Consider the following 57,671-nt stretch of genomic DNA (forward strand, 5'->3'; position numbering starts at 1 on the left):
CAGCTCGCGCAACCGCTCCCGCAGCGGATGCGCCGCCGTCAGCGCCGTCAGCTCCGAGACCGCCTCGGCGTGGCAGCCCTGCTCCAGGTCCATGTCCAGGCGGGACTCCAGCAACTGGAGCCGCCACTCCTCGAGGCGCACCCGCTGCGTCTCCGCGTACGGCCCCGGCACCCCGGCCAGCGCCTCACCGTCCCAGAGGGCCAGCGCCCGGCCCAGGACGTCCCGCGCATGGCACAGGTCTCCGGCCGACCGGGCCTTCTCCGCCTCCGCCGCCAGGTCCTGTACGACGGAGAGATCCAGCGCGCCGTCGCGCAGCCCACGGATCGCGTACCCGCCGGACTCGCTCACCAGCACGCCGGGGTCCAGCACCTTCCGGAGCCGGGAGGCGTACGTCCGCAGCGCCGCCAGCGCCTGCGAGGGCGACTCCTCACCCCACAGGGCGTCGATCAGCTCGGCGGCGGTGGCCGTGCGGCCCTCACGGAGCAGCAGGGCGGCCAGGAGGGCGCGTTGCTGAGGGGAACCGGTGCTCAGCGACTCCTCGCCCCGCCAGGCACGCACCGGCCCGAGCACACCGAAGCGCAGAGCCACGGCGGCCTCTTCGGCAGCGGCCCCACCGGATCCCGGAGCCACGGCCGCTTGCTGCGAGCCAGGCCCGCTCGACTCGTGTGTCAGGGGCGCGTCTTGGGTCGCGGCCGCGTCGTATTCCGGGGTCATGGCCGCTCTGTGAGGGTCGCGCTCGCTCGACTCGCCTGCCAGGGGCGCGTCTTGGGCTCCGGCCGCGTCTGATTCCGGGGTCATGGCCGCCCTCTCAGGGTCGCGTCCGCCCGACTCACGTGCCAGGGGCGCCTCTTGGGCCCCGGCCGCTGCAACGGACCCCGCTGCAGCGGTCGCCACTTCACCCCCGGGGGCACCGGCCCCCGCTTCGGCCCCAGGCGCCCCGGCCCGCACGGCTGCGGCCCCGGCGTCGGCCTCCGCCCCGTCGGGTCCGGGCGCCACGGCCGCCACAGCCCCCTCGTCAGGCCCGGGCCCGCCGGATCCCGCAGTCACGGTCGCCGCCGCGGCCCCCCGTACGCCCGTTCCCAGCACCACCGCCTCCTCCTCGGAGAAGCCGGGGCGCCGCCTCTGCTCCGGTACACGCGGTACCTCCGGCACTCGCGGTACACCGTCCATCGCCGTCGTCCCCCTAGATGTCCTGAGCCACCCCGCCAGTTTGCCTTGTTCATGGCAGATGCGTCAGCCGTGGAGGGCCCGATCACAGCTGGGCGCGCGGGATATCACAAGCCCCTCACCGTCTCTCCCCACCTGCCCGGGAACCCACAAGCCCCATTCTGCTAGCTGACGGACCGTCAGATCGGCGCTACCGTGCCCCCATGGAGACCAACTCGCCCTTTCCTCTGATCATTTCCGTCGACGACCACACCGTCGAACCCCCCACCGTCTGGCAGGACAGGCTCCCGAAGAAGTACCTCGACACCGGCCCCCGCACAGTGCGCGCCCCACTCAAGGAAATGACCTTCCTCGGCGGCCGCTTCAAGCCCGTCATGGGCAAGCCGGGCGACGACGGGCCCATCGGCGACTGGTGGGTCTACGAGGACCTGCACCGCCCCCTGACCCGCCTCGACACCGCCGTCGGCTACAGCAGGGACGAGATCAAGCTGGAGGTCATCACCTACGAGCAGATGCGGCCGGGGTCGTACGACGTCCCGGCCCGCCTCGCCGACATGGACGTCAACCACGTCCAGTCCGCCGTCTGCTTCCCGACCTTCCCCCGCTTCTGCGGCCAGACCTTCACCGAGGCGAAGGACCATGAGCTCGGTCTCCTCTGCGTCCAGGCCTACAACGACTGGATGGTGGAGGAGTGGTGCGGACCCAAGGCGCACGGTCGCCTCATACCGCTCACCCTCATCCCCCTCTGGGACGCCGAACTGGCCGCCGCGGAAGTCCGCCGCAACGCCGCCCGCGGCGTCCGCGCCGTCGCGTTCTCCGAGATCCCCCCGCACCTCGGGCTGCCGTCCGTCCACACCGACGACTGGGACCCCTTCCTCGCCGCCTGCGACGAGACCGGCACGGTCGTCGCCATGCACATCGGCTCCAGCAGCCGTATGCCGTCGACCTCCGCCGACGCCCCGCCCGCCGTCGGCTCCACCATCACCTTCGCCAACTGCTGCTTCTCGATGGTGGACTGGCTGATGAGCGGCAAGTTCGAGCGCTTCCCGAACCTCAAGGTCATGTACGCCGAGGGGCAGATCGGCTGGATCCCCTACATCCTGGAGCGCGCCGACGTCGTCTGGGAGGAGAACCGCGGCTGGGGCGGCGTCGCCGACAAGGTCCACCGGCCGCCGTCCGAGCTGTTCGCCGAGCACGTCCACGGCTGTTTCTTCGACGACGCCTTCGGGCTGCGGAACCTGGACGCCATCGGAGTCGGGAACGTCCTCTACGAGACCGACTACCCCCACTCCGACTCGACCTGGCCGAAGTCGCGGGAGGTCGGCGAGGCCCAGATGGGGCACCTGGACGCCGACGTCGTGGAGCGGATCGTACGGCGGAACGCGATCGAGCTGCTCCAGCTGACCCCGGACGGACTCTGGGACGGTCCGAGGTGATCGCGGGATGAACCGAGGGATGATCCGGTACGGCATCCAGCTCCCCGTCCAGTCCCAGAGCACCCTCTACGCCGAAGCGTGGGAGGCCGCCGCCGGACCGGACGACCTCCTCGACATCGCCCGTACCGCCGACCGCGCCGGCTTCGACTACCTCGCCTGCTGCGACCACGTCGCCATCCCGCGCCGGCTCGCACCCGCGATGGGCACGGTCTGGTACGACCCCGTGGCCACGCTCGCCTTCCTGGCCGCCGCGACCGAGCGCGTACGGCTGCTCAGTCACGTCGCCGTCGTCGGGCTGCGGCACCCGCTCCTGACCGCCAAGCAGTACGCCACCCTCGACCTTCTGAGCGGGGGGCGGCTGGTCCTGGGCGTGGGTGCCGGGCACGTCGTGGAGGAGTTCGAGGCGCTCGGCGTGGACTTCCGGCAGCGGGGAGCCGTGCTCGACGAGTCCATCGACGCGCTGAAGAAGGCGCTCGGGCCGGACGAGTTCCCCGAGCACCACGGCAAGCTCTACGACTTCCAGGACCTGGGACAGCGGCCCAGGCCGGCCCAGACCCGCGTCCCCCTTTGGGTCGGCGGCTCCTCGCCCGCCGCCGTACGCAGGGCCGCGCTCAAGGGAGACGGCTGGCTGCCGCAGGGCGACCCGCGCGAACGGCTGCCCGCGCAGATCGAGCGCATCAGGAGCCTCCGGGAAGAGGCCGCCGTGCGGGGTCCCTTCACCGTCGGCGCCATCGCCGAACCGCTGTACATCGGCACCCCGACCTGGAACGTCGGGCGCCGCACCCTCACCGGCCCGCCCGACACGCTCGCCGAGTCCCTGCGCGCCTACCGCGCGATGGGCGTTGACCAGATCCAGGTCCGGTTCCGCAGCCGGAGCCGTACCGAGCTCACCGACCAGATGACCGCGTTCGGGGTCGAGATCGCCCCGCACCTTTGAGGAGGCCGCATGGGCAAGCTGGACGGACGCGTCGTGATCGTCACCGGGGCGGCGCGCGGGCAGGGGGAGCAGGAGGCCCGGCTGTTCCGGGAGGAGGGTGCCGAGGTCGTCGTGGCGGATGTGCTCGACGAGCAGGGGCGGGCCCTCGCGAAGGAGATCGGGGCGCTGTACATGCACCTCGACGTGGGGCGGGAGGAGGAGTGGGGGGCAGCCGTCGAAACCGTCGTGGAGGCGTACGGCCATGTCGACGGACTCGTCAACAACGCCGGGATCCTCCGCTTCAACAGCCTCCTCGACACGCCCCTCGACGAGTTCATGACGGTCCTGCGGGTCAACCAGGTCGGCTGCTTCCTGGGGATCAGGACCGTGGCGTCCCGGATGTCCGACGGGGGCACGATCGTCAACACCGCCTCCTACACCGGGATGACCGGCATGGCGTACGTGGGGGCGTACGCCGCCACCAAGCACGCGATCGTCGGGCTCACGCGGGTGGCCGCACTGGAGCTGGCGGACCGGGGGATACGGGTCAACGCCATGTGCCCGGGAGCCATCGACACCGCGATGAGCAATCCGGGTGCCGCCCCCGAGGGAGCGACGGACGCGCTGTACCGCAAGCTCGTGCCGCTCGGGCGGATCGGGCGGCCGGAGGAGGTGGCGCGGCTCGCGCTGTTCCTCACGTCCGAGGACTCCTCCTACATCACCGGGCAGCCGTTCGTGATCGACGGGGGCTGGCTGGCGGGCGTGTCCGTCGTCTGAACGAGCAGATCTGACTGACCGTCAGCTATTGACGGTCCATGCCCCCGGTGCCAGAGTCGGCCAACAGGTGAATCTGACGGTACGTCAGCAAAATGACTCGGGACGGTGAACCTCCTTGGAATTCGGGCTCTTTGTACAGGGATACGTGGGCAAGCGCGCCGAGACCGACCCGCTGGCCGAGCACAAGGCGCTGATGGAGGAGACCGAGTACGTCATCCAGGCGGACAAGTCGGGCTTCAAGTACGCCTGGGCGTCCGAGCACCACTTCCTGGAGGAGTACTCCCACCTCTCCGCCAACGACGTCTTCCTCGGCTACCTCGCACACGCCACCGAGCGCATCCACCTCGGCTCCGGCATCTTCAACCCGCTCGCCCAGGTCAACCACCCGGTCAAGGTCGCCGAGAAGGTCGCCATGCTCGACCACCTCACCGGGAACCGCTTCGAGTTCGGCAGCGGACGAGGGGCCGGCTCGCACGAGATCCTCGGCTTCCTCCCCGGCATCACCGACATGAACCACACGAAGGAGATCTGGGAAGAGACCATCGCCGAGTTCCCGAAGATGTGGCTCCAGGACGAGTACGTCGGCTTCCAGGGCAAGCACTGGCAGCTCCCGCCGAGGAAGGTGCTCCCCAAGCCGTACGGGAAGTCCCACCCCGCGATGTGGTACGCCGCCGGGTCGCCGCCCTCGTACGCCATGGCCGCCCGCAAGGGCCTCGGGGTGCTCGGCTTCAGCGTGCAGAAGGTCTCCGACATGGAGTGGGTGCTCGAGCAGTACAAGACGGCGGTCGTGGACGCCGAGCCGATCGGCGCCTTCGTCAACGACAACGTGATGGTGACGACTACCGCGATCTGCGCGCCCACGCACGCCGAGGCGATCGAGATCGCGGTCAACGGCGGGCTGCACTATCTGCCGTCGCTGGTGTTCCGGTACCACGACACGTTTCCGCGTCCCGAGGGGTTCCCGGTGTGGCCGGAGATCCTGCCCGAGTACACCGCGGAGTTCGTCGAGGTCCTCATCGAGGAGGAGCTGCTGATCTGCGGGGATCCGGACGAGGTGTTCCGGCAGTGCAAGCGGTGGGAGCAGGCGGGGGCCGATCAGTTGAGCTTCGGGTTGCCGGTTGGGGTGCCGAAGGAGGAGACGTTGCAGACGATCCGGCTGATCGGGGAGCACGTGATTCCGAAGATCGACACGGATCCTGTTCATCGGACGTCGCGGTTCCGGGCTGCCGGGTGATCGCCGTTGCGGGCTGCGGGCGGTTTGTGGCTGGTCGCGCAGTTCCCCGCGCCCCTATAGGGGCGCCCATCGCACCGTAGGTCAAGGAGGTGAGCGTCATGCTCGATCACGTCATCAAAGGCGCGACCGTCGTCGACGGCACCGGAGCGCCTGGCTGCACCGCCGACATCGGCATCCGGGACGGCCGTATCGCCGCCGTCGGGAAGATCTCCGAGGAGGCCCGAGGCTCCGAGGACGCCACCGGCCTCGTCCTCGCCCCCGGCTTCGTCGACCCGCACACCCACTACGACGCCCAGCTGTTCTGGGACCCGTACGCGACCCCGTCCCTCAACCACGGCGTCACCACGGTCGCGGCCGGCAACTGCGGATTCACCCTCGCGCCCCTGAACCCGGCACGCCCCGAGGACGCCGACTACACCCGCCGCATGATGTCCAAGGTCGAGGGCATGTCCCTGGTCGCGCTGGAGGAGGGGGCGCCCTGGAGCTGGCACGGCTTCGGCGAGTACCTGGACGCCCTGGAGGGGCGGATCGCCGTCAACGCCGGTTTCATGGTGGGGCACTGCGCGCTGCGGCGGTACGTCATGGGCCCGGACGCGATCGGCGGACAGCCGAGCGAGGAGCAGCTCGCGGCGATGCTCCGGCTGTTCCACGAGGCCATGGACGCCGGCGCCTGGGGCCTGTCCACCACCCAGTCGTCCACCCACTCCGACGGCGACGGCAAGCCGGTGGCCTCCCGGCACGCGCTGCCCGCCGAACTGCTCGCCCTCTCGCGGGCCGTCGGTGAACACGAGGGCACGCAGATCGAGGCGATCGTCGCCGGCTGTCTCGACCAGTTCAGCGACGCGGAGATCGACCTGCTCGCCGAGATGAGCGCGGCGGCCGGACGCCCCCTGAACTGGAACGTCCTCACGATCGACGCGGCCGTCCCCGAGCGGGTGCCCAGGCAGCTCCTCGCGAGCGAGCGGGCGCGGAAGGCGGGCGGCAGGGTCGTCGCACTCACCATGCCGATCCTCACGCCGATGAACATGTCCCTGGGCACCTTCTGCGCCCTCAACCTCATCCCGGGATGGGGCCCGATCCTCGGCCTGCCCGTCCCGGAGCGGATCGAGCGACTGCGCGACCCGTCCGTCCGGGCCGGGATGCTGGAGCGCGCCGGGTCCAAGGAGGCGGGCGTCTTCCGGCGGCTGGCGCACTTCGGGCGGTACGTCATCGGCGACACGTACAGCGAGGCGAACCGGGGTCTGAGCGGGCGGGTGGTGCAGGACATCGCGGCGGAACGCGGGCAGGACCCGTTCCAGTGCCTGGTCGAGATCTGCGCCGCCGACGAGCTGCGTACGGTCCTGTGGCCCATGCCGACCGACAACGACCCGGCCTCCTGGTCCCTGCGCGCGGAGACCTGGCAGCACGAGGACGTCCTGCTCGGCGGGTCGGACGCCGGGGCGCATCTGGACCGGATGTGCGGGGCCCCGTACACGACCCGCTTCATCGGGGACTGTCTGCGCGGGCGGAAGCTGGTGGGCCTGGAGCAGGCGGTGAAGATGCTGACGGACGATCCGGCGCGGCTCTTCGGCCTGAGGGAGCGGGGCCGGATACGGGAGGGCTGGCATGCGGACCTCGTCCTCTTCGACCCGGAACGGATCGCCGCGGGCACGGCCACCCTGGTGCACGACCTGCCGGGAGACAGTCCCCGGCTCGACTCCAAGGCCATCGGGATACGGGCCGTGTGGGTCAACGGGGTCGAGGCGATCCGGGACGACGTGGTGAGCGGGGCCGTACCGGGCAAGGTGCTGCGCTCGGGCCGGGACACCCGGACGGTGGCGACCAGGTGACCGAGGGACAGCGGTTGTTCGTCGGCGGCGCCTGGGCCGAGCCGGACGGCGGTCACTACGAGGTCGTCGACCCGGCGACCGAACAGACCGTCGGAAGGGCGCCGGAGGCCTCGCGGGATCAGGTGCTCGCGGCCTGTGCCGCGGCCCGCGAGGCCTTCGGGCCGTGGTCGCGTACGGCACCGGAGGAACGGGCGGCGATCCTCGCGCGGGCCGCGGGGATCATCGGCGGGCACCTGGAGCCGTACGCCGAGCTGGCCCGGGCGGAGACCGGGGCGACCACGGCGACGGCCCGGCGCATGCAGGTCGGCGTGGCCGCAGCCCGCTTCCGGCGGTACGCGCGCGTGGAGCCCGCCGAGTGGGCGATCCCGCCGCAGATCAACGAGGCCGGGCCGATGGGGCGGGCGGCGGTGATGGGCGCGCTGGCCGTGCGCCAGCCCGTCGGGGTCGTCACCTGCATCACCTCGTACAACAACCCCTGGGCGAATCCGGCGGGGAAGGTCGCCCCGGCGCTCGCGATGGGCAACACGGTGGTGGTGAAGCCCGCCCCGCAGGATCCCCTCTCCGTCTACCGGATGGCGGAAGCGCTGGAGGCGGCCGGGGTGCCGCGCGGGGTGGTGAACGTGGTCTCCGGCCGGTCGGTCGAGGTGGGGGAGGCGGCCGTGGAGTCGCCGGACGTGGACATGGTGAGCTTCACCGGCTCCACGGCGGTCGGACAGCGGATCGCCGAGGTGTGCGGGCGGGGGATGAAGCGGCAGTTGATGGAGCTGGGCGGGAAAGGGGCGGCGGTCGTCTTCGACGACGCGGACCTCGGGTCGGCGGTGGCCGGGATCGGGACGACGTTCTCCTTCTACAGCGGCCAGATCTGCACGGCGCCGACGCGGGTGCTCGCGCAGAGGGGCGTGTACGACCGTCTCGTCGAGCAACTGGCTGCGTACGCGGTCCGGTTGAAGGTGGGCGACCCGCGGGAGCGGGACACGGTGGTCGGGCCGGTGATCTCGGGCGAACACCGGGAGCGGGTGGAGTCGTACGTCGAACTCGGCCGCAAGGAGGGCGCGGTGGTGGTGACCGGCGGCGAACGGCCTTCGCTGGAACGGGGTTTCTACGTGGCCCCCACTCTCCTCGCGGACTGCACCAACGACATGCGCGTGGCCCGCGAGGAGATATTCGGCCCCGTCGTGTCGGTCATCCCCTTCGAAGAAGAGGAGGAGGGGGTGGAACTCGCCAACGACACCGACTACGGGCTCATCGACTACGTCTGGTCGGCGGACGTCGCCCGAGCCTTCCGGGTGGCGCGGCGGCTACGGGCCGGCGGGGTCGGCGTGAACACGGTCGGGCGGAACATGGAGGCGCCGTTCGGGGGGTTCAAGAGGAGCGGCGTCGGACGGGACGTGGGGTCGTACGCGCTGCACGCGTACAGCGAGGTGCAGGCGATCGTGTGGCCGGGGTGAGCTCCGGCGGGGTGCTCAGGGGATCCTGACCTCGTAGACGCCGTCGGAGACGTCCGCGGCCGTCGGCGTCACCGTCACGCCGCCGAGGGACTGCGACCAGCGCCCCGTCTGCTCGATGTAGGTGCTGCACTTGCCGGTCTCCCAGGCGGAGACGCCGTACGTGACGCCCGCGGTCATCTCGTAGTCGGTGGTGAACCGGATCCGTCCGTCACCGCCGCTGGGGTTGGACGCGGTCAGGCAGGTGACCGACTTCCCGTCGTCGATGCGGAGGCTGCCGAACCAGACGACGGACATGCCCTCGCCCCGGGCGGTCATGGGGACGTCGGCGGCGAGAACGGCGTTGGCGGCGGCCGGTGCCGCGGTCGCGACGGGGGCCGCCGCGAGGGCGGTGGCTCCGGTGACGGCGACGAGGGCGCACAGGACGGTTGAGCGGGATCGCATGGTTCGCATGGTTCCTCCAACTCTCAACAACTGGACGTGACCAGTGTTACCCCCGGTACGCGTGGTGAAGGTCCCGATTTCCGGCCATCTTCGGGACTCACGGCCGGTCCGGAGTGCGGGACCGTGGAACTGGTCCAGCTGCACGGTGTCCAACTCCGGTGCGGGCGCCCGCACAGGTGGTTGACGGACTGGCCTGATCCCGGGAACGCCCCGACGTCGAAGGGCGGTACGCGCAGGGTGATGAGGTCTCGTTCGCTCATGTCGTCTGACCTCACCCGTCCAGATCCACCCGCACCGTCAGCAGATCCGTCCCGAGCGCTCGGACCCCGACGCTGTTGACCCGTGGCAGCCGGCGCAGCCGTGCCACCGGGTCGTCGTCGGGGAGCAGGTGGGCCGTACCGGTGTGCCAGCGTCCCCGGATCCGCACCCGGACCCGCGCATCGGCCTTGATGTTGCGGACGTACTGGGACCGTTCGCCGAATTCCGACACCAGCCAGAAGGAGTCGCCGACGCGGCGGCCGCCCACCGGGGTGTGGCGGGGCAGGCCGGAGACGCGGCCCGTGGTCTCCAGGACCGTCTGGAGGGGCAGGCGGCGCAGGACCGGATTGCCGACGCGGCGTTGGAAGGCCGTGGCGGTGCGGAACCTGAGGTCGGCGAGGCGGGACATCGTCGGTGGGGCTCCTTGTGACGGAAGGGGCGGCGGAATCGTTCGCACGCCTGCTTCAATGGTCGCCGACTCGGCGGGAATCGAGGACGGTGGCTGCGGATGCGGGTCGTGACCTGGAACCTGTGGTGGCGCTTCGGCCCCTGGGAAGCACGGCAGAAGGCGATCCTCGAGGTGCTGCGGGACCTGCGCCCCGACGCCGTCGGTCTGCAGGAGGTGTGGGCCGCGGGCGGGGAGAACCAGGCCGAGTGGCTCGCCGACGAGCTGGGCCTGCACTGCGCGTGGGCGCCGTCCCCGGCCCCCGAACGCTGGCGGCAACGCGTCGGGGACCCCACGGTCGACATCGGCAACGCGGTCCTGAGCCGCTGGCCGGTCGTGGAGCAGGCGGTGCTGGCACTCCCCGCACCGGCCGACCTCGCCGACGGCCGCACAGCCCTCTACGCCCGGCTGGCCACCCCCGCCTACGACGTTCCCTTCTTCACCGCCCACCTCACCTCGGCCCCGCACGCCTCGGCGGTGCGCTGCGGCCAGGTCACCGCCCTCGCGAAGTTCGTGGCCCGCCACCGCGGCGACACCCCGTTCCCGCCCGTCGTCACCGGGGACTTCAACGCCTGGCCGGACTCGGACGCGGTCCGCCTGTTCGGCGGGTACAAGACCGAGCCGGCCGTACCCGGCCAAGTCCTCCTCGATGCCTGGGAGTACGCCGACCCGGCCGCCCCCTCCGCCACCTGGACCCCTGAAAACCCCTACGCGGCCCGCGTGTTGGAGCCCCCAGCGCGCATCGACTACATCCACGTGGGACCACCCGGCCCGGTCGGCGAGGGTCACGTCCGGCACGTACGGAGGGCGGGCGACGGGCCGGTGGACGGCGTGTGGGCCTCGGATCACGCGGCGGTGATGGCGGACCTGGCGGCGGACGAGATCGGCACGTGACCGGTCCGGCCCAGCCGGTCGGCGTAGTGCGAAGACCGGCACTGACGGCCCTGCCCGGCCGGCGGGCGGCACCCGTGTCGCGGGGATGGCGTGGGAGCCGTGTGCACGGGGTGTGAGCTTCAAGCGGGTGCGCCCGGCGCCGTGTTAACGTCCCGCGGGCATGATCATGTTCAGTGCCCCGCACGGGAGGCCGCGTCGAAGGCGCCGGTACCGCGGGGGCGGAAAACGGGGGAACGGGGCCGGCGATGACAGGAGTCCTGCGGCGGATCGACGAGTCCGCGTCCGAGCGTGCCGAGCGGCTGGCCGGACTGAGCGAGCGCATGCTGAAGGCCGGGAGCAAGAACGACCTGCTCGATCTGATCGACCTGGCGTTCGCGGAGCCCCCGCCGGAGGGTGACCCGGGGACGCTGGAATCGCTGGGCATGCGGTACCGCGACCAGCTCGACGAGGCCATGGGCCTGCACGAGCGGGTGGACAGGGTGGCCCGCAAGGGGCTGCCGGAGGTCTGGGTCGGCGACACGAGCGTCCTCGCCTCGGACGCGGTCAGTGCCGTGTCGCGGGCGGTGTCGGAGATGGCGGAGGCGTTCGAGGGTGGTTCCAGGGCACTGATCGTCCTGGCCGACGCGATCACGGAGGCCCAGAGCCAGGACAGCGAGGGCCGGGGGAAGCTGAAGCAGGCGCTGTCGGAGATGGGCAGCGACCGCGAGGGCTTCTTCGACGAGATGCGCGAGAACGACGAGGAGGAGTGGGACCGGGCGAACGCCGCCCACTTCGCCTCCTACGGCGTCGGTCTGATGCGCAAGGCCGTTCTCGCCGCCGGCGAGGCCTGCCGCGTCGCGGCCCGGGACCTGAACAAGTGGGCCACGGAGGCCCGCGCCGGGAAGATGGACACCGACGAACTGTCCGCGGTCGACCGTCTCATGCTCGCCGACACCAGCAACGTGAAGGGCGCGGCCGAGTACAACGAGATCCTCTCCGCGTCCGAGCTGGAGCGTTCGGGCCGGGCCATGGAGAACCTCCCGCCGGCCGACCGGGCCCGGATGGAACTGCTCATGGCGAACACCTCCTCCCCGCAGGAGAAGGCGTATCTCATGAAGGCCCTCGCCTCGGGCCGCAGCGTCGACGAGATCGACGAGTTCGCCTTCAAGATCCAGGGCAAGGACCCGGCCTGGCTGCAGCGGCACCTGTCGCCGATCACCACCGAGGGCGACAGCCTGAAGGACGAGGGGACGAACCCCGACGGGTCCAGCGTCAACATCGACGACCAGATGTTCGACGGCCAGAAATGGGTCCAGGGCGGCGACGGCTCGGAGGGCACCTGTGTGGCCTCGTCCACCGTCACCGCGCGCGCCATGGTCGACCCCCTCTACGCGCTCGAACTCACCGGTGGGCCCAGTGGACAGGAGGACGACCCCGGCGCCTTCCGGCAGCGTCTGGTGGAGGAACAGCACCGGCTGCACACGGAAGGCGACGGCGGCGCCAACTGGGGCGGCATGGGCCCCGAGGGGCAGGAACGTATCGCCGACGACGCCATCGGCGGCGCCACCGGCGACGACTACCAGCGCCACGACATGAACAGCGCCGACGAGCGCAGGCAGGCCCTGACCGACGTGGAGAAGGCGGTCGCGGAAGGGAAGCCGGTCCCGGTCGACGTCAGGAGCAAGGACGGAGCCCACGCGATGACCATCATCGGCCAGGAGGGCGACATGCTCCAGATCTACAACCCCTGGGGCACCACCACCTGGGTCAGCGAGGACGACTTCATCAACGGCAACATGGGCAAGGCGTCCAACGGTGAACTCGACGACGCGTACAGCGTCTACGTCCCGCAGTAGGGCGCTGGCCGGCGACGTCTTGAGGATGGTGTGGGAGCCGCGTGCGGGGCGTGTGATGCGAGAACATCCGCGCCGCCGCCGCGTGTTAGCCTCCCCGCCGACGTGATCAACGGGGGATACGGGGGATGACGATGCCTTCTGCACAGGACTCCACGTCCGCGCGGGACTTCTCGGTCCACAAGAGCGGGCTCACCGGCCAGGCCAAAGAGCTGAACGAGGCGGGCGACGACGCGGGGAAGATCCGTACCGCGATCGACTCCAGGGCCTGCTACGCGAGTGACACGCTGGGCGGTGCCGTCTCCGCGGAGGCGATCAACTCCTACGTCGCGGCCTGGACGGCGGAGGCCCGCACGATCGAGGACGCGCTGCACGAGCTCGCCGACAAACTGCACCTGGCCAAGGGGGCGTACTCCGGCAGCGACAGCCTCGTCGAGACCCGGGTCAACAGCGTGAGCGTGGCCGACAGCGAGATGTCCACGATGCCGACCTTCGGCGAGCGGCCCTCGGTGCTGTCCCAGTACTGAGGGGCAAGGAAGCGAACAGTGAACCCAACGATGCGTACGGCGTCCACCTCCCCGAGCCGGAGCCGGAGCCGGAGCCGGAGCAGGGCGGTGGCCACCGCGGTGTCGCTCCTCGCCCTCCTCGCGCTCGCCACCGGCTGCGGAAAGGGCACCGACGAGTCCGCCAGGCCCGCCGAGCCCACCGCGCCCACCAGCCACCCCGCCCAGGACCGCAGCATCTCGACCAAGGTCGGGGAGCGCTTCACGCTCACCTTCGAGGAGAACGCCTCCACCCGCGAGCACTGGTACCTGGGCGACCCCGAGCCCGACACCTCGGTGGTCCGCGGCCAGGGCGAGAAGAGCGAGTCGGACTCGGGTGACGAGCCGGTGCCCGGCGCGGGCAGCGACCTCACCTTCACCTTCGAGGCCACCGGCAAGGGCAGCACCGAGATCGTGCTGATGCACTGCACGTTCAGGACCACCTGCGAGGGTGCCGGCAGCGGCGCGGCCTCACCGGAGCCGACGCGGACGCCGACCGCGTCCCCGTCCGCCACCCCGTCCGAGCCCGAGCGGGTCACCTACACCGTCACCGTCAGCTGAGCCGAGGCCCGCGATGAACACGCCCTCCGACCACCCGGACCACCCGTCCTACACCGACGACGAACTGGCCGAGTTCGACGTCGGCGTGCTCCTGCGCTACGGCCTCACCGCCGCCCCCGGCCCCCGCCGCACCGCCCTCTTCGGCGACGGCGCCGCGGCCGCCGCCGTGATCCTCGACCGCCTCGGCACCCAGCCGCGCTCGGTGGCCTTCCTGGCCGAGGTGGTCCGGGCCGGCGGCCTGGCCTACGCCACGGAGCTGCCCGAGCCGCTGCCGCGCCCCGAGGCGGCAGTGGTCGTACGCGACTGGCTGGAGGCCGCCACACAGCTCGCGGGCGGCGCCCCGGCCGACGAGACGGCGGCCCGCTGGCTGGGAGCCGTAGCGACGATCATCGAACTGAAGCACCTGACGAGGGCGCGCGCCGGTCAGAACTGATGCCCACCCGGGGGATCAGGCGCGCCCCAGGAAGATCGGGTTCGTGAACGCCGCCAAGGCCCCCGGCAGCGGCCCCACCGCCGTCTCGTGCCGCAACTCCGCCCGGACGTAGGCCGCGTAGGCGGGGGTCGTACGCCACTCGACGACCCCCGAGCCCGTCACCGGCAGCGGTGCGCCGGTGAACAGGACCCCCTGGTCGGTGACGAGGCGGACCGTGCAGCGGGGCGCTCCCGTCACCTCCAGGCGGACGGTGACGGGCGTGTCCCCGTCCGCCTCGAGCCGCTCGCCGATACCCGCCTGTCGGCCCCGCCCGCCCGTGGCCGTGAAGGCGAGGGACACGTTCTTCGACTCGGCGACGTAGGAACGCCCCGCCCGGATGCCCTCCTGGATGGCCTCGCGGGTCAGGTCGTCGGCCAGCACCACGGTCTGGGGGAGCCCGATCACGTCCGGGGCGCGGTGGGCGTCGCTGTTGCCCATCGCCGGGATCCAGTCCCGGCCGCCGTCGCGCACGGACGCCACCAGCATGCCGTCCCAGTCGGCGAGCGCGACTTCGTCGTCCGGGGTGTACGGCCCGTTCCACACCTCCACCGCGTCCGCCTCGCCGAACCCGAACTTCCAGTTGCAGCCGATGCAGGTGGCGTGCGGGTGCGCCGGGACGACCAGGCCGCCGGCGCGGCGGATCCGCCGGGCGAAGCGGCCGAAGCGGTTGTCGCGGGCCCGGTAGCGCCAGTCGACGAAGGTGCCGGGTTCGGTGCCGAGGGCCACCACGTGGCCGTTGCGCGTCGTGACCTCCTCGCCGAGCATGATCAGCAGGTCGTCACCGGCCTCGGAGGCCCAGTGCGGGTGCGCCGCGTGCGTGTTGTGCTCGGAGGAGTTGATGAAGTCCAGGCCGGCCGCCCGCGCCAGGGCCGCGATCTCGGCGGGGGTGCGGCGGCCGTCGGAGTACCAGGAGTGCAGGTGGCAGTCCCCGCGGTACCAGGCGCGGCCCCGGCCCCGGGCCCGGGCAGGCGGATACGTCGGCCGGACGGCCACGCCCGGTTCGCCGTAGGTCAGCGTGATCGTGATCTCGTACGCCAGCCCCTGCGGGGACACCGTGTACGGCCCGAGCGCGATGTGCCAGGTGCCCTCCCGCACCGGGCCCGCCAGGTACCCCGGCGTCGCGTCGTCGGCGCGGAGGAAGAACTCGGTCCGGGCGCCGCCCGACCAGCCCCGGAAGCCGTTCCCGCCCAGCTCGGTGCCGCGTTCGTCGAAGATGCCGATGTCGAGGGCGTTGCCCGTGGTGCCGGCCGGGACGGACGGGCGGTCGTAGGTGTAGGCGACCTTGATCTCGCGTACACCGGAGGGGACGTCGACGGGTACGTACACGTAGTCGGGGGAGCCGGTGGGCAGGGTGCCGCGGACCGTCCTCGTCTCCTGGTCACCGTCGGCCGTGCCGGCGGCTGAAGCGAAGCTCACGCTTCCCAACGTAAGCGCGGCGGTGGCTCCCGTCACGAACAGTGCGCGTCTTCCGATGCTGTGGTGGGCGTTGTTCTCGTTGGCGTCACACATGGCCCAACCGTGCCGGACGCGGGTGAACTGCCGTGCAAAGACAGGGGAATTGATGCCGCTCACCAGGGTGCCCAAAAGATGCCGACCAGTCGGTATGGACAGACGGGCGCGAAGCCGGTACAGATGAGCCATGCGCATCTCCGTGACGATCTTCCTCACCGACGAGACGATCACCCCGACCCGGCTCGCCCGTGAGCTGGAGCAGCGCGGGTTCTCCGGGCTGTACCTGCCCGAGCACACGCACATCCCGGTCGAGCGGACCACCCCGTACCCGGCGGGCGGCGAGCTGCCGCCCGAGTACGGCCGCACCCTCGACCCCTTCGTCGCGCTCGGCCAGGCGGCGGCGGTGACCGAGCGGCTCGGCCTGGGCACCGGCATCACGCTCGTCGCCCAGCACGACCCGATCGACCTCGCCAAGCAGATCGCGACCGTCGACCACCTCTCCGGCGGCCGCTTCACCCTCGGTCTCGGCTTCGGCTGGAACGTCGAGGAGGCCGCCGACCACGGCGTCCAGTGGCGCACCCGTCGGGAGCTCGTCCGGGACCGCATGGCGCTGATGCGGGCCCTGTGGAGCGACGAGCCGACGGCGTACGAGGGGGATTTCGGGAGCGTCCGGGCGAGCTTCGCCCACCCCAAACCCGTACAGAAGCCGCGCGGTCCGGTGGTGGGTCCGCGCACACTCGTCGGCGGGGCGGCGGGGCCGAAGCTGTTCGCCCACATCTGCGAGTACGCCGACGGGTGGCTGCCGATCGGCGGACGCGGCCTGTCGGAGTCGCTGCCCGTGCTCCGCGCGGCCTGGGCGGACGCGGGCCGCGACCCGGCGGCCCTCCAGATCGTCCCGTACGCCGTCCACCCCTCGCCGGGCAAGCTCGCGCACTACGCCGAGCTGGGCATCGAGGAGGTCGTGGTGCAGCTGCCGCCGGCGGGCGAGGCGGAGGTGCTGCGGGTACTGGACGAATACGCCGAGTACTTGTAGCCGAGGTGGCGGCAACCAACCCAGGGGCGCGGGGGAGCGGGGAACTGCGCGACAAGCCACAACGAACCCGCACCGGGCAACGCACGACAGCCCCCACGAACACCCCCCGACCCTGCTGAACCGGCGGAGCCCCTCCGTATGCTCGAAGGATGACGACTCCCGCGACCTCCGGAACCGGCCCCACCGAGAACTCCATGCGTCGCGCCCTCAAACGCGCCCGGGACGGCGTCGCCCTCGACGCCGCCGAGGCCGCGGTGCTGCTCCAGGCCCGGGGCGAGGCCCTGGAGGACCTCACCGCGTCCGCCGCCCGGGTGCGGGACGCGGGCCTGGAGGCGGCGGGCCGCCCCGGCGTCATCACCTACTCGAAGAGCGTCTTCATCCCCCTCACCCGGCTGTGCCGGGACAAGTGCCACTACTGCACCTTCGTCACCGTCCCCGGCAAGCTGCGCCGCGAGGGGCACGGGATGTTCATGTCCCCGGACGAGGTCCTCGACGTGGCCCGCCGGGGCGCCGCCCTCGGCTGCAAGGAAGCCCTGATCACCCTCGGCGACAAGCCCGAGGAGCGCTGGCCCGAGGCGCGGGAATGGCTGGACGCGCACGGCTACGACGACACGATCGCCTACGTCCGCGCCATCTCCATCCGCATCCTGGAGGAGACGGGCCTGCTGCCCCACCTCAACCCCGGCGTGCTGTCCTGGACCGACTTCCAGCGCCTCAAGCCGGTCGCCCCGTCCATGGGCATGATGCTGGAGACGACGGCCACCCGGCTCTGGTCCGAGCCCGGCGGCCCGCACCACGGCTCCCCGGACAAGGAACCGGCGGTGCGGCTGCGGGTCCTGGAGGACGCCGGCCGCTCGTCGGTCCCCTTCACGTCCGGGATCCTCATCGGGATCGGCGAGACCTACGAGGAGCGGGCGGAGTCGCTGTTCGCGCTGCGGAAGGTGTCCCGGGCCTACCACTCCGTCCAGGAACTGATCATCCAGAACTTCCGCGCCAAGCCGGACACCGCGATGCGCGGCATGCCGGACGCGGAACTGGACGAGCTGGTGGCGACGGTGGCCGTCGCCCGGCACATCATGGGCCCGTCGGCCTGCCTCCAGGCCCCGCCGAACCTCGTGGACTCCGAGTACGAGCGCCTGATCGGGGCGGGTATCGACGACTGGGGCGGGGTGTCGCCGCTGACGATCGACCACGTCAACCCCGAGCGCCCGTGGCCGCAGATCGAGGAACTGTCCGCAAGGTCGGCCGCCGTCGGTTTCGAGCTGCGGGAACGTCTCTGCGTGTACCCCGAGTTCGTCCAGCGCGGCGAGCCCTGGCTGGACCCGCGGCTGCGTCCGCACGTACGTGCCCTCGCGGACCCGGAGACCGGCCTGGCCCGCCCGGACGCCGTCGTCGAGGGCCACCCGTGGCAGGAGCCCGAGGAGGTCTTCGAGTCGACCGGCCGCACCGACCTGCACCGCACCATCGACACCGAGGGCCGTACGTCCGACCGCCGCGACGACTTCGACGAGGTGTACGGCGACTGGGGCGCCCTGCGCGAGGCGGCCGCCCCCGGCATGCTGCCCGAGCGCATCGACACGGACGTACGGCAGGCACTGGCGACGGCGGCCGACGACCCGACCCGCCTCACCGACGAGGAGGCCCTGGCCCTGCTGCACGCGGACGGCCCCGCGCTGGACGCCCTCACCCGCATCGCGGACGACGTCCGCAAGTCGGTGGTCGGTGACGACGTCACGTACATCGTCACGCGGAACATCAACTTCACCAACGTCTGCTACACCGGCTGCCGCTTCTGCGCCTTCGCCCAGCGCCGCACGGACGCCGACGCCTACACCCTCTCCCTGGACCAGGTCGCCGACCGCGCCCAACAGGCCTGGGAGGTCGGCGCGGTGGAGGTCTGCATGCAGGGCGGCATCCACCCCGACCTGCCCGGGACGGCGTACTTCGACATCGCGCGCGCGGTGAAGACCCGCGTCCCCGGGATGCACGTGCACGCCTTCTCCCCGATGGAGGTCGTGAACGGCGCCACGCGCACCGGGATGTCCATCCGCGAGTGGCTGACGGCCGCGAAGGAGGCCGGCCTCGACTCCATCCCCGGCACGGCCGCCGAGATCCTGGACGACGAGGTCCGCTGGATCCTCACCAAGGGCAAGCTGCCGACGGCGACCTGGATCGAGGTCGTCAGCACGGCCCACGAACTGGGCATCCGCTCGTCCTCGACCATGATGTACGGCCACGTCGACCAGCCGAGGCACTGGCTGGGTCATCTGAGGACCCTGTCCCGTATCCAGCAACAGACGGGTGGATTCACGGAGTTCGTGACCCTCCCCTTCATCCACACGAACGCGCCGGTGTACCTGGCGGGCATCGCCCGCCCCGGCCCGACCATGCGCGACAACCGGGCGGTGACGGCGATGGCCCGTCTCCTGCTCCACCCGCACATCCCCAACATCCAGACCAGCTGGGTGAAGCTGGGCACCGAGGGCGCGGCCGAGATGCTCCGCTCCGGCGCGAACGACCTCGGCGGCACTCTCATGGAGGAGACCATCTCCCGGATGGCGGGCTCCTCCTACGGCTCGTACAAGTCCGTCAAGGACCTGATCGAGGTGGCGGAGGCGGCCGGCCGCCCGGCCAGGCCGCGGACCACGCTGTACGGAGAGGTGTCCGAGGAACGCCGGCGGGCGGCGACCGTGTCGGACGGGCATCTGCCGGAGTTGTTGCCCGTGTTGGACTGACCCGCTCCCCGACCAGGCGGTAGAAAGGGCCGGTTGGGCGTCTTGATCCGGCGGCGAGGGGACGAAGCGTGAGCGGGACGACGACGGACGGACTGCGGGACGACGACATGCCGGTGGTGTTCCTCTCCTCGGACACCGCCTCGCTGACCGGCCAGCGGCGCTACATCGGCGGTACGAAGTGGCGGCTGATACTGGCGGTGGCCGCGGCGGCGTGCGGGGTGCTGAACCACCGGGCGGCCTTCCTCGCCCTGGTGGCGGTCTTCGTCGCGACGCTCCTGGTGGAGGTCTGGCTGCTGGCCGAGCGGCCGGAACAGGCCTGGTACGACGGCCGGGCGCTGGCCGAGTCCACGAAGACGCTCGCCTGGCGGTACGCGGTGGGCGGGGCCCCGTTCCCGGCAGAGCTGCCGCAGGGCGAGGCCCAGCTCCGCTTCCTGGAGCGCTTACGGGAGTTGGTCAGGGAGGCTCCCGCCACCAGCCTCGCCCCGATGGGGTCGGCCGCCGTCACGGACGCCATGAACGACCTGCGCGGCCGGGACTTCGCCGCACGCAAGGCGGCGTACCTACGGCATCGCGTCGAGAACCAGCTGGACTGGTACACGAGCAGGGCGCGGGCCAACGTCGTACGGGCGCGGCGCTGGCGGCTGCTGCTCATCGCCGTCGAAGGGCTGGGCCTGACGGCGGCGGTGCTACGGCTCACCGGTGTGCTGGAGTTCGACCTCGCCGGGGTCCTCGCGGCCGTGCTGGGCGCCGGCTCGGCGTGGTTCGCGGTGCGGCAGTACGAGACGCTGGGCCGCGCCTACACCTTCGCCGCCACCGAGCTGAGCGTCGTCCACGACCGGCTGACCCAGGCCGAGGACGTCTCCTGGGCCCAGGAGGTCGCGGACGCGGAGGAGGCGATCAGCAGGGAGCACACCATGTGGCGGGCGTCGCGGGGGGCGGGCTGACGTGGGGCCGGTGGGATCCGTGGCCGGTGGGCTCACAGTACGATGATCGGACCCCCCGATGTGCGGGGTCCCGTAGCTGAGGAGATGCGTGCCCGTGCCTGCCCGACGGCTTCCCTCGTGGGTCTGGGTGACCGGTCTGACGGTGGGCGCGGTCGTGGCGGTCTCCGTCCTGACCGTACAGGCGGACAAGGGGCCGCACCCGACCGCCACGGCCGCCAGGCCGAGCGCCTCCACCTCGGCGGGCGCGCAGCCCACGCCCACGAAGTCCGCGGCGCCGACCGCGGTACCGGACGGCTCCGGCACCGGGCGGCGCATCGTCTACTCCGTCGGGCAGAAGCGGGTCTGGCTGGTCGACGCGAGCGACGCGTCCCGCCGTACGTTCGCGGTGTGGCCGGGCACGGTCGATCCCGCTCCGGGCACCTACACGGTCGGCACCCGCACGGACGCGACGACGGGCTCGGACGGGGTGCAGATCGAGCACATCGTCTACTTCGCCACCGCGTCCGGCGTCAACGTCGCCTTCTCCAGCGCCGTGGACGGCTCCTCGCCGCCCCCGCCGGCCGAGGGCGTCCAGACCGGCGGCATCCGCATGAAGACGGCCGACGGGGACGCGCTGTGGACGTTCGGCGAGACGGGGACGACGGTCGTGGTGGTCAGCTAGCGGAGCGTGCGCCCCCGTCGCCGAGCGGCAGGTTCACCACCAGCAGCACGATCCCGCTGAACACGAACGCCCGCGTCGCCGCGTCCAGCCCGTTCCAGTCCCCCGACTGCCACATCGCGAACCACTCGCCGCCGATCGCGATGAACCCGGCACCGAACAGCAGCATGACCATCAGCAGTCCGTACGTCGAGATGCGCCGGGCACCCGCGTGGTCCCTGCGCGCCCACAGCCACGTCCCGTAGAGGAGGACGAGCGCGGCGACCGTCTCCCACACGATGATCGCGACGTACGCCGTGTCCTGCAGTCCCTTGCTGGTGACGGCTCTCCACATCAGGTCGTCGTCCTTGAACGTCGTATCCATGGCGAGCACGTGCCGCACGAACTGCTGGTTGGTGCCGAAGTCCGTGATGTTCCCGAAGGCGACGAGAAGCATGTAGAGGGCGACGGTGGCGGTGAGAAGGGTGGCGGTGAGGGAGAGAGTGCTGCGTGAGGTTGTAGTGGCCATGGCGATTATCTTCCCTGCACGGGGTGCTCACGCCGTACGCATTGAGCCAGAATCACGGCGGCCGGTATGCGTGACCGGAACGCCGAACGGGCCGCGTGCCGCGCCCACTTGAGAAGCCGCGGGAGAGATGGTGCGGTGTCCCCGCAGCCGGGGCGGAATGACTCGGCACAGCTGAAATCTGGCCACACCGAACCACTCCGGTCACTCCCGGCATACCGGTTCGCCCCTGAACCCCGCGTCTCCGTTCGATTACAGTGCTGAGCTGTCGTACGTCTGGACGGTTGCCGTGGGAGGTCTTGGTGGGTGCGACAACCGGGGCCGTCTGGGGGCGTGCCGAGCAGCAGGACTTTCGGGGGCGGGTGCGGGGGACCCTGCTCGGGGCGGCCGTCGGGGACGCCTTGGGCGCGCCCGTGGACGGGCTCGGGCTGGCGGAGATCCGGGAGACGTACGGGGCGGAGGGGCTGGTCGACCTCGGGTTCGGGTACGGGCGGCGCGGTGCCGTCAGTCATCTCACGCAGCTCACCCTGTTCACCGTGGACGGGCTGATACGCGCGCAGGTGCGGCGCGACACCGGTGCCTGGCATCCGCCCACCGACGTGCACCGGGCGTATATGCGCTGGTTCGCCACCCAGCGCGACTGGGGGCCCGACGAGCGGCGCAAGGACGACGGCTGGCTCGCGCGGGAGGAGTGGCTGTACGCCCGGCGGGAGCCCACCCGGTCCCTGCTCCTCGGGCTCGGCGACGACACCATGGGGACCCTGGACACGCCCAAGAATCCCGGTGAGGCCGGTCCGGAGGCCGCCGCCAGGTCCGCGCCCTTCGGGCTGCTGGTGGGGTGGGAGCCGCAGCTGGTCGTCCAGCTCGCCGTGGAGTGTGCCGCGCAGACCCACGGGCACCCCACCGCGTGTCTGGCGGCCGGGGCGTACGCCGTGATCGTGCACGCGCTCGCCCGCAGCGAGAGCCTCGACGGCGCCGTGCAGCGGGCGCTCGCGCTGCTTGCCGTCAGACCCGGGCACGAGCCCGTGTCGGACGGGTTGCAGCACGCGCTGGGCGCCGTACGGCAGGGGATGCCGGACGCGTCCCGGGTCGAGGAGCTCATCGGGGACGGCATGGCCGAGGGCCTGCTGTCCGCCGCCGTGTACTGCGCGCTCGTGGGAGAGGACGTACGGCACGGACTGTGTCTCTCGGTGAACCACGACGGTCCCTCCGCCGCCGCCGGGGCGCTGACCGGGGGCCTGCTCGGCGCCCTGCACGGCGAGACGGCCCTCCCGCCGGCCTGGCTGGCCGAGCTGGAGGGCCGTCCCACACTGCTGGAACTGGCGGACGACTTCGCGATGGAGATGACCCAGGGGCCCGCACTGCACGGCCCGGCGGGGGCATCTCCCGGGTGGCTGGCCAGATACCCGAGAGGCGCTTAGGCCCTACCAGGCGCTACCTGGGCATATCAGGGCCTACCTGGGCCTGCTTGGGGCCCTGTCAGGGCGTTTCAAAGCCTTCCAGGGCCTGTGGTCCTGGCCGGCCCGAGCCCGGTGCCCTTCCGCCGATCACCACGCCTTCGCCGACCAGAGTCCTCGCCCATGCGTCGCCACCAACAGCCGACCCCCGTCCGGCGAGACGTCCAAGGACACGATCCCGGCGTTGGGGAGCGCCCCGCCGAGCCGGTACCAGGTGTAGCCGTCGGCGGTGGTCGGCGCGGCGGCGAACACGCCGACGTCCGTGCCGACGACCACGTGGCCGTGCCAGAGGGTGAGTGCCCCGACCGGCGCGTCGGGCAGGTCGCCCGTGCGGTCGGTCCAGGTGGTGCCGCCGTCGGTGCTCTCGAAGACGTGGCCCTCGCCCGCGCCGGAGACGTACGACCCCGTGAAGCCGCCGTACGTCGCCCAGACGTGCCGGGGGTCGTGAGGGTCGACGGTGAGTGACGTGACGTACCGGTTCGGCAGCGGCGCGGTGAGCCGGTGCCAGGTGCCGCCAGCGTCGGTGTCGATGCCGCTGGCGTACTGCGGGCCGCTCCAGTCCTCCCAGCCCGCGTACGTCACGGAGCCGTTCGCCGCCAGGGCGGTGATGGAGTGGTTCTCGCCGGTGTCGTGGACGCTGGTCCAGTCGCAGGAGTCGGCGGTGCAGCGGGTGCCCCAGCCCTTGCCTCCGTTGTCCCACACGTACCGGCCACCCGCGACCCAGTGGTTCAGGTCGCCGGTGTCGGAGGTGTAGGGGGCGATGAACTCCGGGCCCGGGTCGCAGCCCTCGAGGTCGGCGTTCCAGTCGCAGGCGGGCGAGATGTTCGTGAACGAGTTCGAGTTCTCCGTGCCGTCGGAGCGGCCGCCGTTGGTGGTCAGCCCCATGTCGAGATCGACGTACTCGTACACGGCCCGGTCGGCGTTGGACGGGTCGACGAGGACGTGGCCCCCGTCGCCGCCAGCAGGCTCGTAGAGCTCATGTGCGCCCGGCAGGCTCAGCACGGTGCCGTTGTCCTGGGTGCCGCCCCAGGTGGACAGGGCGCCGGTGGCCGGATCACGGCCGTACGCGGCGTCGTAGTACTGCAAGGTGCGCAGGTCCTGGTTGAGGTTGGTCCAGCCCTTGGAGGGCAGCGCGGGGTCCGGCCGCAGGGTCGCGGAGCGTTCGTAGACGCCGCCGTCGTTGCCGAAGTAGACGCGGTGGCCGGGCCCGAAGGCGATGGCGTGCTGGTCGGCGTGGGTGGTCATCGGGCAGCCGCCCGCTGTCGCGCCCTGCGTGTAGCACTTCAGGCCGAAGTTCCAGTACGGGCCTATGGTCGCCCAGGTCTTTCCGGCGTCCCAGCTCTCGAAGACCTCGGAGAAGGCCGCGTAGACGTGGTTCGGGTCGACGGGGTCCACGGCGACGTACTGGTTGTACCAGGCGGCGCCGGCCGCGTCGCTGTTCTGCGCGCCCGCCGCCTTGAGGACGTCCTCGTCGGCGACGGTCGTCCAGGGACCGGCCGCGTCGCCGGTCGCGGAGCGGTACACCGCACCCTCGTCGCTGCTGCCCGAGGCGTCGCCGACGAGGGCGAACAGTTCGCGGCCGTCGGCCGAGTAGGAGAGCGTCGACCGGCCGGGGGTGACGCCCGTCAGGTCGCCGGTCGGGGTGATCTTGTGCCAGCTGCCGGGCTTTCCGAAGTCGTCGGACTCGTAGACGCCGTTCGCGTCGCCGGCGGCGAGGAACTGACGGGCTATCACGGCGGTCACCTGCCGCCCGCCGGTTCCGGGGCGTACGGCGACGTCGGTGGCCGCCGACGACAGGCGGGTGTCCGGGGCGCCGGGCGCGAGGGCAACCGTCCAGGCGGAGGTGGCGTCGTCGGTGGAGCGGCGCAGGACGCCCAGGTTGGTGGCCGCGTAGACGTGGCCCTGGCCGTCGAAGGTGATCCGGGCGACGATGCTGCCGTCGATCCGCTCACCCACCTGTCGCCAGGTACGGCCCCGGTCGGTGGAGCGATAGATGCCGAGGCCGGTGTAGGAGTCGCCGGAGTTGCTGGGCTCACCGGTGCCGATCCACAGGGAGTGGTCGGCGGGGTTCACGGCCAGGGCGCCCATGGCGAGGGTCTGCTGGTGGTCGGAGAGAGGCCGCCAGTGCCGTCCGTCGTCGTCCGACCGCCACAGGCCGCCGCCCGCAGCTCCCTGGTACACCGTGTGCCCGTCGACGGCGAGCGAGGAGACGCGACCACCGTTCAGGCCGAATCCCTGGCCGAAGTTCGACGCGACAGGGTCGGCGTACCGCTTGTCCTCCGGCTGGAGCGGGACGTTCGTGACCTCCGACCACGAAGTCGGTACGGTCGGCAGCCGACCGGCGTGGGTACGGGCGTCGACCAGCGCGCCGGGGCCGACGGCGTCGCCGGGGGCCGTTGCCATGCGGGCCTGCTGGGCGAAGGCGGCGGTCGGGTCGTCGCGGTCGGTGCCGTCGTCGTCACCGCCGTCACCGCCGTCGTCGTTCGCGACCAGGGCGCCGGCCATGGTGCTTGCTGTGGGGCTGACCGGACCGGGTCTGAGGTGGTGGGTGATGGCGGGCGACGCCGCGTCGGCGCGGCCCGCCACCAGGATCAGGGCGCAGGCCGCAACTGCGGCCGCCCGTGCACCCAGTGGGGGGTGGGAGAGGTTCATGCCACCTGATCACACAGGGGTTGGCTGAACTTCTGGGTGATCAGGGGGCAATGATCCAGCAAAACTCATCTACCGCTCTCAGCAAGCGAGTTGTGAACCTCCCAGATTTGCCGCGCGGCGTCGGTCCTTCGCGCCGGCTTCGCGTCAGCCCTTCGCGTCAGTCCTTCACCGGCGTCCGCACCGCGTCCTCCACCCCGCCCGCGGGCGTGGGGATCGCGGCCGCCGCGGCCCCGTCCCCGTCCGTGTTGATCGTCTCGATGATCGCGAGGCGTTCCGGGGTGTCCTCCGGCTTGAGGAAGCCGATGAGGATGTAGAGGACCAGGGAGACGGCGAGCGGGATCGAGACCTGGTACTGGAGCGGGACGCCGCCGTCGACGTTCCAGTCGATCGGGTAGTTGACCAGCCAGAAGGCGAACAGGCCCATGGACCAGCTGGTGAGCGCCGCGGTGGGGCCGGAGCGGCGGAACGGGCGGAGCAGGCCGAGCATCATCGGGATGGCCATCGGGCCCATCAGACCGGCCACCCACTTGATGACGACGGTGATGATGTCCTTGAAGGCGGGCGAGTTGACCTGGGTGGCCGCCGCCATCGACAGACCGAGGAAGACGACCGTCGCGAGCCGCGCCGCGATCAGCCCCGACCGGTGGCTCCAGCTCCGGGCCCGCGTCGAGATCACCGGCGCCACGTCCCGGGTGAAGACGGCGGCGATCGCGTTGGCGTCGGAGGAGCACATGGCCATGGTGTGGGAGAAGAAGCCGACGATGACCAGGCCCAACAGGCCGTGCGGGAGGAGCTGTTCGGTCATCAGGCCGTAGGAGTCGGAGCCGTCGGGCTTCTGCGACTCCACCAGCAGCGGGGACATCCACATCGGGTAGAACAGGACCAGGGGCCAGACGAGCCACAGCACCGCCGACAGCCGGGCCGAGCGCTCGGCCTCGCGGGGACTGGACGTGGCCATGTAGCGCTGGGCCTGGTTGAGCATGCCGCCGTTGTACTCGAAGAGCTTGATGAAGAGGAAGGCCAGCAGGAACACCGCGCCGTAGTCGGCGACCAGCGGCTTCTCGTGGCCCTGCAGCGCCGGCTGGTCCCAGGCGTCGATGAATCCGATGTTCCTGTCACCGAGTTCCATGACCACGGCGACGAACATCGCGACACCGGCCAGGAGCTGGATGATGAACTGGCCCAGCTCGGTCAGCGCGTCCGCCCACAGGCCGCCGATCGTGCAGTAGACGGCCGTGATGGTGCCGGTGATGAGGATGCCCTGGTTCAGGGAGATGCCGGTGAACACGGACAGCAGGGTCGCGATCGCGGCCCACTTCGCGCCGACGTCCACGATCTTCAGCAGCATGCCGGACCAGGCCAGGGCCTGCTGCGTCTTCAGGTCGTAACGGTTCTTCAGGTACTCCAGCGGGGAGGCCACATGGAGCCGTGAACGCAGCCGGTTGATGCGCGGGGCGAACAGCTTCGAGCCGATGGCGATGCCGAGCGCGATCGGGAACGACCAGGTCACGAACGACGTCACGCCGTAGGTGTAGGCGATGCCCGCGTAGCCGGTGAACATCACCGCGCTGTAGCCCGACATGTGGTGGGAGATGCCGGACAGCCACCACGGCATCTTGCCGCCGGCCGTGAAGAAGTCGCTGACGTTGTCCACCCGCTTGTGCGACCAGACGCCGATCGCGACCATCACGCCGAAGTAGCCGATGAGCACGGCCCAGTCGAGACTGTTCATGTGCCCCCTTCCAGGGTCCGCCTTGTGAACTCCGCCCAGCTGGTTGGCACTTCGCCCGAGCGGGGTAGGGGCGAGACAGGCCGCGAAGTGCCCGCTCATCGTGGGTGGGTCGACGCGGGCACGACAAGCAAGCGTATGGTCAAGAGGGAGTAAAAAAGTTCGGCGAGCTGACCTCCGTTCACGTTCATGAACACCACCAAGGTGGCCGAAAGAGGACCTCAGCGCATCAGCTCACCCGCGTTGACCAGCAGCGACTGCCCCGTGATCGCCCGCGCCCGGTCCGAGGCGAGAAACACCGCCGCGTCCGCCACGTCCGCGTCCGAGGCGAGGTCGGGCAGCGCCATCCGGCCACTCAGCCGCTCCAGCACCTCGGCCTCGGACACGCCCTCGGTCTGCGCCGTGAACTGCACGTACGCCCGCACCGGCGGCCCCCACATCCAGCCCGGCAGCACCGTGTTGACGCGGATGCGGTACGGCCCGAGCTCCCGCGCCAGCGAGTACATCGCGCTCGTCAGCGCCCCCTTCGAGGCCGCGTACGCCGCCTGCCGTACCTGCGACGGAGCCGCCACCGCCGACTGCGTACCGATGAACACCACCGAACCCCCGCACGCCTTCAGCGCCGGCAGACATGCCCGCGTCATGCGCAGCGAGCCCAGCAGGTTCACGTCTATCACCGACTGCCAGGTGGTGAAGTCGGCGTCCTCCAGACCGCCGAAGTAGCTGTCCCAGGCCGCCACGTGCACCACCGCGTCGATCCGCCCGAACCGCTCCCGCGCCAGCTCCGCCAGCGCCCCGCACTGCCCCTCGTCGGTGACGTCGGTCGCCCGGTACGCCGTGTGCGCCCCGTCCGGATCGACCTCCGCCGCGCTCTTCGCGAGGTTCGCCTCCGTCCGCGCGCCCAGCACCGCGTTCCCGCCGTCCCGTACGACGGCCGCCGCGACCTGACGGCCGAGCCCGGCCCCGACACCCGACACGACGACGGTCTTGCCCGAGAGCAGTGACATCGATGGCCTCCCCTGACTGCCGGGGTTCACCCGGACCCTGGCGGATTACCTGACGGGGCGTCAGAGTATGGGCGACCGCAGGAGGACGGAAGGGAAGACGGAAGGGGAGTGCCCATGTCCGAGGACACCCGCAGCGAGACGTACGCCGACCTGGCCGCCGTAGGCCCGTACGGAGTCCGCCCCGGCCACGCGCTGATCACCATGGTCGAACCGCACCCGGGCCACGAGTACGCCTACAACCGCTGGTACGAGGACGACCACTACTACGCCGGCGCGATGGCCATGCCCTGGATGTACGCGGGCCGCCGCTGGGTGGCGACCCGGGACCTGCAACTCCTGCGCCGCCCAGCCAAGTCGGCGATCGCCGAGCCGGTCACCGCAGGCTGCTACCTCTCGACGTACTGGATCACCGACGGCCGCTACGACGACCACATGCGCTGGACCGTCGCCATCAACAAGCGCCTCAACCGCGACAGCCGCGTGTACCGGGACCGCACCCACGTCTTCACCGCGTTCCAGGACCACGAGGCGACCGTCTACCGGGACGGGGCGGCGGGCCCGAGGGACTTCCACGCCCTCGACCACCCCTACGCCGGCCTGGTCCTCCAGGTCGTCGACGCCGAGTCCGCCGAGCGGCGGGCCGAACTGCTGGAGTGGCTGGTCTCCCGGCACCTCCCGAAGCGGGTGGCGGGCTCAGCGACGGCCCTGGTGACCGTCTTCCGGCCGACCCCGCTGCCCGGCGACCGCATGACGTACGTCAAACAGGTCGAGGGCGTCGACACCCGCCTGACCCTGCTGTGGTTCCTGGAGACGGACCCGAGGGAGTGCTGGGAGCCGTACTTCGGCGGCTTGGAGGAGGCGGTGGGGGAGTCGGGGCTGGGGAGGGTGGAGCTGCTGGCACCGTTCGTCCCGACAGTCCCGGGCACGGACAAGTACGTGGACCAGCTGCGCTGACCTCAAACGGGGGGCAGGGGGCGGAGCCCCCCGCGACGCCCACCCCGACCCACGGTCAATTCAACTCATCGGGACAAGGAGTCCCCCGCGGCAGTGTGTAGGGCGCGGCCAGCCGATACTCCCCCGCCCGCGGAGCGATCAGCATCGTCCACCTGTCGCCGTCCGCGTCCTCCTCCGTCTCCATCAGGCAGCCGTTGACGTTCTCGTACGTCTTCGGCGTGCCGTCGGCCCGGTCCTTGGAGGCGTCCGTCTCCTGCGGCGGCTTCAGCTTGTTGCCCTCGGCGTCGACGATGCTCAGCCACGGCGAGTACGGGATGCGGATGAGGATCCGGCCCGCCTTCCTCACCTGCATGGTCATCTCGCCCTGCGCGGCCCGGTCGACGACCGTGTTCGGCTCGGCGAGCGGGGCCGGATCGGTCACCCGGAACAGCTGCCAGTTGGCGTCGCCCCAGATCTGCTTCAGATACGGCATGCCCCGCTGGACCAGCTCCCGCTCCCGCTCGCCGCCGTCGCCGTCCGGCTCGTCCTTCGGCAGCACCACGAAGTGCACGGCCCAGCGCTCCAGCCACTCGTGGTAGTTCGCCGAGTTGAGCGTGTCGTCGTAGAAGAGGGGGTTGCGCTCCATGTCGGCTTGGCGGTTCCAGCCGCGGGCCAGGTTGACGTACGGCGCGAGCGCGGAGGCCTCCCGGTGCGAACGGGCCGGTACGACCTCCACGCGGCCCTTCTCGGCGCCGACCTCCTGGAGCTCGTTGACGAGCGGCGCCAGCTCGCGCGCCCAGGACGCCGTGGGGGTCGTATGGACGATGTCGTCGACCGACTTGAAGCCGATCCAGCCGGTGAAGCCGACGAAGGCCAGCACGATCGCGTACCACTTGCGGGTGCGCGGCACCGCGAACGGCAGTGCGGCCGCCAGCGCCACCCCCGCGAACAGCATCGCCAGACGCGAGATGTTGGAGCCGATCTGCGAGCTGACCAGCCACACCAGGACGATCGAGAGGGCGTACACCCCGGACGTGAGCCGGACCGTCTTCCACTCGCGCGGGACGAGGAAGAGCACGAGGAGCGCGTACAGCAGCGGCAGGATCACCGAGCCGATCTTCATCGGCTGGGTGCCGGAGAAGGGGAACAGCCAGGCGGACACCGCGACGACCGCGGAGGGCGCGAGGCCCAGTGCCCAGGCGCCCGGCCGGCGCTTCTGCAGGAACAGCGCCGCCGCCACGAGCCCCACGAACAGGCCCGCCACCGGCGACGACATGGTCGCGAGCGCGGCCAGCGGGGCCGCGCACAGGGCTTTCGCCCACCGTTTGTAGCGCCAGCGGTGCGGCCAGCAGAACACGACGGCGACCGCGCCCAGCGCGAACATCGTGCCCAGACCGAACGTCACCCGGCCCGACGCCGCGTTGCACAGGAACGCGAAGACACCCGCGAGCGACGCCCACAGCGGGTTCTTCACCGAGCGGCTGCGGATGAGCACCATCGTCAGCAGTCCGGCCGAGATCGTGCCCGCGATCATCATCGTCGTACGGACGCCGAGGACCGACATCAGATACGGCGACACCATGCTGTACGACACCGGGTGCATGCCGCCGTACCAGGCCAGGTTGTACGCCGAGTCGGGATGCCGGCCGACGAACTCCGCCCACGCGTCCTGCGCCGCGAGGTCGCCGCCACTGTTGGCGAACGTGAAGAACCAGACGACGTGCAGCATGCCGGCGAGGGCGGTGACGGAGAGGGCGGGGTGCCGCAGGAGCCGCTCGCGGAGGGCGAGGAAAGCTTTCCGGAACCGGGCCCTGAACCTGCTCCTGAAACCGGGTCCGGTCGAGGAGGGTCTACGGCCGTGCTCGTGATCCTCCGCGTCCGGTGCGGGCACGCGTATTCGCGGGCCGGTACCCGGGCCCGGATCGGTGTCGTCGGCTCGTGTCGGCTCCGCTGTGGCCACCTGAAGGCACTCCCCGTGGTGTCCCGTCTTCTGTTCTCGGCCGCGTCCCGTGAGCGACCTGCCCGATTCGTGACGCTAGCACGCAGCCCGCCGACCGGAACCCGGACGGGCTCCGGTCGGGGGAGAGTGCGGCGCACTTATGGGCCCGGATCAGCCGAGACGCGTCAGCTTGTCCGTGTACCCCGGTTCGGCGAGGTCCCGCTGCAGGGCGACCGGCACCTTGATCGCGCCGCCCGCGCCGTCACCGACGGTGAGCGTGCCGACCTTGGTGCCGGCCTTCGCGGTGTGCGGTACGTCGTCGGAGGCGAAGGAGAGCTTCACCTTGAAGCCGGCCCAGCCGACCGCGGTGACGTCCTTGGTGAGGACCACCGGCGTCCGACCGCCGAGACCGTCGTCCACGTACCCGACGACGTCGCCCTTCTTCAGGATCTTCGCCGAGGTCATCGCGTCCTGCGCGGCGAGCATCGCGGTCCTGCTGACGTCGTTGACGGTCTTGATGATCGGCGACTTGTGCTGGCCGAGGATCGCGCCCACGAGGGTGACGGTCTCGCCGCCGACCTCCTTGCGGGCCGCGAAGAGGAGGTTTCCGCCGGCGGCGGTCGTCGTGCCCGTCTTGATGCCGATGGCACCGTTGTAGGGGACGAGATAGTTGTAGTTGTACCACTTCTGCCCGGACGGATCGATCCACTGGCCCATGGAGGTGATCTCCATCAGGGCGGGCATCTTCACCAGCTCGTTGCCGAGCTTCACCTGGTCCTCGGCGGTGGAGACGGTGGTCTCCTTCAGGCCCGAGGCGTCGGTGTACGTGGTGTTCTTCATCCCGAGGTCCTTGGCGGCGTCGTTCATCTTCTTGATGAAGGCCGCCTCGGTGTCCGCGTCCCAACGGGCCAGCAGGCGCGCGACGTTGTTCGCGGACGGGATCATGATGGCCGTGATGGCCTGGCGCAGGGTGAGGTTGTCGCCCTCCTTGATGGTGTTGAGGGTGGACTCGCCGTCCTTGTCGTAGCCGCCCTCCTTCTCGGCGGTGGCGTCGACGGGGATGTTCGGCCCCTCCGCGCCCGACTTCAGCGGGTGGTCCTTCAGCACGACGTACGCGGTCATGGCCTTGGCGACCGACCCGATGGCGACCGGCGTCTGCTTGCCGAAGTCGCCCATCGTGCCGATGCCGTTGACGTCCATCCGGCCCTGGCCCTCGCTCGGCCAGGGCAGGTTCGCCTTGCTGCCCTCGAAGGTGTACGACTCGTCGGCGGTCAGCGTCAGCTCGGGTGCCGGCAGCGGGCGTACGGCCTGCACGATCGCAAACACGACCGCGAGCAGCAGCACCAGCGGGGTCCAGATCTTGACCCGCCGCACGATCGTACGGACCGGCGTCTCCGGAGGCGGCGGCGTGTTCGTCAGCTCCGCCAGCAGATCCAACGGCGGCCTCGGCGGCAACGGCTGCTGAGTCGTCCGCTCCGGGCCGACCTGCGGCAGCGCGGAGGTGGCATCGGCCGGCGCCGTCTTACGCGTCGCCGAGTCGTCCAACGGCTTGAGCGCGACGAACTTACTGGTCCGCTCGGCGGGTGCCTCGGGTGCCTCGGGTGCCTCGGGCGTCTTCGCGGCGTCACCGAGCTTCAGCATGGTCGTCGGCTGATCCACGGCGGGCGCGGGCGGCCGTACCTTGAAGACGGCGGTGGGCTGGTCCACGGAGGGCTTGGCGTCACCGTCGGCCTCGTCGGCCTTCCCGGACTCGGCGGGTTCGTCCGCGTCGGTGGCCTTCGCGTCCTTCGAGGCGGCCGACTTGGACCGGTCGCCCGCAGATGCTGGAGCCTGCTCGGCGTCGGCGTCGGCGTCGGCGTCGGCGTCGACACCGGCTTCCGGGCCCTCGTCGGCGGCCGTACTGGCGCCGGCTTCCGGCTCGGCCTCGTCGCCCGCCTTCTCCCCGTCACCGGAAGAGGGCCCGTCACCGGCCGCGACCTGCGCCGCACCGCCGTCCTTCGAACCGGCCTGGGGCTTCGGCGTGTCGTCGGCCTCCGGGGTCGGCTCCGAGTCTGCCTTCGAACCGGTTTCGGTCTTGGTCTCGGTCTTGGTGTCGGTCTTCGCCTCGGCGTCGGGGGTGGGCTCGTCGTCGGGCGTGGCCTGTGCCGTGTCGTCAGCCTTCGAACCGGCCTCGGCCTTCGGCGTGTCGTCGGCCTTCCGGGTCGACCCGGCCTCCGCCTTCGGCGTGTCGTCGGCCTTGGCTTCCGTGCCTGTCCCCGCCTCCGGCGAGTCCGTACCCGCGTCCGAGGCTTGGTCGGCATCCGCGTCGGTCTCGGCTTCGGCACCGTCCGGTGCGGGCTCCTGGCTCCCGGCCTCCGCGTCCTCGGCCTTCTCGTCCGCCGATGCCACCCACGCGGCCACGGCGTCGCGGAGCCGGGCGTCACCCGCCGCGCGGGCCTCGTCACGGTCGTCGGCGGCACCGGAACCGGTGTCGGCGGAGGAACCCTCGACGTCGGCGTCCTCGTCCTGCGCGTCGGCGGCGTCGCCCTCCGCCGTGGCGGCGTCCTGTGCGCCTTCCCCGGCGGCAGCCTTCGGCGCCCTGGCGTCTTCGACCCGGGGGTCTGCGGCCTGCCCGGCCGTCTTCGCCTTCGTGGCGTCCCGCGAGGCTCCCCCGGGCGGGGTCGCCTCGGGGTCCTGTGCGCCTTCCCCGGCGTCTTCGCCACGAGGCTCGTCGGAGTCCTTCGTGGCCTCTCCCGGCTCCGCCGCCGAAGCGCCGGTCGTCGAGGCGGCGGTCGTCGAGGCGGCGGTGTCGGTCTCCGGCTCGGTGGCGTCCGCGGCGTCCGCCTCCGCCTCCGTGGCGGCCTGTGCGGCCTCCCCGGCCCCGTCGGCGCCCGTGTCCCCGGTCCGCGGCTTCACGGCGTCCTGCACGGGCTCCTCGGCCCTCTCTGTCTCCTCGGCGGTCTCCGGGGTCTCCCCGGCCGTCTGCGCCTCCGCGGTGAGCTCTCGTACCGAGAACACCCTCGTGGCCGTGTCGACGCCGCCACGGGCCGTGGAGGTGGTGCCGGAGTCCCGGGCGACCGCGAGGCGTGGATCGCGCTTCTCGGGCGGTTCGGGATGCTGGGAGGACTCGGTCCTGGCCTCGGGAACCGGGCCCGCGCTCCCCGACGTCGGTTCTGCCGACGACTCGCGCTTCTTCGACCTGTCGGGGGACTCGCCCGCCACCGATGCCTCCTCCATGCGCCGCACGCGACCGTGTCCGTGCGCCTATCGAACCGTGAACCGCCGCCCGGAACACCGCTCTCCCGCGTTGTCCGAACCATGTACCAGTGTCCTGTGTGTGGGCTTGCCCGAGGCGGTAGACGAGAACGACATACCTATCGGTTCCCTCACAAAGAGGTCACGCACCCTCGACAGACCAATGTGAGAGGGGTCACCCTGTCATTCATCCACGCGGGGAGGCATGGATGGGCATGAGCCGCAGAACACTTCCGGAGGAGCTTCTGCTACTGGCGCTGGACCCGACCACGGGTACCACCGCACAGCCGCAGTCGCTCGACCTTGGTCTGGCCGGAGCGCAGCTAGTGGAGCTGGCGCTGGCCGGACGGATAGCCCCAGACGGGGATCGTATCGCCGTGGTGTCCCCACGGCCGACTGGAGATCCAACACTGGACTGCGCGTTGGAGTTGCTGCGAAGGCGTGGCGCTCCGGTACGTGCAATCCACTGGATTGGCGGGCCGCGTCTCGGGCTGCGCCAGACCTACCTCTCGCATCTGGAGCGGTGCGGCATGGTGCATGCCGTGGCGGGTCAGATGTGCGGGGTGCTGCCGACGACTCGGTACCAGGCGAGTCAGACCGAGATCAGCCGGGAGATCAGAGCCCGACTGGACTCCGCGATCCGCACCGGCGTACCGCCGGACCCGCGGACCGCGGCGCTCGCCGCGCTGGCGCACGCGGTCGGCCTCGGCAAGCACCTGTATCCGGGGAACGAGGGACGCTCGTCCCGATCCCGGCTGCGGGACCTGATCAGGCACGACCCCATGGGCGGCCTCGTGGCACACGCCGTGATGGACGTCCAGAACGGCGCGGCCGCTCAGCCGCGCCGCAACCCTCCGGCGCCGGCCGGCCGTCAGGCCGCGCCCGGAGCCAGGCCCGCACCGGAACCCGCGCGCGGCGTTCCGATGCAACCGCGCCGAGGGTCGATGGCACGCGTCGTGGCCCACTGAGCGACGTTCCACGGCGGCACCGCAGGCAGCACGATCCGCACCACAGCGCACCAGGCATCAGGGCACCACGCACCACAGGGCACCACGCACCGCAGAGCGCCGCACCGCAGTCCCCAAGACCGGTACGGGAGCCGCTGTTCCGCGCGGGGTGACGGAACCGTACGTCCGGACGACGACGCGGTTCCGCCGCCCCGCGCGGCCGTGTGTGCGGGAGCTGCGCATATCCACCGTTTCCCAGCGGTAGTAAGCACCTTGGTGGCAGTCTGCTCAACAGCAGATACGCAAAGTGGCAAGTATGAGGCACGCAGCCGGAGGTGCACGTCCCGTGGCGTCCAATGTCAATCCCACCGTCAGGCGGCGCCGACTGGGCCAGGAGCTGCGCCGGCTCCGCGAGCTCAAGGGCATGACGGCAGAGGAGGTCGCCGAGCGACTGCTGGTGTCGCAGTCGAAGATCAGCCGGCTGGAGAACGGCCGGCGCAGCATCAGCCAGCGCGACGTGCGTGATCTGTGCGGGGTGTACGAGGTCGAGGACCAGCGCATCGTCGAGTCGCTGATGCAGATGGCGAAGGACTCGCGGCAGCAGGGCTGGTGGCATGCCTTCGGGGACATCCCGTACAGCGTGTACATCGGCCTGGAGACCGACGCCGAGTCCCTCCGCGTGTACGAACCCCAGATCATCACCGGGCTGTTGCAGACCCGCCCCTATGCCGAGGCCATCATCCGGGGCGGCTCGCCGGAGACTTCGGACACCGAGATCGACAAGCGGGTGCAGGTCCGGATGCGGCGGCAGGATCGTATCGCCGCCGCGGGGGAACCGCTGCGGCTGTGGGTCGTCCTGGACGAGGCGTCGCTGCGCCGGGTCGTCGGGAGCCGCCCGGTGATGCGCGAACAGCTGGAGCACCTCGCCGAGATGTCCCAGCGTCCGCACATCACCGTGCAGGTCCTGCCGTTCGAGGTCGGCGCCCACCCCGGCATCAACGGCCAGTACTCGATCCTGGAGTTCGCGGACGCGGCCGACTCGAGCGTGGTGTACATCGAGGGCGTGACCAGTGACCTGTACCTGGAGAAGGCCCACGATGTGCAGAAGTACACGGTGATGTACGAGCACTTGAGGGCGCAGGCGCTGAACGTCGACCAGTCGACCCGGCTCATCGAGGACGTGGCCAAGGAGTACGCCCGCTGAGCCTTCGCGGCGCCCTGTGAGGGCCCTTCGGCGGCGAAAGGCCGCATGTTATACCCCGGCCAGGTCTCACTGGAAGAATCCTCTGGAATATGCCATCCGGAAGAGTGAACGACTGCTCCAGAAGAGGATGTGAGCGAGTAGCGTCGATCACGCCAACGATCAGCAAAGGTTGGCGGAAACCGAACTGCGCAACTGGCTTACGGAGCAAACATGGCAATTCTTCAGGGCGCCACGGACTCGTGGACGAAGTCCTCGTACTCCAACAACAACGGCGCCTGTGTCGAGGTCAAGTCGCCCACCGTCGCGGAGCTTGACGTCCGCGACTCCAAGGTCACCGACGGGCCGACCCTGGCCTTCCCCACCGAGGCATGGAACGCGTTCGTGGCCTCGGTCAAGGCGTAGGGAGCGGGTCTTTCTGATCCTCATTCCCAGCCGAGCGCACCACAGACAACTGCACAAGCACCACTGCAAGAGCCCTCTCGACCAGCCCGCCGTCCTTGCCGAGGGGGCTCGGCTTGTGCCCGGACGGAGCCGTCAGCGCACCGGGAACGCCACGTCGCACACCGGGTCCTCGGCGCCCGCCGCGTCCCAGTCGGCGAAGTAGACCTCCCGGCACGGCCCGTCGTATTCCAGACCCTCCCGCCGCAGCCACGCCTCCACCGCCTCGAACGCGGCCAGGATCTGCGGATGGGCCACCTGCGCCTTGGAGATCCGCGTGTAGGCGAGCCGCCGGGCCGGCTCCACCCGGACCCGGTACTCCCGCCCCCGGCCCTGCTCGGCCACCCACGCCCGCGCCGCCGTCTCGTCGGCGACCGGCACGCACGACTCGGCCGGACCGTCGCTCTCCATCGACACCTCGGAGTGGTAGACGACGAACGGCGCCGCCGTCACGCCGCCGCACTCCCGGGCCGCCGCTGCCAGCCGCCCCAGCGACCCGCCGATCCAGGCCGGCAGCTCGTCCGCCAGCGTGTGCCGGGTCTCGGTGATCACCACCTGCGCCGGTACCTCCACCGTCTCGACCACGAACTTCCCGTACATCTCGGAGCTCCTCCCCGACAGTCGTCCACGGAGGTACTCGACGAGCGTCCGCTGCCCGGCCACCCGCGCCTCGACGTCCGCCCAGTACGCGGCGAGCCGGTCGGCGCTCTCGGCGCCCGCCGCCTCGACCACCTCGGCGATCCGCGCCAGCGGCATGTCGAGTTGACGCAGCATCGCCACGAGCCGGGCGCGTTCCACCTGGCTCGCGCGGTAGTAGCGGTAGCCGCTGGTCTCGTCGACGTGCGCCGGCGCCAGCAGACCGAGCCGGTCGTACAGCCGCAGGGCCTTGGCCGAAAGCCGGGCCCGCGCGGCGAACGCGCCGATGGTGAGCAGGTCCTCGTCCACTCGGGCAGCCCCTTCTCCGGCTCGGTTCAGCTCCGGCGCGCGCCCCTTCGGCTCACTCGCCCTCCGTCGCCGGGCGGCTCTTCCACCCGGCGACGAGGACGCTCCACCCTCCCCCAGGGGCAAGGTCAACCAGGCCCCGGGGACACAGGTCAGCCGGCCAGCTGCGCCTCAACGGCCGCCACGACCTCGGCGGCCTCCGGCTCGGTCTGCGGCGAGAAGCGGGCGACGACCTTGCCGTCCCGGCCGATGAGGAACTTCTCGAAGTTCCAGCGGATGTCCCCGCTGTGCCCCTCGGCGTCGGCGAAGCCGACCAGGCGCTCGTACAGCAGGTGCCGGTCCGCCCCGTTGACCTCGACCTTCTCGGTCATCGGGAAGCTCACGCCGTACGTCGCCGAGCAGAACTCGGCGATCTCCTCGGCGCTGCCGGGCTCCTGCCCGAGGAACTGGTTGCAGGGCACGCCGAGCACGGTGAGGCCGCGCTCCGCGTACTGCGCGTGCAGCCGCTCCAGGCCGGTGTACTGCGGGGTCAGTCCGCACTTGGAGGCCACGTTCACCACGAGCACGGCGCGGCCGGCGTACTGGGCGAGGTTCGCGGAGCCGCCCTGGAGGGCATCGATCTCGACGTCGAGGGGGGAAACACCGTTGCTGTCTACATTCGTCATGCCCGGATGCTAGCTCCGCGGGGTGACGCCCCGGCGACCGGTGCGCAAGGAACCGCTCGGACCCGCCCACCCGATCCGCACCCATCCGTTACGACCGGCACCCTTGACAGGGTGCGTACTGTTTCGCGACTTTTGATCCTTGGGGCAGGACGCGGTCGACGCGTCATGGGGGAAAAACAGGGGGGCGGTCGCCCGTGCGAGCCATGAGCAAGGTCGAGGCGGACATAACGATCCACAGACCCGAGGAGCTGAGCGCCGAGCTCCGCGAGGCCTGGCACCGGGCGATGGACGAGTCGCCCGACTACGCGAACCCGTTCCTGGCACCGGAGTTCGCGGCCGGTGTCGGCATCCACCGCGGCGGGGCGGCCCGGGTGGCGGTCCTGCACGAACAGGGGGAGCCGGTCGGCTTCCTGCCGTACGAGCGGGGCGCCTTCGGCGTCGGCCGGGCCATCGGTCTCGGCCTGTCCGACTGCCAGGCCCTCGTGCACCGCCCCGGCGTCACCTGGGACGCCGGGCAACTGCTGCGGGCCTGCGGGCTGTCCGTCCTCGAGTTCGACCACCTCGTCGAGGAGCAGAAGCCCTTCGGCGGCTTCGTCACGGGGATGTTCGCCTCACCGGTCCTCGACCTCAAGGACGGCGGCGACAGCGGCTACCCGGAGTGGCTGCGCGCCACGTACCCGGGGCTCGCCAAGACGACGCTGAAGAAGGAACGCCGCCTGGGCCGCAACGTGGGCGAGATGCGGTTCGTCTACGACGAGCGCGACCCGCGGATGCTGCGCCGGCTCATGGAGTGGAAGTCCGCCCAGTACCGCAGGACGGGCCGGATGGACCGGTTCGCGCGCCCGTGGATCGTGGCCCTGGTGGAACACCTGTTCCACGTCCGCGAGGAGCACTTCACCGGCATCCTGTCCGTGGTGTACGCCGGGGACCGGCCTGTCGCCGCGCACTTCGGCCCGAGGTCGCGCACCGTGTTCGCCGCCTGGTTCACCGCCTACGACCCCGACTTCCACTACTACTCGCCCGGCCTGATCATGCACCTGCGGATGGCCGATGCGGCCGGCCGGGACGGTGTGCGGCTGATGGACATGGGGCGCGGTGACAAGGAGTACAAGGACTGGCTCAAGACCCGCGAACTGCGCGTGGGTGAGGGGTTCGTGACCCGGCCCCACCCGGTCGCGGCGGCCCACCGGCTGTGGCGCCGGCCGGTACGCGGCCTGCGCAACACGGTCCTGGCCCATCCCACCCTGCGCGAGCCGGCCGACCGCCTGCTGAAGACGGTCGGCACCCTGCGTACGTCGGCACGCCCCGCGCCGGGCCGGGCGGCACCGCGCCCACACTGAGCGGACGACCGGTCCGCCCACTCCTTTTCCCACGCCACCGCGTCGTCCGGCGACGGTGACGACGAGGGTGGCTCCGCCCGCGCGCACGTGAGCACGGGTGCCACCGCTCGGGGCTCTCTCCTGCGCCCCTCACGCGACTGTCAGGCGCCTTTCAGGGCCCGCCACGGGCGGCCCCACGACGAACTTCTTCAACGGCCCCTCGCAGGGGCCCCTTCGACGGAAGAGGTGACGATGCCGATGCCGTACGGATCCCGGCTCGCCGCGACGATGACCCGGCGACTGGGACGGGAATGCGTCTACACGCCCTCGGCACGGCTGGCCCTGTACCTGGCGCTGCGGCGCTGGTGCCGGCCGGGCGGGCGCGTGCTGATGTCGCCGGTCAACGACGACGTGATCCTCTTCGTCGTCCTGGCGGCCGGGCTGCGCCCGGTGCAGGCCCCGGTGTCGGCCTGGGACGGCAACATCGACCCGGCCGCCGTACCGGAGTCCACCTGGCGGAACCTGGACGCGGTCCTGACCACGAACCTGTACGGCATCCCGGACCGGGTCGGCGAACTGCGGCGGCGCTGCGAGGCGTTGGGCATCCCTTTGATCGAGGACGCGGCCCACGCGATCGGCACGCACGTCGAGGGGCAGCCGATCGGCACCTTCGGCACGGCGGCCGCCTTCAGCCTCTCCAAGCACGTGGCGGCGATGGCCGGCGGCTTCCTCGCGGTGGAGGACGCGCGCACCCGGCGCGAGATGGAGCTCCTGCGCGACGACCTCCTCGAACCGACCCGGCTCCGCGCCGACCTGGCCGCGGCCCTGCGCCCCCTGGCGCGCTCGGCCGTCCGCACCCTCCATCTGGTCCGCCCGGCATGGCGCACGATGCAACGCCTGGGCCTCCTCGAACGCGACGCCTTCCGGATGGCCCTGCACGCCCCGCGCCTGTCCGCCTCCGCCCTCCGGGCGCCGAGCCTGACCGCGTACGAACCATGGGTCCGCGTCGACCTGCACGACTTCCGCACCCGCCACGGGGCCCTGGTCCGCGGCCAGTTGAGCCTGCGCATGTCCCGCCTCGACACCAACCTCACCCACCGCAGGGCCGGCGTCGCGCTCCTGTCCGGCACGGCCTGGGCCTCCCCGGCCCTGCGCGACCGGGCCGCCCACGAGGGGCCGTTCCCCCTCTTCCGTGCGCCCCTCCTGGTCGACCACCGCGACGCCCTCGTGGAACGCCTCGTGAACCACGGCATCGTCTGCGGCTACATCTACGACCCCCCGCTCGACGACTACGCGGGCGCGGAGTTCGTGGACCCGTCCCCCGACCCGGCCCCCGCCCGCTGGTTCGCCTCCCACGTCCTCCCGGCGGACCCCCTCCTCGCCCACCGGGTCACCAGCGCCCTGACCAAGGAACGAGCGACGACGGCCCGTCCGCCGACACCGGCCCCGATCCCCGACACCAGGAAGCCTCCGACGCCGCTGGGGCACTGAGGTCGCTTGGGGCAGTGAGGTCGCTTGGGCAGTGAGATCGCGGGCGTGGCGGCGCTGTTCACCGGCGGCGGTTCCGCCCTACAGCCCTCTCCCGAACCAGAACGTCAGTTCCCCGCCGGAAAGCGACCGCACGGCCGAGGCCCACGACACGACACAGACCACCCACACTCACTCCCACGCACCAGAACACCTTTGAACCCACTCCAGAGTCAGCAGCTCCAAACCCCTTCGGCGAGCGAGGCACCGGCCTGACCCTCGTGGTTCTCACAGGTGTGGCGCGGCGGCCGTGGGCCACCGCGCCACACGTGCTTCGGGTGTTCGGTGATCAGGTCGTGCTGCAGGAGACCGTGGGCCAGGTCCAGTTGCCGTTGGTCTGGATGGTCACGCCGAAGTTGTTGCCACTGCCGTTGGGTCTGGCGGTCAGCACCTGGGCGCTGGGGTAACTGGCGTTGGTGTTCCAGGTGGAGAGGACCTTCGCGGGGGAGGGGACGTTCATCGTCACGGTCCAGGTGGTGGAACCGGAGACCGAGACGTTCAGGTTGTACCGGTCGCTCCACTGCTGCCCGGCGGACAGCGTCGCCGTACACCCGCTGCCACTGCCACCGCCGGTGCCTCCACCGTCGGGTGCCACGGCCCGGCCGGTCTGCGGCGAGATCATGCCGACGCACAGGCCGCGACCGGCCAGCCCCTGCGCGATACGCGGGATCGCGGCGAGCGTGTTGGCGGACCAGTCGTGCATGAGCATGATCTGGCCGTTGGTGAGGCGCCCGGCGGTCTGCACGATGGCGTCGGTACTGGCGCCGTTCCAGTCCTGCGAGTCGACGTCCCAGATGATCTCGGTCAGGCCGTACTTGGCCTCGACCGCCTTCACCGTCGTGTTGGTCTCGCCGTACGGCGGCCGGAACAGTTTCGGAGTGCCGCCCCCGGCGCCCGCGATGGCCTGCTGGGTCCGGGAGATCTCCGAGTCGATCTGCGCCTGGCTCAGCTGGGTCAGATGAGGGTGGCTGTAGCTGTGGTTGCCGACCCACATGCCGGCGTCCACCTGGGCCCGCACCTGGGACGGGTTGGCGGCGGCGTGATTGCCCTGGTTGAACATCGTGGCGCGCAGCCCGTTCTGCTTGAGCGTGTTGAGCAAACTCGGTGTGTTGCTCGACGGGCCGTCGTCGAAGGTGAGCCCGACGTACCCGGTGCAGGCGGCGGCCCGGACGGGGGCGGCGCTCACCGTGAGGGCACTTGCGGCGGCCGTAGCGACGACGGTCAGTGTCGTGACGAGGGAGCGTAACGAGAGACGCGGTCCGGCTCTCATAGGAAGTGGTCCTCCAGCCTCGGGTGTCGGGGGGTCAGCTCGGAGTGCAGGAGACCGTGGGCCAGGTCCAGTTGCCGTTCGGCTGGACGGTGACGCCGAAGTTGTTGCCACTGCCGTTGGGTTTCGCGGTCAGCACCTGGGCGCTGGGGTAACTGGCGCTGATGTTCCAGGTGGAGAGGATCTTCGCGGGGGAGGGGACGTTCATCGTCACGATCCAGTTGCTGGAGCCGGAGACCGAGACGTTCAGGTTGTACCGGTCGCCCCACTGCTGGCCGGCGGACACGGTCGCGGTGCATCCGCTTCCGGTGCCACCGCCACCGGTGGTGCCGCCCACCGTGATGTTGGAGCTCCCGCTGCTCTGGTATCCCTCGGTCGCGAGGATCATGTAGTAGTTGAAGCTGCCGAGGGTCATACCGGCGCGGGCCCAGGCGTCGAAGTGGTTGCCGGTGGTGATGGTGCCGCCCGTCCTCTTCGACTGCCGGACGCTCCAGTACTGATCGAAGGTCCGAGTCCCCTCCACGGACGGGGCGTTGTAGCGCGTCGTCCTGTAGATGTCGTACGTACCGCCGTCGCTGGTGACCGTGCCCATGTGCGTTCCGGTGGGCCGGTAGGTGCCCCAGTTGTCGACGATGTAGTACTCGACGAGCGGGTTCGACGTCCAGCCGTAGAGAGTCAGGTACGCGTTGCCGGACGGGTTGAAGGTGCCCGAGTAGGTCACACTCCTGCGCCCGCCGGTGCTCCAGCCCTTGCCGGCGACGAAGTTCCCGGTGTTGCTCCAGGAGGTGCCGTAGTTGCCCCCGGAGCCCAGGTTCATGGAGACCGTGCCCGGTGCGTCGGTCCAGAACGAGTAGTAGTAGCCGTTGTTCGTGCCCGTCTGGTTGGTGTTGATGACCGTGTCGGCGTGAGCGGTGCCGGGCATGGTCAGCGCGGCCACGGCGACCATCGCTATGGCGCAGGCGCTGCTGATGAGGAGCCGGAAGCGACTGAGTGGCCGCGGGCGGCCGTTTCTGCGGGGCGTCGAGTGGGCGGGTGCGGGTGCGTCGTTCATGTGCGTGTTTCCTCCTCGTCCTCGTGAGGCCGGTGGGGATCAGGCAGCGGGACACGACCCGGACAGTGACTGGGCCCTGCCAACGGCGCCAGTGTTGGTCTGGGCACGTCAACTGTCAACTATTTCGGCAATGATCGCGAAACATTCGAAGAGGGCGGGGCCTCCTGGTGAGCATGTACTCCCTGTTCAGCGACTACGGACGATACGTCTGACGGAGGGAGGCCACCGAAAGGCCCGTGCGTGCGGTCAGTAATTGAGGCTAGATCGTCGAAAGTTTCGACAGCCTTCGGGCACGGTTGCCATGGTTGCGGTACTTCGCCGCTGTACCGCAGGATGCCGAGGGGGGTGGCTGTGGAACGGAATCTTTTGGTGCGGTTGCTGGCCGGTGACGACGAGGCATCCGTGGCTGCCCGGGCTGCCCTCCTCGATGACGCTGCCTACGTGGTGTGGGACGGGACTTGTCCCGCCGAGTGGCATGCCCGGACCTATGCGCGTCGACTTCGGCACACGCGGCGGAAGGGCATCGAGACCTTAGGGCTGGAGCGAGCGGTGCGACTCCTCGGCCGGCATGACCAGCCTGTCCGCCTTGGCCAGGTCACAGCCGCCGACGGGACCTGGCTCTTCATGCTCGTCCTCGCCGAGGACGGCGGCGAACTCGTGGCCTGTACCGGCGTACGGCAGGCGGGCGAGTGATCACCGCTGCAGGAGCAGGGCTGCGGGGCTCGGCCGGTGGGCTACGGGCCTCACGTCCAAGGCGCGAGAGACGGACGCGCCCGCGAGTCACCTTTGCGGACCGCCACCGTTTGTGACCCCTGGATCAGGCGCGGCCGTTGCACGTGTTTGTCTGGTCGGCCAGTCGTCGGCGAGAGCAGGTGTTCCGGCGAGGTGGAACCCGGACCGCGTTCTTTCCGTCTTCCCCCGTCGGGCGGGCTGCTTTTTGTGAGGAAGGAAGTGGCCTCGACCGGAAGGCGGCGAGCGAAAACCACCCTGACCCAACTAAATCTAGAAAATCGGCCGAAAATTGAGACATATAGCATCGCAGGCTTTTTCGCGAATAAGACCCAGAATCACTTTCTCCGTGTGGCGTCACCCGCGGGCGAGGCTCTGGGCCGGGGTGGCTGTCGTAGCTCTCGGATTCCTCATCGCGCTGGAGATCGCCGCACGTCGCTACGGCCTGCCGGGGCCGATCACCTGCCAGGTGCAAGAGGTGATATTCCCTCCCAAATCGGGCTTCCTGTTGTACGCCGGTATGGCGTTGATGATGGTGGTGCTCACCTGGCGGCAACGGTTCATCGCGTTCGGTGTCGCGATCGGTATCGACGTCGCCTTCTTGGTGGTCCGGTGGGCGGCCGACGCCAAGGTGACCGACGGCCACCCCTTCGGCAACGGCGCGTTGTGGGTGATTCTGGGCTGTGCGGTCATCGCGGTCACTCGCCGTACCGGCCAGGAACGTGTCCTGCTGCTGAAGGGCGTCGGACTGGCCCTGCTGCTGGTGGCCGGCCGCAAGACCGGCGACACCTGGCTGCTCATCACCTCCAAGACGCGCCCAGTGGTGCTCGACCAGTACATGGCAACCGCCGATCACGCGCTGGGCAACCCGTCGTGGCTGGTAGGCCGGATCGTCACGGCCACCGGTCCGATCGGCTTCAACATTCTCGACATCGTCTACGGTCAGCTCGCGGTGGCCGCGGTCGTCGTCGCGCTCTATCAACTGCGTAACGTGGCGGTCGAGCGCCGCTTCCCGGGCCATCATCTGGTGCGCACCTTCTTGGTGATAGGCCTCCTCGGGCCCGCCATCTACATGATCTTCCCGGTGGTCGGACCGATCTTCGCCTATGGCACCGGCGCCGAGCACTGGGCGTCGGTCAGCATGTGGTCGAAAACGCCGTCCACCGAGCAATGGGCGGTGGCCAACCTGTGGCCGAGCTCGCCGCCGCCGATCGCTGCCCCGCACCACATGCCCTTCGACGAGATCACCCCCCGGAACTGCATGCCCAGCCTGCACACGGCGTGGGCTACCGCGATCTTCATCCATTCCCGGAAGGGCCCCAGGGTTCTGCGATTCGCAGGAACGTTTTGGCTGATAGCCACGCTCACCGCGACGCTGGGATTCGGCTGGCACTACGGCGTGGACCTCATCGCCGGCGTGGTCTTCACGCTCACGATCGAGGCGGCTCTGCGCTCACTCGACCGCGGCTGGGATCGATCAGGGATCCAGTTGGTCGCCTACGGCGCGACCGTCTTCGCCGTGCTCCTGGTGTCCTATCGCTACCTCCCGCTGGAGATGGCCAGGCACCCGTGGGTGGCCGGACCACTTCTCATGCTGGCGATGGCCTCAGTGATCTACGGCTACGTAAGGACCAGCGCACTGTGGGAATCGAGGACCGCACCAGCGCGGCACCCGGAACCGCAACCCGAACTGGTGTGAGAGCGGCGGCAACGCGAGGTTGCCGCCGGCCCTGACGACCTGGTGGCGCCCAGCGGGCCAGGCGCCACCGCGCGAATCACCACCGCGCGCATCACCGCCTGGACGAACCCGCGCACTGCCCGCCCGGAACCCGCCGGTGCAGACAACAAGGAGGACCCGGGCTTGATTCGGGGGTGATGCGGGGTCTTCGTGGCCGGTCGGGAGTCGCAAGGAGTCCCAGGAGCTTGGTGGGCGCCTTCTTCGCTCCGTATGACATCCCCTGGGCCCTGCCCTGGGCCCCCTGGGGCCGCCGCCCCGCCGGACTGTGGCGGAGGGAGCCGGCGCCACGGCTTCGGAATGCCGACGGAGTGCCTTCGTGCCACGCTGAGATCAGGGATCGAGCCAGTCCGGGCTGCTCGGCTGGCGCGGGATGGCCCTGTGACCCGAGGAGGCCGACATGGCCAGTGACGCCACCCAGCCGGTATCGGCCGAACCCGGCCCGCGGCCCTGGCACGGGCCCACATCCGGTACCACCGTCTTCGCAGCAGTGCTGATGATGTTCGGTGGAGCGATGGCGGTCTTCGAGGGAATCGCGGCCATCGCCAGGAACGACCTGTTCATCGCGACACGTCACTACGCGTTCGAGTTCAGCCTGGCGGGCTGGGGATGGGTCCACCTCATTCTGGGCGTCGTCCTCGCCGTTGCGGGATGCGCCGTTTTCAGCGGGGCCCTGTGGGCGCGCTTCTTCGGTGTGACGGTGGCCGGGCTCGGCGCGTTCGCCAACTTCTTGTGGGTGCCCTACTACCCCCTGTGGGCCCTGACGCTGGTTGCCGTCAACATCTTCGTCGTCTGGGCGCTGTGCACGGGTATGCACAGAGAGGCCGGCGACGGCCGCATGACGTGACACGAGCGCGCCCGTCGGCCGGGACCCTCCGGGCGGCCCGGAGCAGCTGGTTCCCACGACCGGAAAGCCGTCTCCCCACACCTTTCTGTAACCGTTCGAGTTCACCCCGTTGACACCCTCCACACTCCCCCCTAATGTCACGCCAACATTTGGAACCTGTGACGAGATTTCGAACGGTTGAAAGGCGATTTGCCCTGTGCACCCCCGGAATCAGCACGCGAGTGGCCGGAAGGCCGTGGCGCGGCCTGGCGTACGTACAGGAGCACACCGGTAGAGGGACCACGAGACTTCGGCGAGCGCCGGATGCCGGGCCGCAGCAACGCACTGATCAGCGAACTGCGGGCAACCGAGGCGTCTGAGTGCCGACTCGAGCGACGTGCCGTGCCGACCTGACCTCAACCATGTGAGTGAGGCCGCCGGTTGTTCACTCGCCTTGAAACTTGTACGCCAAGGCTCCCGACGACCTCGGTGGCCACGTGCGGATCCACGAGGGCGCCGAGCTGATCCACCCCGGCGCACCGCTCTGTCCGACGCCGCCCGCGCGTGGGTGCGGCGCGTCCGACTCGCCCTCGACCGGCCTGCCGACTGCCCGGCCCGCTCCACAGCTACCCCCATCGATGCCTGATACGCCGTCACCCCCAACGACGAGAAGAACAAGGAACGATCACCATGTTCAAGCGAAGAGCCGCCCTTGCCTTTCTCGCCGGAGCCGCCTCCCTCGCCCTCACCTTGTCCGCCTGTGGCAAGAGCAGCGAGGCCGGCTCCGCGAGCAGCTCCGAGGGCGGTACCGTCGGCATCGCCATGCCGACCCGGGCCTCCGAGCGCTGGCTCACCGACGGCAAGAGCGTCGTCGACGGCCTGAAGGACAAGGGGTACAAGTCCAAGCTGGTCTACGGTGACGACAACCCGAAGGCCCAGGTCGCGCAGATCGACAGCCTGATCAAGCAGCGCGTCGACGCACTGATCATCGCGGCCATCGACGCCAAGTCGCTGAACGGCGTGCTGCAGAAGGCAGCCGATGCGAAGATTCCGGTGATCTCCTACGACCGGCTCATCCTCGGCACCAAGAACGTCGACTACTACGTCTCCTTCGACAACGAGATGGTCGGCCGGCAACAGGCCCGCCACATCATCGAGAAGCTCGGCCTGGAGGAAGGCAAGGGCCCGTTCAACATCGAGCTGTTCGCCGGGTCCCCCGACGACAACAACACCAAATACTTCTTCGACGGTTCGATGGCGCTCCTCGAGCCGTTCCTGGAGAGCAAGCAGTTGGTCGTCCCGTCCGGCGAGACCGAGATGAAGCAGATGACCACCCTGCGCTGGGACGGGCCCACCGCGCAGAAGCGCATGAGCCGCATCCTCGCCAAGTATTACGCCGGCAAGGACCTCGACGCGGTGCTGTCGCCGTACGACGGCATCTCCAGGGGCGTCCTGTCAGCGCTGGAATCGTACGGCTACGGCTCCGACGGCAAGTCCCTCCCGGTCATCACCGGTCAGGACGCCGAGCTGGCCTCGGTGAAGTCGATCATCGCCGGTAAACAGTCGCAGACCGTCTACAAGGACCTCCGCGCACTCGGCGAGGCCGCCACGGAGATGGTCGACGACATACTCAGGGAGCGGCTGCCCAGGATCGACAACAGGACTGACTACAACAACGGCGTCAAGGACGTGCCCGTCTACTTGCTGCAGCCGCAGAGCCTCGACAAGTCCAACATCAATATCCTGGTCAGGGACGGCTACTTCACCGCCGAGCAGCTCAAGTAGCGAACACGTCACGTGGCGCCGCGTTCAGTGCTCGCGGAGGCCACACTCAGCCGGGTGGAGAGTGCTGCCCGGAATGGCCACGGAGGGTGGCTGCGTGAGGTGGATACACGCGGCGCCCGACGCGTCGGCCGTCAGGGCGACCTTCGTGACGTGGTGTCCCCGCCTCGGGAACAGCCGGCCCAGCGCCAGCCGTGCCACGCGTGGCCAGTCGGCCGTCGCCCCGCCCGCCCGAGGTGTACCGGAGCGACAGCGCGGCACGCGGACCCGGAGTGCCCCGGGCGCGCTGCGGCACACGACGGGTGACGGCAGGACGACGTGTTCTCCGTCGATGCCGACCGGGAGGGTGTCCGTGTCGGTTTCGACGACGACCACCCCGGCGTTCAGCCGGATGAGTTGCCCGGAGCGCGGACCGCGCACGATGCGCGCCGCCTGAGCGGTGTTGCCGACCCGCACGCACACCACACCGAGGAGCCCCGAGTCCAGCCGCTCCCTGCGCCCCGGCCGGGCCGCGTCGACGGCACGTCCGTAGGGATTGTTGCTGACGAGCAGCGCCTGAAGTCCGTCGACCTGCGTCCGGTCGGCCCGCGTCCGCAGCCTGGGCGCGTCCTCGCCGGTGAGGAGGCCGGGGAGGGTTCGCAGGGTCGTGCGGGCTTTGGCGTCCCGGTACGCGGGGTCGGTGACGACGGACGCGTAGGTGCCGAACGAGGCGTTGTTGACGAAGACGCGGTCCGCGGCGTACCCGAGGTCGACGCGGAGTTCGACGCCGTGGGTCAGGGCTTCCAGGGCGGCCGCCGGATCGGCACGGTCGAGGCCGAGATCGAGGGCGAAGTGATTGCGGGTACCGGCGGGGATCACCACGAAGGGAAGGTCGTGGCGCGCCGCGACCTCGGCCACCAGCGCCTGGGTGCCGTCGCCGCCCGCGACCGCGAGCAGGTCCGCTCCCTCGGCGACGGCCTGCCGGGCCAGTCCGGTGACGTCCTGGTGCCGGCCCGCGTCGAGCAGGGCCACCCGGCAGCCCGCGGCCCGGGCCTTGTCCACCAGGTGGAACCGGTCCACCTTGCCGCCTCCCGAGCTCGGATTCATGAGGACCCAGGGGGCGTGGGGCGCCTCGGCGACAGCCTGTTCGGAGGCGTGACCACCAGGTGCCACGGCCGTACGTGCCGCCGTCAGGGCCAGCAGCCACAGGCCCAGGGACAGCAAGGCCGGCCCCAGCATGCCGGACGAGGCATACAGGGCGAGGACAGCGACCGGCGCGCCCACCGACAGAGCCGCCCCGAGGGAGCGGAGCGCACCGGTGTGTGCCAGGGTCCACCACACACCGACGGCGGCGAGCGCCAGTCCGGCGATGCCGGCCAGCGCCCACAGCACACTCCGCAGACCGGCGGCGACGAGCGGCACCAGGATGCTGCCCACCAGGGCGAGCACGGCTAGGCGAGCCCGTCCGGCTTTGCCCTCGCGTACCGCCGCGGCCCCTGCCTCACCCGATCCGCTCGCGTTCCCGCCGCCGTGCGGTCCCACCTGTCGTCCCTTCTCCTGCGCTCACACCCTGTGCGACGGGCGCTCCTCGGACACTGGACGCTCCTCGGACAGGTCGAAGAGGTTGTCGCGCTGGACCACACACACGGCCCAGATGATGAAGCCCGAGATCGTGATCATCACCACGGACCAGACGGGGTAGTACGGCAGGGAGAGGAAGTTGGCGATGATGACGAGTCCGGCGATGGCCACGCCGGCGACGCGCGCCCACCCCGAGACCTTGAGCAGCCCGATGCTGACGATCACGGCGAGCGCGCCCAGAACGAGGTGGATCCAGCCCCAGCCGGTCAGGTCCCACTCGAACACGTAATTGCGCGTCGTGAGGAAGATGTCGTCCTCGGCGATGGCCATGATGCCCCGGAAGATGTCGAGCAGGCCGACGAGGAAGAGCATCACGGCCGCGAAGGCCGTCAGGCCGGTTGCCCATTCCTGCTTCGCCGTGTGTTCCGGCCGGGTGTGTGTCGCGGACATCTTGCGCCTCGATTCGTGATGTGCGGATGCTCAGTGACCGGGGGTGCGGGCGGTGGAGCCGGCGTGCTCCGCCGGGCCGTGGCCGGTCAGAACCAGTTCCTTGGCCCTGCGGAACTCCTCGTCCGTGATGTCGCCGCGGGCGCGGATCTCGGACAGCCTGGCGAGGTCGTCGACGCTGCTGGGTTGGCCCGCGCCGCTTGCGGCCTCCCTGACGCGGGCGTCGAAGGCTTCCTGCTGTGCTCGGGCCTGCGCTATTTCCCGGCGGCCCATGTTCTTGCCGCGGGCGATCACGTAGACGAAGACGCCCAGGAAGGGCAGCAGGATGGTGAACGCCAGCCAGCCGGCTTTCACCCACCCGCTCATCTCGTCGTCGCGGAAGATGTCGAAGACGACGCGGAAGAGCAGGACGAACCACATGATCCACAGGAAGAACAGGAGCATGCTCCAGAAGACGCTCAGCAAGGGGTAGTCGTACGCCAGGTACGTCTGCGCGCTCATGTCTCTTCTCCGTCCCGGGCGCTCGCCCAGCTGCCGTTGCGTGCTTCTTCAGCGTGGGCATGTCCGGGCACGGGTGCCTCACCCGACGCGGGTGAGACTGCGCACGGCGCGGCACCCGGTGGATGCGCTCCTGCGGCGGGATCAGGGTTCGGCCCGCGTACGGCGTGGGACGGCGGCTGTCCGGTACCAGTCGGAGGAGGCGACGTACTGGCCGAGGGCGAGGCCCGAGACGGCCACCAGGGGGTCTGGTGTGTCTGCCGAGCCCGCCGAAGCGGCGGGTGCGGTGTCAGTCCGTCTCCGCGGGGGCCCGCGGCCCCGGGGGACGCGTCTTTCGGAGGGCGGCCCGCCACGCGAGGGCGACCGCCGCCTCGCCCAGACCGAGCAGGACGAGCCACAGGCCGAGCAGCCGGGTCAGCGCGCGGGCCGACTCGGCCGGCAGCGCGAGCACCACGATCCCCGCGACGATGCCGAGCACCGCGGCGCCCAGGACGACGCCACGGTGCGGCAGGTCCGCGGCGGCAAGGGCCGTGTAGAGGGTGAGGATGCCGGACACCAGCCAGACGACCCCGACGATCAGTGAGAGCGCGGCGATCGTCTGCAGCGGGTTCCGCAGGCACAGCACCCCGGCGAGGACGTACAGCACGGACAGGAGCAGCCCCGGGAGCCGTTCGTGCCCTGCCCGCGCGAAGACGTCCACGAACCGGAACGCCCCGGTCACGAGCAGGTGCAGGCCGATGAGGACCGCCAGGATGTGCAGGGTCACCTCCGGCCAGACCAGTACCAGGACGCCCAGCACCAGCGTCGCGACGGCCGATCCCAGGAGCCAGGTCCATGACCGGCCGAGGCGCGCCAGTGCCTGCGCGGGGTCGTCCGGCGCACCGGGGGCCGCCCCGTCGGGCTCGTGTTCCTGTCCGGTGCGTGATGCCGGACCACGCGGCGTGGTCATGGCTCCTCCTCGCGTGATCGGGCGGTCGCTTCCGGAGCGCCGACGGGGGCCGTGTGTGAGGGGGCGGTGTGTGAGGACCTGACCGCTCCAGGGTCACGCCTGTCACCCGTGCCGGGGTCACCCACCACGGGTGATCTGGCGCCGCCGTCGTGGCGGTGAGGTGCGAATCTCGCGGCGCCCGGCCCATCGGCCTTCCGGCCCATCGGCCTTCCGGCCGGGCGGAACGACGAGACGCGAGATGAGCGATCGCGCACAGCCCGGCCCGGACCGCCCCCGGTCCGGACCGGAAGCGCACTCGCGTCGGCCGTTCCCCCCCGGGCCGGTGGGCGGCGGTCGTCACCGTCGCCGGCAGGCGGAGCGGCGCTGACGCTCCCGCCCATCACCACGCGAGGCCGCCGACACCGCACACCGCCCGGTCCCGTCACTCCGGAAGCTGCCGCATCTCCACGACACGCAGGCCCAGTGACTGGCAGCGTGCCAGCAGCCCGTACAGGTGTGCTTCGTCCACGACGGGGCCGAACAGTACGGTCTGGCCGGACATCACCACGTGGCCCAGCTCCGGAAAGGCTTTGGCCAGCGTTTCCGACAGGTGTCCCTCGACTCGGATCTCGTAGCGCACGGGCTGTCCTCCCACGGGCTGCCTGGGAACAGGCGGACGGCACCTTTCCCTGCGATCGTGTGCCACCGTGCTCCTTCGGGCCTCACCCGGTACAGGTGACCCGTGGCCCGGCGGCGGACCCCACGGATCGACGCGTTCTCAGTGCGTGAGAACGATTTTGAAAGAGATGATCAGCAGGCCGAGCAGCAGGTTGACCGATGCGGTGGCGGCCACAAGCCGTCTCGAAGCACCGGCACGGCGTGCCGCGGCCACGGACCAGCCCACCTGCCCGGCCACGGCGACCGAGAGAGCCAGCCAGAGGGCACCTCGCACGTCCAGGCCCAGCAGCGGACTGACGGCCACCGCGGCGGCCGGCGGGACCGCGGCATTGACGATCGGCCACTCGTCATGACACACGTCAAGCACGACCCGGCGGTCCGGAGACTGTTGCGCCAGCCGCGCCCCGAACAGCTGGGCATGCACGTGCGCGATCCAGAACACCACGCCGGTGAGCAACAGCAGCAGCACCAGCTCCGTGCGGGGGAACGAGCCCAGCTCGCCGGCGCCGATGACCACGGAGGCGGCGAGCATGGATCCGTAGACGCCGCCCGTGTAGTCCGCGCGGGCCCGGCGCTCGGTACGGCGCTCCCCGCGGGCCATGGCCGGGCCCGTCCTGGTCCTGGTCCTGGTCTTGGACACGGTGACTCCCTCCGGACTCAGCGCGTCGGTCCGGTCACTCCGGCCGGAGCGCCGGCTGCCGGGGACGGCTGTCCCGGGCGGTCGGCAGGTGTGGTGTGACGAGGAAACTGGCGAGAGCGATACCGCCGGTGGCCAGGACCGCCGCCTTCAGGCCGTCCAGCTGCGCGGAGGCGTAGAAGTCCGCGACGGCGTCGACCTCGGAAGGCGGCAACCCGGCCCGCTCGGCCGCCGAGCGCACCTGACCGGTGGCGACGAAGGTGATCCCGGCCTCGAGAGCGACACCGATCTCCTCACGGGGTCTGTTCGGACAGCCGCGGGTTGTCCGCCACCTGCGAGGTGAAGGCGTGGGCCAGCGCACCGACGCCGTACCGAGGACGATCAGAGCCCGCCAGTGCTTCACGGTGTCCACCTCGCAGAGTCGTCCGCCGCAGTACGCCGGCGGAGTCGGCCGGGCAGTGGCCGGCACAGGCCCCACCGCTCCTGCCCATCGCATCCGAAGTTCGCGCCTCTCGCCTCACCCGCCGCGGGGGAGGGGCAGCACCCCTGTGACGTGCGGCCGGTGGGGAGGGAGGCCGTCGGGCCCTGTCACTGATGCGCGTTCACAGCAGCCGGAGGTCGCGCGCGCGGCGCACCGCGTCGCCGCGCCGGTTCACCGCCAGCTTCCGGTAGACGCTCTTGAGGTGGGTCTTCACCGTGTTCACCGACACGTAGAGATCGGCGGCGACCTCCTCCGTCGACATCATCCGGGCCAGCCGCTCCAGGACATCGCGCTCGCGTCCGCTCAGCTCCACCGCGACGAGCGGCGAGGCCGGCGACTCCGGCGGCGGCTGCTCACCCCGTCGTGGCGAGCCGGGCGTGAGCCAGCCCGCGGCCAACTCGTGGAGCGGAGGCGTGGCCAAAAGCGGCCGGATCCACGCTCCCGCATCGAGGAACGGACGCCGCAGCCGCTCCCGCCGAGCGTCGAGGAGCGCATGCGCCACGAGCCTGCGGGCGGTGGCGGTGTCTCCCGCCTCCTCCGCGACCTGAGCCCTCACCAGCGCTGCCCTCACGGTCACCGCCGGCCCGGCCCCGCTCCCGGTGCGGATGCTGTCGAGCAGGTCGATGGCTGCCCAGGTACGGCCCGCGGCGACCTGGATCGCCGCGGCCTCCACGGCACAGGTCGGCTGGTCGCCGGACACGCCCCGGAGCATCTCGGCGGCTTCGTCCGGCCGTCCTTCGGCCAGGTGTGCGGCGGAGGCGACGAGCGCTTCACGGCCTGCCGCCCAGGGTGAGGCCACGGCGGCGGCGACGGCCGGGTCCGCCGCCTCGACGGCGGCTCGTACCTTGCCCCTGACCAACAGCAGGCGAGCTGTGGCGAGGGCTCGTCCCGCCGCCATCACCGGATCGCGCGTCCCCGAGGGGAGCTGGGCCGTCTCGTCGAGGAGGGCCTGGGCCCGGCCCAGTTCATGGCGGTCGACAGCCACGGCGGCCAGGACCAGCTTTCCGATGCCGGAGCCGGACGGCTGGGGAAGGCCGACCCGCTCCGCCTCGGACACCGCCGCCAGGGCCTTGCGCTCCGCCCGGCCGGGCCAGCCGTTCAGATAGTCGAGCAGGGCCAGGTGCTCCATCGCATCCTCCCGGGGCAGCACGGTGGAGGCCCCGCCGGGAGCGCCGGCCGCCGTGGTCAGGGCGGCGCGCGCGTCCTCGAAGTGCCCGGCCCACAGACGCGCCGATCCCAGATGGGTCAGCAGCAGAGCGGTGAGTTCGGGATGCTTGTCCAGGAGGTGCGCCGGGACTTCCCGCCGAAGTTCATCGGCCGCTTCGACGGCCTTCTCGGCCTGTGAAGGACATCCGGTCAGCCGGGCGGCCAGTGCCTCGAGCAGCGCACAACTCAGCTGGACGGCCGCCGGCTCGGGCGCCGCTTCGGGTGCCTCGTCGGCCAGACGCTCCTCGGCGTGGCGCAGGCGGGTCATTCCGCGGTCGAGGTCGTACCGGGACAGGTCGCGGGCCGCGCGCACGAGGTCCGTCGCCGGACTCCTGGCCTCGGGCCCCATGGTGGAGAACAACTCGGTCAGGTCACCCGAGCGCAGGCCGGTGAAGAGCTGTCCGATCGCCAAGTCGTCCACGAGGGCGCCGGCGGCGAAATCCCAGTCGCCCGCGGCGGCGCCGTGGGCGAGTGTCTCCGGCAGGAATCCGGAACGACGCAGCCACCGCGCCGCCCGCCGGTGGAGTTCCGGCTCCAGGCCGGGCAGGCGCTCGCGCAGATGGGCCCGGAGTATCTCTCCGAACAGCGGGTGGAGTTGATACCACGAGTGCCCGAGGTGCTCGACGAACGCGTTGTCGCGGTGCAGCCCGGCGAGAATGGGCTCGGCATCGGTCCGGAGGGTCAGCGCGTCGGCCAGACCGGGAGAGAAGCGCTCCAGGACGCTGACGCGCAGCAGGAGGTCCTGTGCCTTCTCCCGCTGTCCCTTGAGGACCTCGGCCAGCAGGAAGTCCGCGACCGAACTGCGGTCCGCCTCGAACTCCTTCAGGTAGAGCTCCGGGTCGGCGCTCTCCAGAGCGGCCAAGGCGGACAGGCGCAAGCCGGCGGCCCAGCCCCGGGTGCGGTCCACCAGGGCGCCTGCGGCGTGGATGGGAAGGCTCAGACCGTGCAGCTCAAGGAGTGCGACCGCCTCTTCCGGCGTAAAGGCCAGCTCGGCGGCGCGGATCTCCGTCAGCTCGCCGGCCGCCCGGTAACGGTGCAACGGAAGAAGTGGTTCGGTGCGGGTGACGATGACCAGGCGCAGCCCCCGCCCGGCATGGCGCAGGACGAAGTCCAGCTGCTCCGCGACCTCCGGAGCGGTCACTCGGTCGTACTCGTCGAGCACGAGGACCACGGGCCGGTCGCGATCGTTCAGCTCGGCGGCGAGCGCCGCCAGCAGCTTGTGGTCCACCCCGGTCGCGTCCGCAGGGGCGCCGACCACGTCGGACGCCGACGCACCGCAGGCGCGCAGGGCCTGAAGAACGTACGCCCAGAACACCCCGGGACGCCGGTCACCCACTTCGACGGTGAGCCAGGCGACCGGCGGTTGCAGTCCTTCGGCCCAGTCGGCGGCCAGTAGGGTCTTGCCGGCCCCGGCCGCCCCGTTGAGTAGTGTCAACGGCGTGCCGAGAGCCTGGTCGAGGTGCCGGAGGAGCCGCTGCCGCCGCAGGAACGTGGCGGGGCTCGCGGGGACGGCGAACCGGGTGCGCAGAAACGGGTCTCCCAGGGGGTCGGCGCACGGAACGGACGGAACGACCGGAATCGGAGGGGTCGGTCCTCGGGCGTTCTCATAGGTCTCGGCCACAGCGCTCACCACCCCTGTCCGCCAGGGTCACGTCACGGGCGGCGTTCCCTTCTCCCAGCATCCCAGTCTCCCCGCCACGGCGCGCGGCGCATCGGGCCACTGGCCCGTTCACCAGCTCTTATGCTCCTGCCGCCGAGGCCCACATCGGTCTTCGTCGTCCACCCCGAACCGCGGCGATCCGGGGGTGTTCGCTGTCGTTGATCTCCGGCGTGGATGTCGGCCTGCCCCTCGACGCCTGTGGTCGCCCGAACTCGTTCGGGTGCGCACCTCATGCGGGTTCTGGCCTGAATACCCAGGCTTGACCTCGCGATGTGTCTCATCGTGAGAATGCGTCTCCTCGCGAAGGTGGAAGAACATGCCGACGTACGTCGCCTTGCTGAACTGGACCGATCAAGGGGTCCGCAACTACAAGGACACCGCGAAGCGCGCCGAGACCTTCGGCTCAGCGGCACAGAAGCTCGGGGCGAAGCTCCTGAGCATCTATTGGACCGTCGGTCCCTACGACCTCGTGGCCGTCGTCGAGGCGCCCGACGACGAAACGGCCACCGCAGCACTCCTGCAGCTCGGCGGGGTGGGCAACATCCGTTCCACGACGCTGCGGGCCTTCGGCCGTGAGGAGATGGAGCGCATCATCGCCAGGGCGGCCGGCTGAC

Annotated in this window: 48 protein-coding genes and 1 pseudogene (1 of these 49 only partly in view); 27 read left to right on the forward strand and 22 right to left on the reverse strand. The window is 70.8% G+C overall.

Translation table 11 applies throughout. From position 1 onward, the window contains the following. Positions 1-714, reverse strand: the start of a protein-coding gene (locus ACFWWR_RS25735; RefSeq protein WP_383863837.1) for a BTAD domain-containing putative transcriptional regulator. It extends 2,310 nt beyond the left edge of the window; 714 of the gene's 3,024 nt are visible here — the first part of the coding sequence; it begins with the start codon at positions 712-714; its stop codon lies off the left edge, out of view. A gap of 656 nt (positions 715-1,370) precedes the next feature. On the opposite strand from ACFWWR_RS25735, the gene ACFWWR_RS25740 reads away from it, so the two are divergent. From ACFWWR_RS25740 to ACFWWR_RS25765, 6 genes are all read left to right on the forward strand, one after another. Beyond that, complete coding sequence (locus ACFWWR_RS25740; RefSeq protein WP_383863840.1) at positions 1,371-2,603, forward strand: amidohydrolase family protein; 1,233 nt, start codon at positions 1,371-1,373, stop codon at positions 2,601-2,603. A 7-nt stretch (positions 2,604-2,610) separates the two neighbouring features. Next, complete coding sequence (locus tag ACFWWR_RS25745) at positions 2,611-3,540, forward strand: TIGR03619 family F420-dependent LLM class oxidoreductase (RefSeq protein WP_383863843.1); 930 nt, start codon at positions 2,611-2,613, stop codon at positions 3,538-3,540. A 9-nt stretch (positions 3,541-3,549) separates the two neighbouring features. Then, the gene (locus ACFWWR_RS25750; protein WP_384305507.1) at positions 3,550-4,296 is read left to right on the forward strand and encodes an SDR family NAD(P)-dependent oxidoreductase; all 747 of its coding nucleotides are present in this window, start codon (positions 3,550-3,552) and stop codon (positions 4,294-4,296) included. Between the two features lie 115 nt (positions 4,297-4,411). Further along, the gene (locus ACFWWR_RS25755) at positions 4,412-5,530 is read left to right on the forward strand and encodes an LLM class flavin-dependent oxidoreductase (protein WP_383863849.1); all 1,119 of its coding nucleotides are present in this window, start codon (positions 4,412-4,414) and stop codon (positions 5,528-5,530) included. 98 nt (positions 5,531-5,628) lie between these two features. Then, positions 5,629-7,359 carry an amidohydrolase family protein gene (locus ACFWWR_RS25760; protein WP_384305510.1) on the forward strand — a complete coding sequence of 577 codons (1,731 nt, stop codon included), beginning with the start codon at positions 5,629-5,631 and terminating at the stop codon, positions 7,357-7,359. Further along, the gene (locus ACFWWR_RS25765) at positions 7,356-8,807 is read left to right on the forward strand and encodes an aldehyde dehydrogenase family protein (RefSeq protein WP_384305513.1); all 1,452 of its coding nucleotides are present in this window, start codon (positions 7,356-7,358) and stop codon (positions 8,805-8,807) included. The genes ACFWWR_RS25760 and ACFWWR_RS25765 overlap by 4 nt, the downstream gene beginning before the upstream one ends. 15 nt (positions 8,808-8,822) lie before the next feature. Here the strand turns inward: ACFWWR_RS25765 and ACFWWR_RS25770 are convergent, their stop codons facing one another. Together ACFWWR_RS25770 and ACFWWR_RS25775 are read right to left on the reverse strand one after the other, a co-directional pair. Further along, entirely contained in the window at positions 8,823-9,248 is a 426-nt protein-coding gene (locus ACFWWR_RS25770; RefSeq protein ID WP_383863857.1) for a hypothetical protein, read from the reverse strand. A 271-nt stretch (positions 9,249-9,519) separates the two neighbouring features. Continuing rightward, positions 9,520-9,915: a nitroreductase/quinone reductase family protein gene (locus ACFWWR_RS25775; RefSeq protein WP_384305516.1), complete on the reverse strand. Its 396-nt coding sequence runs from the start codon at positions 9,913-9,915 to the stop codon at positions 9,520-9,522. A gap of 99 nt (positions 9,916-10,014) precedes the next feature. Between ACFWWR_RS25775 and ACFWWR_RS25780 the strand changes: the two genes are divergently transcribed. From ACFWWR_RS25780 to ACFWWR_RS25800, 5 genes are all read left to right on the forward strand, one after another. Beyond that, the gene (locus ACFWWR_RS25780) at positions 10,015-10,845 is read left to right on the forward strand and encodes an endonuclease/exonuclease/phosphatase family protein (RefSeq protein WP_384305519.1); all 831 of its coding nucleotides are present in this window, start codon (positions 10,015-10,017) and stop codon (positions 10,843-10,845) included. 245 nt (positions 10,846-11,090) lie between these two features. Further along, entirely contained in the window at positions 11,091-12,680 is a 1,590-nt protein-coding gene (locus ACFWWR_RS25785; protein ID WP_383863866.1) for a peptidoglycan-binding protein, read from the forward strand. Between the two features lie 125 nt (positions 12,681-12,805). Next, entirely contained in the window at positions 12,806-13,204 is a 399-nt protein-coding gene (locus ACFWWR_RS25790; protein ID WP_384305521.1) for a hypothetical protein, read from the forward strand. Between the two features lie 87 nt (positions 13,205-13,291). Next, entirely contained in the window at positions 13,292-13,780 is a 489-nt protein-coding gene (locus ACFWWR_RS25795) for a protease inhibitor I42 family protein (protein ID WP_384305523.1), read from the forward strand. Between the two features lie 13 nt (positions 13,781-13,793). Next, entirely contained in the window at positions 13,794-14,213 is a 420-nt protein-coding gene (locus ACFWWR_RS25800) for a hypothetical protein (protein ID WP_384305525.1), read from the forward strand. A 15-nt stretch (positions 14,214-14,228) separates the two neighbouring features. On the opposite strand, the gene ACFWWR_RS25805 is transcribed toward ACFWWR_RS25800, so the two are convergent. Further along, positions 14,229-15,761, reverse strand: coding sequence for a CehA/McbA family metallohydrolase (locus ACFWWR_RS25805; RefSeq protein ID WP_383863877.1), 1,533 nt, complete (start codon positions 15,759-15,761; stop codon positions 14,229-14,231). A 130-nt stretch (positions 15,762-15,891) separates the two neighbouring features. Between ACFWWR_RS25805 and ACFWWR_RS25810 the strand changes: the two genes are divergently transcribed. From ACFWWR_RS25810 to ACFWWR_RS25825, 4 genes are all read left to right on the forward strand, one after another. Then, entirely contained in the window at positions 15,892-16,737 is an 846-nt protein-coding gene (locus ACFWWR_RS25810; protein WP_384305527.1) for an LLM class F420-dependent oxidoreductase, read from the forward strand. A 149-nt stretch (positions 16,738-16,886) separates the two neighbouring features. Then, entirely contained in the window at positions 16,887-19,472 is a 2,586-nt protein-coding gene (locus ACFWWR_RS25815; protein ID WP_383863882.1) for a bifunctional FO biosynthesis protein CofGH, read from the forward strand. A gap of 68 nt (positions 19,473-19,540) precedes the next feature. Next, positions 19,541-20,416: a DUF4231 domain-containing protein gene (locus ACFWWR_RS25820; protein WP_383863885.1), complete on the forward strand. Its 876-nt coding sequence runs from the start codon at positions 19,541-19,543 to the stop codon at positions 20,414-20,416. 88 nt (positions 20,417-20,504) lie between these two features. Next, entirely contained in the window at positions 20,505-21,077 is a 573-nt protein-coding gene (locus ACFWWR_RS25825) for a hypothetical protein (RefSeq protein ID WP_383863888.1), read from the forward strand. Here ACFWWR_RS25825 and ACFWWR_RS25830 read toward each other — a convergent pair. After that, on the reverse strand, positions 21,070-21,582 hold the full coding sequence (locus ACFWWR_RS25830) for a DUF2165 domain-containing protein (protein ID WP_383863891.1): 513 nt from the start codon (positions 21,580-21,582) through the stop codon (positions 21,070-21,072). The two genes, ACFWWR_RS25825 and ACFWWR_RS25830, sit on opposite strands and share 8 nt — an antisense overlap. 299 nt (positions 21,583-21,881) lie before the next feature. Between ACFWWR_RS25830 and ACFWWR_RS25835 the strand changes: the two genes are divergently transcribed. Then, on the forward strand, positions 21,882-23,000 hold the full coding sequence (locus ACFWWR_RS25835; RefSeq protein ID WP_384305529.1) for an ADP-ribosylglycohydrolase family protein: 1,119 nt from the start codon (positions 21,882-21,884) through the stop codon (positions 22,998-23,000). 126 nt (positions 23,001-23,126) lie between these two features. On the opposite strand, the gene ACFWWR_RS25840 is transcribed toward ACFWWR_RS25835, so the two are convergent. The 3 genes from ACFWWR_RS25840 to ACFWWR_RS25850 form a co-directional block, all read right to left on the reverse strand. Beyond that, positions 23,127-25,688, reverse strand: coding sequence for a WD40/YVTN/BNR-like repeat-containing protein (locus ACFWWR_RS25840; RefSeq protein ID WP_384305532.1), 2,562 nt, complete (start codon positions 25,686-25,688; stop codon positions 23,127-23,129). Between the two features lie 157 nt (positions 25,689-25,845). Beyond that, entirely contained in the window at positions 25,846-27,420 is a 1,575-nt protein-coding gene (locus ACFWWR_RS25845) for a sodium:solute symporter family protein (RefSeq protein WP_383863900.1), read from the reverse strand. 218 nt (positions 27,421-27,638) lie between these two features. Then, the gene (locus tag ACFWWR_RS25850) at positions 27,639-28,424 is read right to left on the reverse strand and encodes an SDR family oxidoreductase (protein ID WP_384305533.1); all 786 of its coding nucleotides are present in this window, start codon (positions 28,422-28,424) and stop codon (positions 27,639-27,641) included. Between the two features lie 114 nt (positions 28,425-28,538). Between ACFWWR_RS25850 and ACFWWR_RS25855 the strand changes: the two genes are divergently transcribed. Beyond that, positions 28,539-29,378: a hypothetical protein gene (locus ACFWWR_RS25855; protein ID WP_384305535.1), complete on the forward strand. Its 840-nt coding sequence runs from the start codon at positions 28,539-28,541 to the stop codon at positions 29,376-29,378. A 55-nt stretch (positions 29,379-29,433) separates the two neighbouring features. Here ACFWWR_RS25855 and ACFWWR_RS25860 read toward each other — a convergent pair whose 3' ends face one another. Together ACFWWR_RS25860 and ACFWWR_RS25865 are read right to left on the reverse strand one after the other, a co-directional pair. Continuing rightward, positions 29,434-31,317, reverse strand: coding sequence for an MFS transporter (locus tag ACFWWR_RS25860; RefSeq protein ID WP_383863908.1), 1,884 nt, complete (start codon positions 31,315-31,317; stop codon positions 29,434-29,436). 150 nt (positions 31,318-31,467) lie between these two features. Beyond that, positions 31,468-34,512, reverse strand: a complete 3,045-nt coding sequence (locus ACFWWR_RS25865; RefSeq protein WP_384305538.1) for a D-alanyl-D-alanine carboxypeptidase — start codon at positions 34,510-34,512, stop codon at positions 31,468-31,470. 227 nt (positions 34,513-34,739) lie between these two features. On the opposite strand from ACFWWR_RS25865, the gene ACFWWR_RS25870 reads away from it, so the two are divergent. From ACFWWR_RS25870 to ACFWWR_RS25880, 3 genes are all read left to right on the forward strand, one after another. Beyond that, on the forward strand, positions 34,740-35,498 hold the full coding sequence (locus tag ACFWWR_RS25870) for a GPP34 family phosphoprotein (RefSeq protein WP_383863913.1): 759 nt from the start codon (positions 34,740-34,742) through the stop codon (positions 35,496-35,498). Between the two features lie 325 nt (positions 35,499-35,823). Continuing rightward, entirely contained in the window at positions 35,824-36,681 is an 858-nt protein-coding gene (locus ACFWWR_RS25875) for a helix-turn-helix domain-containing protein (protein WP_383863916.1), read from the forward strand. Between the two features lie 210 nt (positions 36,682-36,891). Then, positions 36,892-37,083 carry a DUF397 domain-containing protein gene (locus tag ACFWWR_RS25880; protein WP_217243132.1) on the forward strand — a complete coding sequence of 64 codons (192 nt, stop codon included), beginning with the start codon at positions 36,892-36,894 and terminating at the stop codon, positions 37,081-37,083. 132 nt (positions 37,084-37,215) lie between these two features. On the opposite strand, the gene ACFWWR_RS25885 is transcribed toward ACFWWR_RS25880, so the two are convergent. After that, positions 37,216-38,064, reverse strand: coding sequence for a MerR family transcriptional regulator (locus tag ACFWWR_RS25885; RefSeq protein WP_384305540.1), 849 nt, complete (start codon positions 38,062-38,064; stop codon positions 37,216-37,218). A 149-nt stretch (positions 38,065-38,213) separates the two neighbouring features. Next, positions 38,214-38,726, reverse strand: coding sequence for a glutathione peroxidase (locus tag ACFWWR_RS25890; protein ID WP_383863922.1), 513 nt, complete (start codon positions 38,724-38,726; stop codon positions 38,214-38,216). A gap of 203 nt (positions 38,727-38,929) precedes the next feature. Between ACFWWR_RS25890 and ACFWWR_RS25895 the strand changes: the two genes are divergently transcribed. Continuing rightward, on the forward strand, positions 38,930-40,066 hold the full coding sequence (locus tag ACFWWR_RS25895) for a GNAT family N-acetyltransferase (protein WP_383863925.1): 1,137 nt from the start codon (positions 38,930-38,932) through the stop codon (positions 40,064-40,066). Positions 40,067-40,297: 231 nt separating this feature from the next. After that, the gene (locus ACFWWR_RS25900; protein WP_383863928.1) at positions 40,298-41,536 is read left to right on the forward strand and encodes a DegT/DnrJ/EryC1/StrS family aminotransferase; all 1,239 of its coding nucleotides are present in this window, start codon (positions 40,298-40,300) and stop codon (positions 41,534-41,536) included. A gap of 325 nt (positions 41,537-41,861) precedes the next feature. On the opposite strand, the gene ACFWWR_RS25905 is transcribed toward ACFWWR_RS25900, so the two are convergent. Further along, positions 41,862-42,842, reverse strand: a complete 981-nt coding sequence (locus ACFWWR_RS25905) for a polysaccharide deacetylase family protein (RefSeq protein WP_384305543.1) — start codon at positions 42,840-42,842, stop codon at positions 41,862-41,864. Between the two features lie 34 nt (positions 42,843-42,876). Next, on the reverse strand, positions 42,877-43,890 hold the full coding sequence (locus tag ACFWWR_RS25910; RefSeq protein ID WP_384305546.1) for a glycoside hydrolase family 11 protein: 1,014 nt from the start codon (positions 43,888-43,890) through the stop codon (positions 42,877-42,879). A gap of 351 nt (positions 43,891-44,241) precedes the next feature. On the opposite strand from ACFWWR_RS25910, the gene ACFWWR_RS25915 reads away from it, so the two are divergent. From ACFWWR_RS25915 to chvE, 4 genes are all read left to right on the forward strand, one after another. Next, positions 44,242-44,583 carry a hypothetical protein gene (locus ACFWWR_RS25915; protein WP_384305549.1) on the forward strand — a complete coding sequence of 114 codons (342 nt, stop codon included), beginning with the start codon at positions 44,242-44,244 and terminating at the stop codon, positions 44,581-44,583. Between the two features lie 385 nt (positions 44,584-44,968). Beyond that, positions 44,969-46,318: a phosphatase PAP2 family protein gene (locus ACFWWR_RS25920; protein WP_384305551.1), complete on the forward strand. Its 1,350-nt coding sequence runs from the start codon at positions 44,969-44,971 to the stop codon at positions 46,316-46,318. Positions 46,319-46,754: 436 nt separating this feature from the next. Then, on the forward strand, positions 46,755-47,201 hold the full coding sequence (locus tag ACFWWR_RS25925) for a hypothetical protein (RefSeq protein WP_383863939.1): 447 nt from the start codon (positions 46,755-46,757) through the stop codon (positions 47,199-47,201). Positions 47,202-47,870: 669 nt separating this feature from the next. After that, positions 47,871-48,965: a multiple monosaccharide ABC transporter substrate-binding protein gene (gene chvE / locus ACFWWR_RS25930; RefSeq protein ID WP_383863941.1), complete on the forward strand. Its 1,095-nt coding sequence runs from the start codon at positions 47,871-47,873 to the stop codon at positions 48,963-48,965. A gap of 24 nt (positions 48,966-48,989) precedes the next feature. Here the strand turns inward: chvE and ACFWWR_RS25935 are convergent, their stop codons facing one another. The 8 genes and pseudogenes from ACFWWR_RS25935 to ACFWWR_RS25970 all read right to left on the reverse strand — a co-directional run bounded on the left by ACFWWR_RS25935 (position 48,990) and on the right by ACFWWR_RS25970 (position 56,976). After that, positions 48,990-50,483 (reverse strand): diacylglycerol/lipid kinase family protein, encoded by a 1,494-nt coding sequence (locus tag ACFWWR_RS25935; protein ID WP_384305554.1) that lies wholly within the window; start codon positions 50,481-50,483, stop codon positions 48,990-48,992. A gap of 21 nt (positions 50,484-50,504) precedes the next feature. Continuing rightward, positions 50,505-50,972 carry a hypothetical protein gene (locus ACFWWR_RS25940; protein ID WP_383863947.1) on the reverse strand — a complete coding sequence of 156 codons (468 nt, stop codon included), beginning with the start codon at positions 50,970-50,972 and terminating at the stop codon, positions 50,505-50,507. A 30-nt stretch (positions 50,973-51,002) separates the two neighbouring features. Then, positions 51,003-51,470: a PLDc N-terminal domain-containing protein gene (locus tag ACFWWR_RS25945; RefSeq protein WP_383863949.1), complete on the reverse strand. Its 468-nt coding sequence runs from the start codon at positions 51,468-51,470 to the stop codon at positions 51,003-51,005. Positions 51,471-51,756: 286 nt separating this feature from the next. After that, complete coding sequence (locus ACFWWR_RS25950) at positions 51,757-52,416, reverse strand: HdeD family acid-resistance protein (protein ID WP_383863952.1); 660 nt, start codon at positions 52,414-52,416, stop codon at positions 51,757-51,759. A 421-nt stretch (positions 52,417-52,837) separates the two neighbouring features. After that, positions 52,838-53,035, reverse strand: a complete 198-nt coding sequence (locus ACFWWR_RS25955) for a hypothetical protein (RefSeq protein WP_030039028.1) — start codon at positions 53,033-53,035, stop codon at positions 52,838-52,840. A gap of 138 nt (positions 53,036-53,173) precedes the next feature. Next, positions 53,174-53,674: a hypothetical protein gene (locus ACFWWR_RS25960; RefSeq protein ID WP_383863995.1), complete on the reverse strand. Its 501-nt coding sequence runs from the start codon at positions 53,672-53,674 to the stop codon at positions 53,174-53,176. A gap of 56 nt (positions 53,675-53,730) precedes the next feature. Next, positions 53,731-54,075 (reverse strand): annotated as a pseudogene (locus ACFWWR_RS25965) (MFS transporter); the annotation flags it as partial. A 237-nt stretch (positions 54,076-54,312) separates the two neighbouring features. After that, entirely contained in the window at positions 54,313-56,976 is a 2,664-nt protein-coding gene (locus tag ACFWWR_RS25970; protein WP_384305570.1) for a LuxR C-terminal-related transcriptional regulator, read from the reverse strand. Positions 56,977-57,373: 397 nt separating this feature from the next. Between ACFWWR_RS25970 and ACFWWR_RS25975 the strand changes: the two genes are divergently transcribed. After that, positions 57,374-57,670, forward strand: a complete 297-nt coding sequence (locus ACFWWR_RS25975; RefSeq protein ID WP_383863956.1) for a GYD domain-containing protein — start codon at positions 57,374-57,376, stop codon at positions 57,668-57,670. The last annotated feature ends 1 nt before the right edge of the window (position 57,671 follow it).

The sequence above is a fragment of the Streptomyces sp. NPDC058678 genome (assembly GCF_042714835.1).
Lineage (GTDB): Bacteria > Actinomycetota > Actinomycetes > Streptomycetales > Streptomycetaceae > Streptomyces.

Excerpts from the sequence above, each read along its gene's own strand:
- ACFWWR_RS25910 (WP_384305546.1), bottom strand. The coding sequence starts at position 43,890 with ATGAACGACGCACCCGCACCCGCCCACTCGACGCCCCGCAGAAACGGC.
- ACFWWR_RS25760 (WP_384305510.1), top strand. The coding sequence starts at position 5,629 with ATGCTCGATCACGTCATCAAAGGCGCGACCGTCGTCGACGGCACCGGA.
- ACFWWR_RS25840 (WP_384305532.1), bottom strand. The coding sequence starts at position 25,688 with ATGAACCTCTCCCACCCCCCACTGGGTGCACGGGCGGCCGCAGTTGCG.
- ACFWWR_RS25900 (WP_383863928.1), top strand. The coding sequence starts at position 40,298 with ATGCCGATGCCGTACGGATCCCGGCTCGCCGCGACGATGACCCGGCGA.
- ACFWWR_RS25905 (WP_384305543.1), bottom strand. The coding sequence starts at position 42,842 with ATGAGAGCCGGACCGCGTCTCTCGTTACGCTCCCTCGTCACGACACTG.
- chvE (WP_383863941.1), top strand. The coding sequence starts at position 47,871 with ATGTTCAAGCGAAGAGCCGCCCTTGCCTTTCTCGCCGGAGCCGCCTCC.
- ACFWWR_RS25790 (WP_384305521.1), top strand. The coding sequence starts at position 12,806 with ATGACGATGCCTTCTGCACAGGACTCCACGTCCGCGCGGGACTTCTCG.
- ACFWWR_RS25950 (WP_383863952.1), bottom strand. The coding sequence starts at position 52,416 with ATGACCACGCCGCGTGGTCCGGCATCACGCACCGGACAGGAACACGAG.
- ACFWWR_RS25855 (WP_384305535.1), top strand. The coding sequence starts at position 28,539 with ATGTCCGAGGACACCCGCAGCGAGACGTACGCCGACCTGGCCGCCGTA.
- ACFWWR_RS25740 (WP_383863840.1), top strand. The coding sequence starts at position 1,371 with ATGGAGACCAACTCGCCCTTTCCTCTGATCATTTCCGTCGACGACCAC.
- ACFWWR_RS25940 (WP_383863947.1), bottom strand. The coding sequence starts at position 50,972 with ATGTCCGCGACACACACCCGGCCGGAACACACGGCGAAGCAGGAATGG.
- ACFWWR_RS25975 (WP_383863956.1), top strand. The coding sequence starts at position 57,374 with ATGCCGACGTACGTCGCCTTGCTGAACTGGACCGATCAAGGGGTCCGC.
- ACFWWR_RS25865 (WP_384305538.1), bottom strand. The coding sequence starts at position 34,512 with ATGGAGGAGGCATCGGTGGCGGGCGAGTCCCCCGACAGGTCGAAGAAG.
- ACFWWR_RS25870 (WP_383863913.1), top strand. The coding sequence starts at position 34,740 with ATGGGCATGAGCCGCAGAACACTTCCGGAGGAGCTTCTGCTACTGGCG.
- ACFWWR_RS25850 (WP_384305533.1), bottom strand. The coding sequence starts at position 28,424 with ATGTCACTGCTCTCGGGCAAGACCGTCGTCGTGTCGGGTGTCGGGGCC.
- ACFWWR_RS25880 (WP_217243132.1), top strand. The coding sequence starts at position 36,892 with ATGGCAATTCTTCAGGGCGCCACGGACTCGTGGACGAAGTCCTCGTAC.
- ACFWWR_RS25745 (WP_383863843.1), top strand. The coding sequence starts at position 2,611 with ATGAACCGAGGGATGATCCGGTACGGCATCCAGCTCCCCGTCCAGTCC.
- ACFWWR_RS25775 (WP_384305516.1), bottom strand. The coding sequence starts at position 9,915 with ATGTCCCGCCTCGCCGACCTCAGGTTCCGCACCGCCACGGCCTTCCAA.
- ACFWWR_RS25800 (WP_384305525.1), top strand. The coding sequence starts at position 13,794 with ATGAACACGCCCTCCGACCACCCGGACCACCCGTCCTACACCGACGAC.
- ACFWWR_RS25780 (WP_384305519.1), top strand. The coding sequence starts at position 10,015 with ATGCGGGTCGTGACCTGGAACCTGTGGTGGCGCTTCGGCCCCTGGGAA.
- ACFWWR_RS25960 (WP_383863995.1), bottom strand. The coding sequence starts at position 53,674 with ATGGCCCGCGGGGAGCGCCGTACCGAGCGCCGGGCCCGCGCGGACTAC.
- ACFWWR_RS25830 (WP_383863891.1), bottom strand. The coding sequence starts at position 21,582 with ATGGCCACTACAACCTCACGCAGCACTCTCTCCCTCACCGCCACCCTT.
- ACFWWR_RS25810 (WP_384305527.1), top strand. The coding sequence starts at position 15,892 with ATGCGCATCTCCGTGACGATCTTCCTCACCGACGAGACGATCACCCCG.
- ACFWWR_RS25770 (WP_383863857.1), bottom strand. The coding sequence starts at position 9,248 with ATGCGATCCCGCTCAACCGTCCTGTGCGCCCTCGTCGCCGTCACCGGA.
- ACFWWR_RS25895 (WP_383863925.1), top strand. The coding sequence starts at position 38,930 with ATGAGCAAGGTCGAGGCGGACATAACGATCCACAGACCCGAGGAGCTG.
- ACFWWR_RS25805 (WP_383863877.1), bottom strand. The coding sequence starts at position 15,761 with ATGTGTGACGCCAACGAGAACAACGCCCACCACAGCATCGGAAGACGC.
- ACFWWR_RS25845 (WP_383863900.1), bottom strand. The coding sequence starts at position 27,420 with ATGAACAGTCTCGACTGGGCCGTGCTCATCGGCTACTTCGGCGTGATG.
- ACFWWR_RS25890 (WP_383863922.1), bottom strand. The coding sequence starts at position 38,726 with ATGACGAATGTAGACAGCAACGGTGTTTCCCCCCTCGACGTCGAGATC.
- ACFWWR_RS25925 (WP_383863939.1), top strand. The coding sequence starts at position 46,755 with ATGGCCAGTGACGCCACCCAGCCGGTATCGGCCGAACCCGGCCCGCGG.
- ACFWWR_RS25815 (WP_383863882.1), top strand. The coding sequence starts at position 16,887 with ATGACGACTCCCGCGACCTCCGGAACCGGCCCCACCGAGAACTCCATG.
- ACFWWR_RS25750 (WP_384305507.1), top strand. The coding sequence starts at position 3,550 with ATGGGCAAGCTGGACGGACGCGTCGTGATCGTCACCGGGGCGGCGCGC.
- ACFWWR_RS25945 (WP_383863949.1), bottom strand. The coding sequence starts at position 51,470 with ATGAGCGCGCAGACGTACCTGGCGTACGACTACCCCTTGCTGAGCGTC.
- ACFWWR_RS25785 (WP_383863866.1), top strand. The coding sequence starts at position 11,091 with ATGACAGGAGTCCTGCGGCGGATCGACGAGTCCGCGTCCGAGCGTGCC.